Source organism: Pseudomonas oplopanacis, assembly GCF_057128725.1.
In genome coordinates this window covers 1-56,907 of record NZ_JBSKHV010000023.1, presented here as the reverse complement: position 1 = coordinate 56,907, position 56,907 = coordinate 1, and the positions used below count along the sequence as shown (strand labels likewise).

Sequence of the window (56,907 nt, the reverse complement as noted above, 5' to 3'; positions counted from 1 at the left end):
GAACTCAGCAGTGAAACGATGCATCGCCGATGGTAGTGTGGGGTTTCCCCATGTGAGAGTAGGTCATCGTCAAGATTGAATTCCGAAACCCCTGTCTGCTAATGCAGACAGGGGTTTTGTCGTTTCAGGCCTGCGTTATCGATCGAACTCAGGCTTACACAAACAGCTTCAACACATTACTCATCGAATCATCAGCAAACCCCTGCACAAACGCCTTGAACCCCGGCAGAGCCTCCACGCCCTCCTGCGCCGGTTCGGCGATGATGGTCCAGGTCGCACGGGACTTGCCCACTCCCAGCGGCTCAACATTCATGGCTGCCCACAAATTGGCCACGCCCAAGGTGTTGTAGATCATGGTCCAGGTCATGTTCAACGCGTGGTCATCCCGCGAGTTGAGTTGTTCGACCACCAGGTTGCCGTCCTTGAAGAATTTCTTGCGCAAGGACGACACGCCCTCGCCCGTCATCTCAATGTGCGACAGCGCCGGAATGAACTGATCGAAGCCGGCAAAGTTGCCGACGATTGCCCAGACTTTTGCGGCTTCGGCCGGCACTTCCACCGACGACACCACGTGGCAGCCTTGAGGGTTTTTGATCAGGGTATCGGGTTGCAGAGTGCTCATGGTTTTACTCCGTTTGGGTTGAATCAGATGAAGTTGATTTCTTTCAGGTAGTCGCAACCACGACGCAGCAGCGCCGGGGTTTTTTCCGGGTAGTGCGCGCCCATCTGCTGTACACCCGCCTGGGCATTGGCATGGCCGATCATCGAGATGTCGCCGATGTCTTCCTCAAAGCCGTTGAGGTAAAAACCGAGCACGCCGAACAGCGCGTTATCGCTATCGACCCGGCCCAGTTGCTGCTGCCAGTGCGCGACGCTAACCATCGAGAATTCCCGCCCGGCTTCGCGAAAGGACGCCACGTAGTCGTCCCAGCTCAGGGGCTCGGGGTTGTGCAGGTTGAACACGGCTTTTTCAGGCTGATAACGGCTGGCATGGAACGCGATGAACCGGGCGAGAAAGTCCACCGGCATCAGGTCGAAATTCAGCGCGAACTCCGGCACCTGGCCGAGCTGGATCGAGCCTTTGAGCATCAGCATCAAACGGTTTTTGTGCGGCTGACAGACACCCGTGAGGCTGTTGAAACTGATGTTGCCGGGGCGATAGAGATTGACCCACACCCCACGCTCGCGAGCCCGTTCAAGAATCCGTTCGCCGACCCACTTGGAGAGGTTGTAGCCGTTCTTGATATAGATCGGCGGTGTCTGCGCCGCGGGCAATTCCAGTACCCGGCCATCGGCGGCAATCGTGCTGGACGCCGAGAGCGTCGAGACGAAGTTGAAGACCTTCTTGCTGCGCCCTTCACACAACCGAAGGCACTCGAAAATCGGTTCGACGTTGTCCCGCGCCAGTGATTCGTAATCAAGTACGTGATTGACGTTGGCTGCGTTGTGCACCAGCGCGCCGAACTCTCGATCAAGGCGTTCGTAAACGTCATCGGACAGCCCCAGAGACGGACGAGTGATGTCCGCGGCATACACCCGCACCCGGCTCAGGTCCAGGTGCTCCAGACGGTTCTCGCGCAGTGCATGAGCAAAGCGCTCCGCCGCCGATTGCCCTCCGCCATCGCGCACCAGGCACGCGACTTCAGTGGCGCCCCAACCCAGCAGCGCCTCGACGATATGCACACCGACGAAACTGTTCGCGCCGGTGACGATCACCTTGTGCACATCGCCCATTTGGCTGACAGGCAACGGCTGAATATCCAGCTCACGGAAGGCATCCGCCAGGGCCTTTTCACTCAGCACTTCTTCAGTGCCGGAGCCGCGCACCAAGGTCGCCAACTTCGCAATGGTTGGCAGTTCAATGAAGCGGTTGATCGAAATACTGCGCCCGAACTCCTCGCGCAATCGCAGCAACATGCGCGATAACAGGATCGAATGGCCGCCCAGATTGAAGAAGCTTTCGTCGGTTGAAATGTCGCTGGCCGGCAGCTCCAGCAACTCAGCCCAGATCTCCAGCAGCAAGGCCTCATCGGCACTGACTGGTAAGCGCCGTGCGGTGTTGTCCAGGACGTTGACCGGCATCGCAAGCAACGCTTTGCGATCGACTTTGCCATTACTGGCGAAGGGCATACTGTGCAGTTCGGTCCACGCACCGGGCTGCATGTAGTCCGGCAAAAACTGCAACGCGTGAGCCTTCAAGGCCTCGCGAGCGGCACCGGGTCGGTCCTCCTGAGGCTGCGCGAGGAAGGCCAGAATGCGTCGCTGACTGTCGATGACCACCGCAACCTGGCGGTATAACTGGCTGTCGCGCAGGCAGCGTTCGATCTCTTCCGGTTCAACCCGAAAGCCGCGAATCTTCACCTGGTTATCCCGCCGGCCACACAGCTCGATGCCGTCGCCGGTCCACTTCGCCATATCGCCGGTCCGATAGGCGCGCAGGCTTTGGCCGCTTGGCAAGCTCAGGTTCAGATAGCGTTCGGCCGTCTGCTGCGGGTTGTTCAGATACCCCAGGCACACACCCGGCCCGACGATGTACAACTCACCGACGGTGTGGTCGGAGACGGGTTGCAAGTCCTCATCGAGAATCAGCACCTGACTGTTGGCAATCGGTGCGCCGAGGGTCCGGTTGCTGTCGCCGGGACGCAACTGTCGCGCGGTAATCAGCACCGTGGCTTCGGTCGGGCCATACAGGTTGTAGAGCTTGCCCTGGCGCGTCAGTTGCTCGATCACGTACGGTTCGCAAACGTCGCCGCCGGTCATCACATGATCCAGCCCCTGTAACTGATCCAGCGGCAGAATGCTCAGCAGTGCCGGTGGCAAAAATGCGTGGCTGAGTTGCTGGTGGCGGATCAGCTCGACCAGTTGCAAGGGGTCGCGGCGTTGGTCGTCACTGGGCACGATCAGCTCTGCACCCTGCAGCAGGGTCGGGAAAATATCGATCAGCGACGAGTCAAAACTCAGCGACGAAAACTGCAGCACCCGACTCTGTTCGGCGAGTTGTACGTAGTTGGCGTACCACGCAGTGAAGTGTGCAAGGTTGGCCTGACTGAGCAACACGCCTTTGGGATGCCCGGTGGTGCCCGAGGTATAGAGCGCCATGCACGGCGCATCGAGATCGGGCCGCTGACGCATCAAGGGTTGTTGGAGATCCACGTCCTCGATGTCGATGCGGCTGATATCCAGCCCCGGCATGTCGCCGGCGAGCGGGTGCTCGCCGTCATGCAGCAACAACACGGCCCCGGCGTTTGAAAGTATGTACTGCTGACGTTGCAGCGGATGGCTCGGCTCCAGCGGCAAATACACCGCGCCGCTGCCAAGAATCGCCAGAATCCCCGCATACAGCGCGCTGCATTTCGGCAGGCAGATCCCGACCACCAACGGCCCCTGATGCTTATCGAGCAGCGGTTGCAACTGCTGTTGGATAGCACGGCTATAGGCATGCAGTTGCCGATAGCGCAGCGTCGTACCGTCGATGCTCAGCGCGGGTCGTTCGGCGGATTGAACAAGGCGTTGTTCAAGGCGCTCGATCATCGGAATCTGCCCCAGCTCCAGCAGCCAGGGTTGAGCGGTGATGTTGAGCTGATGGACAAACGCCAGGTGTTCAAGCCACACCAGCGTGTCCACACGCTCAAAGTGGGCCGGCGCGGCCGGTTGTGCGTGCAGAAAATACTCGGCATCCCGGGAGAAGCGGCTGACCAGCAGCGCGACGTGATCCACCAGTTCCGCCACCGCTCGCAGGCGTAAGGCCTGGCCGTTGCCGTAGGGCTCGTCGGCGATAGGCACGCGCGTGAACAGTGTGGAGTTGTACGAGCACAGCAGGTCCAGCGACGGCAAGCCGCCAGCCCCCGATCCACTGATACCCAGTTGCAGCGTCAGTCGCGGTGTTGCACCGAAACCCGAAAACGGTAGGCTCGCGTCGTCGATCAGCAAATCAAACGATGGCTGCTCAGTGAGCGTGTCGAACCGCACCAGAGAATGACCGTGTTGTTCAAGTTCCAGCGCCAGGTCGGTCAAGGCCTGGCTTTGCCCAATGAGCAAAATGTCGAGACGTCTCATGGATGTTCTCCTCGTTAAACCAGGTAGTCGCTGAGGGCGTCTTGCACGCACGGCGAATCGAGCAGCGAACTGCTACGGAAAAACCGCACGATGTTGGCGACCAGCGGATGATGACGATTGATCGGGAAGGCCAGCCCCGAGACTTCGCTCTTGAGTGCCTGACGCGCCGCGTCGTTGATCTGCAAAGACTCGATCAACCGGAAGTCGAAGGACTTCTGAATGTCGTTGGTCAGGTAATGGCCGATGAACACCGGCAGGATCTGCGCGATGCAATGGCGGTCTTCTTCGCTCGCGGTGTGCCAGTAGATGCGCACCAGGCGCGCCCAGAAGCCGGAGTGGCGACCTTCGTCCAGCAAGTGATCGGCCATCAGGCCTTTGATCGATTGCTTGACCGTGTCGTCCTTGGCGAACGCCGCGACATCGCCGGTCACGGTGTTCTCGGCAATGGCCACGCAGATCAATTCGACGGCACTGCGCAAGTGTTCCGGCGCGAGCGCCACGGCTGCCGGAATGGCGCGACTGAGCTCGATTTCGTCGGGCAATACGATCGGCGTGATGCCGGTCATGGCGACGGTCTGCTGCATGAAGTCCATGGCCACCAAGGCGTGGTAATCCTCGTCCACCACCACGGTCATGGCGTCGTAACGGCAGGCGAACGGGAACGCCACGGCGAAGCGATTCTTGGCGATGCTGCGCGCGGTCTTATCGACGATTTCGGTTTCGAAAATCACCACGTCGTTGATGAATTTGTAGAGCGTCTGCACCAGCGCGAAGTCCCGTTGCTCCGGGCATTCGCGCAGGAAGGTTTCGCTCAACACCAGCGGCTGGCGACTCAAGGGATAGATCAGCTTGTCATCGTTTTCCAGCACCCGCCGTGGGCGAGTGCGGATGGTCGCGCGGCTCTCCCAGGCATCGGCAAAGGATTGGTAATCGGCGGCGTTCATGCGCTCACCTCACGCAACGGCTCGCCCATGCTCAGGCGCAGGCCGTCCCACAGGGCGATGCGGCTTTCCACAGCAGCAATCGCGCTGGCGTAGACGTCCTCCTCCCGTTGCGGATTGCCATCGACCAACCGCGCGAGGAGTTTTTCCGCCGCCGGGCCGTGGTCTTCGGAATCGACTTCGATGTGCCGTTCCAGGTAATAACGGAAGGTCGGCGCTTGCTCGATGCCGATGCCCCAATCGTCGAGAATCCGCTGGAACATCTGCGGAATCACACTCTCACGACCGTGCAAAAACGCCGCTGCAACGCTGTGTCCCGGTGCGTGCAACGCCGTGTGCAAGGTGTGCCGCACGAACTGCGCGGCGGCCGGGTCGACGTCCACGCTTTGCAACGCGACGTCGTAGCTCACGCCTTCTAGTTGCAACGCGACAAAGCGCTCCACGGCGACGGTGCTGGCCCCGACTTCGCGCATCGCATCCAGGTACAACTCAAAGTGGCTGTAATGACCCTGGGCCGGACGGTCATCGGATTCTTCACCCAGCACGATCTCGTTGATCAGGCGCGCAGCCTGCGGGTCTCGAGGCGGCAGCCAGGGAAGTTGGACGCAAGTCAGTTCCTGTTGCAGACGCTTGGTCAACGACATGAAGTCCCAGACTGCAAAGACATGGGTTTCCATGAAACGTTGAAGTACCGACAGCGAATGTATTTCAGAGAAAATTGGATGTGCACTAAGTTCGGCTTTCTTCTGGATGAGACGGTCTTTATTCGCTTTCATGAGTGAGCCTATAAGTAATCTGAGATGCCGTTAAGGAAGTTGCGATCAATCCGCGCCTGGCGTTTAAAGTTTTCAGTAGACGAGCAAGTGCCTCCATCTAATTGATCGGTTTTCGTGGTTATGATCCGCAGGTCAAGCCTTGCAGGCCTGTGTGCAGTGCGGCGAACAAAAACTAATACACGAACAAAGTTCCCGGCAAGTCATTTTTTAATTAAATAAAAGTTCATATTTACTCGGCGCGACAAGTTCCAATAAAACTTTAACTGGCAGTTTTATTTTGGCGTAGTTGCTCCTTCCAACTAATTAAAGTCAGAATTGAAATGAAGAGTGAATGCCTCACTCGAAGCAACTTTCTTGGTTGAATCAGTGACATGACTTTAGAGGGTGGAAGTTGGCTGGGATCAACGCCGATGCTTCCTTTCCCGTGACAAGACTCCTTCCGTAGGTTCTTGTTGCGGGGACTGTTGCGCAGGTGCGCAGCGTCGCCCGTTCATTGGTTGTTGGCAGTCCAAGAGTGAGCGTAAATCACGGCAGCCGCTATCTCCGAGGCGTCATCTTCTCGGTGCAGTTATTGGGCTTGGGAGGGGAAAAGCGAGGGCAAGGCTTTAGAGCGGGGCTGAGCGCAGTCGTGACAAGCGAAAACGAGCAGTTTGTTCTGCTCGTTCTGGCTTGCCGGCACGGTTTACCGGGCGGTTTTCTTGTTCAGTGCATCAGGGCTGGCGAGGTAGCGCGTAATGACCTCGACGCCCCGGTTGAGGTGATGTTCGAGCAGCTTTACTGCGCGCTCGATATCGCGATCTTCCACGGCCAGCAATAGCGCCCGGTGATCGTCCTGGGACAGTTTGCCCAGGCCCATCGCTTCGAGGTTGAAACGCAGGAAGCGTTCTTCTTCGTTCAACCCTTCTTCGATCAGGCTCAACAAGCGACGGTTAGGTGCCTTGCAGTACAGCGACATGTGGAACAAACGATTGAGACGGCCGATCTCGCTGTAGTCCTGCTCTGTCTCCATATCATCGATATGACGGGCAGAGGCTTCGAAGTCTTCTTTTTCGAGTAAGGGAATCGACAATCGCAGGGCCTCGGATTCCAGAAGAATCCGCAGCGCGTAGGTTTCCACGGCGTCGCCCTGAACCAGCGGTGCTACGACGGCGCCTTTATGGGCGACAACGTTGAGCAGCGCCTGGGCTTCGAGTTGGCGCAAGGCTTCGCGCACGGGCATACGGCTGACGCCGAACAGGTCGGCCAGGTCTTGCTGGCGCAACGCGGTGCCGCAAGGGATGCGCCCATCGAGAATCGCCGAGCGCAGCGTTTCTTCGATCACCGAACGTGCGAGGTGAGCGGGAATCGGCCCGCTGACTTTGATATTGCTGAGAGGGTTGGTCTTGTGTGGCACTACTCGCACCCTATTCGACTGAAATATTTGGATCCAAATGGACACTAGAGACTGCGATGAGGCTTGTCAAACAAGTCAGGTTTTCAATCGCAAGCTTTTCATGTCATTCACAATACAAAGTCTAGCCCGTCGCCCGTGATTGCACCGTGCCATTGTCTTTTACCGCGCTAACCTGCACCATCGGCCGAATTCCATTTGCCTGCTCTGGATGCCTCGCATTGGCGGTACGTTTCGCAATCCCACGGATCTTGCGCTGGCTGTGCTGCGCGCTACTGCTGGCCGGCATCATGCTGGGCGGCTTGCAGGCCGATTGGGACTTTTCGCTGATCAGCCGTCGCGCTCAGGCCCTGTACGGGCCGTTGGGTGAAGGGCAGCAGCGGATCGACGCCTGGCAGCATTTGCTGGCCACGCAGAAGCAGGTCAGCGAGCTGGAGCAGCTCAAAGTGGTCAACCTGTTTTTCAACAATCAGGTGCGCTACGTCGAGGACATCGACCTGTGGCACGACGTCGACTATTGGGAAACGCCCATCGAAGCGCTGTGGAAGGGCGCCGGCGATTGCGAAGACTATGCGATTGCCAAGTATTTCAGCCTGCGCCACCTCGGCGTCTCCAGTGACAAGCTGCGCATCACCTACGTCAAGGCCTTGCGCCAGAATCGGGCGCACATGGTGTTGACCTACTATTCAAGCCCCGAGGCCATGCCGCTGGTGCTCGATAGCCTGATCAACGAGATAAAGCCGGCCAATCAACGAACCGATCTGTTACCGGTCTACTCTTTCAATGCAGAAGGTTTGTATTTGCCGGGCGCCAAGGGCAACAAAAAGGTCGGTGACACCAAACGCCTGTCCCGCTGGCAGGACGTGTTGAAGAAAATGCAGGCCGAAGGTTTCCCGGTCGAAACGACAAACTAGGAGCACGCGCTCAGATGTCTTTGTTCAAACAGCTGTTGATCGCTATCTGTCTGTTCCTGGTGGTCGCCTTCACCGGCAGCTTCATGGTCAGCCTGGAAAGTTCGCGCACGCAGTACGTCAACCAATTGCGTTCCCACGCCCAGGACGCCGCGACGGCGCTGGCGCTGTCCCTGACACCCAACATCGACGACCCGGCGATGGTCGAGTTGCTGGTCAGTTCGATTTTCGACAGCGGCTACTACGCCAGCATCCGCGTCGTTGACCTGAGCAACGACAAAACCATCGTCGAGCGCAGCGGGATTCCGGCGGTGAACAATGTGCCGGACTGGTTCGTCAAAATGATTGGTCTCGAAGCCGCTGGCGGCGATGCGATTGTCAGCCGTGGCTGGGAGCAGGCGGCGCGGGTCGAGGTGGTCAGCCACCCGATGTTCGCGTTGGCCAAGCTGTGGCAGAGCGCGCTGGGCAGCCTCGGCTGGTTGTTGGTCTGCGGCGCCGTGAGCGCGGTGCTCGGCGCGCTGTTGTTGCGCCGCCAATTGAAGCCGCTGGACTACATGGTCCAGCAATCCCACGCCATCGCCCGTCGTGAGTTCCTCAGCCTTCCGGAGTTGCCACGCACCCCGGAACTGCGCCGCGTGGTGCAGGCGATGAACCAGATGGTCGAGAAGCTCAAGGCGCTGTTTCAGGAACAGGCCGAGCGCAGTGAAAAACTGCGGGTCGAGTCCTATCAGGACAACCTGACGGGGCTCGCCAACCGTCGTTTTTTCGAGATGCAATTGAACGCCCGGGTGAGCAATCCGGAGCAGGCCAGTTCCGGTTATCTGCTGTTGTTGCGGGTCAAGGACCTGGCCGGTTTGAACCAGCGCTTGGGCGGTCAGCGCACCGACCAGTTGTTGAAAGCGGTGGGCGAGCAGTTGTCCCGCGAGTGTGCCAAGTACCCGGAAACCCAGAACCTCGTTACGCGGATTCGCGGCGGCGAGTTCGCGGTGTTGGCGCCAGGGCTGGTGCGCGAAGAAGCGTTGCAACTGGCGCAGAACCTCGACAGTGCGTTGGCGAGCCTGCATGCGACAGGCGCCACCGACGTGGCCACGGTGGCTTCGATCGGGCTAGCGCCGTTCGTTCATGGCGACTCACCGCAAGCGGTGCTCGGGTTGGGTGATCAGGCATTGGCGCAGGCCGAAAGTCAGGGCGAGCCGAGTTGGGCGTGCCTGGATCACAGCGCGTCGGCCAGTGTCGGCGATGACCATCATGCCTGGAACAACTTGCTGGACCAGGCGTTGAATCAGCGGCGCTTCCAGTTGTATTTCCAACCGGTCGTTGCCAGCCAGGACACGCAACTGGTGCTGCATTACAAAGTGCTTTCGCGCCTGGTCGATGAGCAGGGCCAGACCATTCCTGCCGGGCGCTTCCTGCCGTGGCTGGAGCGTTTCGGCTGGACCGCGCGGCTGGATCGGCTGATGCTGGAATTGGTGCTGGAGCAGATGGCGGGCCACGAAGAGTCGCTGGCGTTGAACCTGTCGTCAGCGACGCTGGGCGATCCGCAAACGCTGAATAAAATCTTCGAGATTCTGCGCACGAATTCCAATCTGGGGCCGCGCCTGACCCTGGAAATCGGCGAGGAACAATTGCCCGAGCAGGCGATGCTGGAAGAGCTGACGCGGCGTCTGCGAGAACTCGGCTTCTCCCTGAGCCTGCAACGCTTTGGCGGGCGTTTCAGCATGATCGGCAACCTGGCGCGGCTGGGGTTGGCGTACCTGAAAATCGATGGCGGCTACATTCGGGCGATTGATCAGGAGAGCGACAAGCGCTTGTTCATCGAGGCGATCCAGCGCGCGGCGCACAGCATCGATTTGCCGCTGATTGCCGAGCGGGTCGAGACTGAAGGGGAGTTGTCGGTGATTCGGGAGATGGGGATTTATGGGGTTCAGGGGCAGTTGTTTGGTGAGCCCAAGCCTTGGCAGTGAGGCTGACGCCCTCTTCGCGAGCAGGCTCGCTCCCACAATTGAAATGCATTCCTATGTGGGAGCGAGCCTGCTCGCGAAAGCGTCAGTGCAAGCACCGGAAAATCTGAAGGAAAATTCCTAGGAGATTTCCTTCGAGTTGCGTCGGTTTTGGTGAACTTGTTCCGGGTAATGCGCAGGTCTAGTCTGGCCTTGTCACTGAATAATCGGTGACACGGACGTGCAAGTCCGGGTAAAAGACGACGCGCAACGCCATTGTTTTATGGCGGCTGTGCGTGGGAGATCTTTCTTCCGAGAATGATCTGCCGGGGTCCGTCTGCCCGGTCTTGCACACTCGCGCACAGCTGCCACCCCATTCGCGTGCAAGCGAACGGTCGTAGCTCCCAATACAGATGGAGATACAACATGTTCAAAGTAACGCCAAATCCGCCTTCTCCCCGCAGAGGCCACCTCTTCACCGTCTCCCCCGATATCCCCACCGAAGCCCTCCTGGCCAACGCCTCCGAAGACCTGCGCTCCATCAGCGCCATCGCCGCCGACCTGGCAGACGATGTCGACGGTTCACGCCGCTGCGTCGCGCTAGCGATTAGCCGAATGGCTGATGGGGTTCATTTATTGGTGGAGCGGGCGCTGGATCACCTTGAATCGCCAGAGTTGGCGCCGGGTTCGGGAGGGTTGGCAGGATAAATTTGTGTTGGGTTGAAGTCCGCTTTCGCGAGCAGGCTCGCTCCCACAGTTGATCTCCAGTGAACACAATTTTTGTGGACGACTGAAGTCCCATGTGGGAGCGAGCCTGCTCGCGAAGGCGCCAGCCCAGACACCCAAAAAGGCGGGGCCTTAGATCAACCCCGTCTCTTCATCATCAATCAAATGACTCAACCCGCCCAACGCCTCACGCGCCTGGGTCCGGTCCATCAATTTGGCCTGTGCCGCCGGCGGCAGGTCGGTGACGCGGATCACGCCTTTGCTGGTCAGCACCTGGATCAAGTCGTCGAGTACCCGGATCATTTCCAGGTCGCTTTGCTTGAGCTGTTTGAGGCTGGTTTCCATCACTTCGTTGGCATACCAGGCCTGGATTTCATGGTGGTCGGCCGGCAGTGTTTCCGTGGCCTCGGCGTAGGCCGCGGCTTCCACGCGCACTAACTGGCCTTGCGCATCGCGTTGCACGTAGAACATGTGAGCATCCCTCAGAAATGAACCAGCCTCATGCTGTCAGCAGCATAGGCCAACTGGACGCGAGTATGCGGTGCGGCGACGAAATCGTCACCGTGGAGAACGGCACAAACGTGACGGCCGCCCCATAAGGGCGGCCGTTTTTCGTGGGATCAGCTGTTGTTGTGGTCGACTTTGATGGTTGGATCGCTGCCGGCAATCAACGTGTGGATGTTGGCGCTGGACCAGTTGTTGCCTTCCAGTTTGATTGTCACGTCCGGCGTTGCGGCAGCCGCGTCGCCAGAGTTGAACTTGCCGCCGGAGCTGACTTGCAGCGACGACACGCCATCCACCGTGCTGATCTTCAGGAAGTTGTCGATGGTGCTTCCAGTCTCGCCCTGCAACAGATCACGCAGGTCGATGCGGTCGCCTTCGCTGGCCTTGAAGTCCTTGATCACGTCGTTGCCGGTGTCGCCCGACTTCCACACAAAGGTATCGGCACCCGAACCGCCAATGAGGATGTCGTTGCCCGAACCGCCCATCAGCGTGTCGTTACCGCTGCCGCCGAGCAGGATGTCATTGCCCTTGCCGCCGTCGAGGCTGTCGTTGCCACCCGAGCCGAAGAGAATGTCATTGCCCGCACCACCCAACAGGGTGTCGTTGCCGTCATGGGCACCGGACACATCAAACGCGTTGTAGTGCTCGGTGATGAACTGATGCACGTTGCTGGTGGTGACCTTGGTGACGTCCACGCCGGTCTGCTGGGCGACGAACGCCTGCATCGCCTGATAACCCTCACCGGCAATGCCGTTGAAGCTCACCAGGTCGCCGAACAGGATGTCGTTGCCGTCGCCGCCATTGACCGTGTCGGAACCCGGCTGCGTCGTTTCGGTGTGACCGATGATCGAGTTGGCCAGGTCTTTCGGATCGATGTTGGTTTGCGGCGTATGGTCCGTGTCGTACGGTTTCAGGTCGGAGAGGGTGACGTCTTTGTTCAGGCCGATCGCCTCGACATTCGACAGGTTGCCCAGCAGCGCAAAGCTGCTGTTGGCGTTGTCGGTGGTGTTCGAGTTTGAGTTGTTGCCGCTGCCCGCGAGGCTGGAAATCTCGTACGTGCCATCGCCTTGAGCGTGAACGGTGCCCAGGGTGCTCGAACTCCATCCCCACCATGAACTGTAGGTTTGCAGCGTCGCGGTGCCCGCACTGTTGATGTTCAGGATGTGGGTGCTGTCGATGTTCGTGGAGAACGTGTCGCCCGGCTTGTAGTTGCTGGTTTTCACCACGTCATCGAGCTTCACGTTGCCGTACAGGATCGGGTTGGTCTGCTCGCCGTTCTGGTAGTACGTCGGTTGGCCGTCGGTGATGAAGTAGGTCAGGTTCTTCGCCCCGGTGTTCGCCACGGCGTCGGCGCTCTGGAACCAGTTGGCCGTGGTCTTGAACACGTCCTCGTAGTTGGTGCCGCCGCCGGACGACATCGAGTCAAGTACCGATTTGAGCAAGGTCAGGGCGTTCGGATCGTTCAGGTTGACCGATACCGACTTGTTGACCTGGGTATCGAAGTCCACCAGGAAGATGTTCACGGTGCCCGAGTTGCCGCCCATGCTCTGCTTGAGGGTGTTGAACACCGACGTCAGCGAGTCCTTGGCGGAGCTGATCGACGAGGCGCTCATGCTGCCCGAACTGTCGACCATGAACGCGATGTTGTAGTTGGTGCCCGGCACCACGGTCAGCCCGCCGATGTCGGCGACGATGATGTCGTTGCCGTCGGTGCCGGTGACGGTGTCACTGGCGGCCGTGGCGGTGATCGCGTTGTAGACCGCCGGATAAACGGTGACCGGGATCGTCGCGGTGCTGAGTGCCGATCCGCCCAACGCCTCGGTGGACGTCGAGGTCACGGTCAGGTTGAACTGGCCGTTGTAGTACGGCGGCGGGGTCACGGTCAGGGTGCCGAGGTTCCAGCCGGTGACGTTGGCTTCGCCGGAGGTCGCGGTGGCGGTGAAGGTGTGGCCGGCGCCATCGGTGAGCACCGAGCCCGCCGGAATGCCGCTGATTTTCACGCTCAGGCTTTCGGAGCCGTCGGTGTCGGTCAGCGCCGTGTTGATCGCGGTCAGGTGAACGCTGGTGCCTTCGGCACCGGTGTTGAGTTTGTAACCGTCGTAGTAGCCTTCGCCGTTGGTGCCGTGCAAATCGGACACCGTCACGCCGGCCGCGGCCAGGTCCGCCACGCCGGTGTACAACGGCACGCCAGCGCTGCTCAGGTCGACTGCCGCGCCGCCGTTGACCGACAGGTTGACGTCATAACTGCCCGGGCCGCTCTGGTTGTGGTGGTAGATGTCCAGGGTGTAGTAACCGCTGGTGGTCGGGGTGTACGAACCGTTCAAGCTGCCGCCCGCGCCCCACAAGGCGCTGGCCACGTTTTTGCCGCCGATGGTCACCAGCAGGCTGTCATCGCCGGTACCGCTGAAGGTGTAAGTCTTGCCCGCTTCGAGGTAGATCAGGCCGGAGGTTTTCGATGCCGTGCCTGCCGCGACGCTGCCGTCGGACTGCACGTTGGTCACGGTGCCACTGGAGTTTGGTGTGCCCGCGCCATCGATGACGCTTTTCAGCGTGCCCGTAGCCGCGCCGTTGCCATCGGTGCCGAGGCCCGACAGGCCGGTCCAGACTTCCTTGATCAAGCCCGTCGAGGTTACGTTGTTGCTCGCGACGTTCAGCGTTGGCGCGTCAGCCACCGGGGTGATGTCGATTTTGATCGTGCCGGTGTTGCCCTGCAGCGAGCCATCGGTTGGCTGGAACTGGATCTGCGCGTAGTCCGCCTTGTTGTTGCCCATGCCGGCGCTATTGCCGTTGGCGCCAGACTCGTTGGCATCCGGCGTGAAACGCACTTTACCGGCGTCGATATCAGTCTTGCTGAGGGTCTGGTTGGCCGTGACGTCGGTCCAGGTCGAACCGTTCAGGTACTGCAATTTGCCTTCGCCCGGCAGGCCGGTGATTTTCACACCGAGGCTGGCGGCGGGGCTGTCGACATCGCTGACGCCAAAGGTCGACCAGCTCAGGATCAGCGGGGTGTCTTCGGTGCCGGTGACGTTGACCGGTGCGGCGGTCGGTGCGTCATTCACCCCGACCACGGTCACGGTGGTGGTCGCGGTGTTGGAGTAGTTGCTGCCATCGGTCACGGTCACGGTGATGATCCGCGGCACGGTGCTCGGGTCTTCACTGCCGTTGGTGAAGCTGATGTTCTTGATCTGCTGCATGTAGTCGGCGAGCGTCGCGTTGCCGGACAACGTCAGCGTGACCGTGCCATTCGTGCTGTTGGCATTGATGGTGATGCCATTCACGCTGTTGCCCAGGTTCAGCGCATCGCCCGTCTGACGGTTGGTCAGCACGATGGTCGCGCCGGTCAGCATTGTGCTGTCCGGGTCGGTGATTTTCAGGTCGGTGTCGCCGATCGATACACCCTGGCCGGTAGTGCCTTCGGTGAACGTCACGTTGTAGTTGGCACCGGTGGCGCCGCTGGAGTTGTTGGCGTCGAGGTCGAGCACCGGCGGCGCATCGTTGTCGATGATCGAGGTGCTGACGCTGCCATTGGTCGAACTGACCGCCAACGTCTCGAAGTTGCCGCCGGTGGCCGAGTCGATCTTGACCACGAAGTTTTCAGTGCCTTCGGTGATCCGGTCGTCCAGCGTCGCGACGCTGAAATTGGCGCTGCTGGCGCCGGCGGGAATCTTCACGGTGTACACACCGGTGAAGTCCGAACCGTCGGCTGCGGTGCCGCTGTAGACGATTTTCAGGGTCACTTCGGTCTGCGCCGGGTTGGTCAGACTCACCGTGTAGCTGGCGGTCTGGCCTTCGGTCACCGAGGTACTGCCAGTGATGCTGACCGTGGTGGTGTCCTTGAAGTCGCCGACCGTGGTCGAGACGCTGGTCTTGTCCGCGCCGAGGGCTTCAAGGTTGCCGCCGCTGGCGCTCTTGATCGATTCAGTGACGGTTGGCGCGCCGTTGTAAACGTCGTTGCCCGCGGTCACAAGCAAGGTACCGGAGCTCTGGCCGACGGCGATGGTGATGGTCTTGCCGCTGTCGAGAGTGACGGTGACCGGCGCATCGTGCGCGGTGACCAGTGCGCCGTTCTTGTCGGTGATCGTCGCGGTGTAGGTGATGGTGCCGGTTTCATTGACCGACGGCGTGGCGGTCAGCTTCACGGTGGTTGTGTCGTTGACGTCATTGACCGAGGTGCTGACTTTGTCAGCGTTTGGAGCGATCAATTCCAGGTTGCCACCGGCCGCCGATTTGATGCCTTCGGTGACGGTGGTTGGACCTTTGTAGACGTCGTTGCCCGCCGTCACCAACAAGGTGCCGGAGCTCTGGCCGACGGCGATGGTGATGGTCTTGCCGCTGTCGAGAGTGACGGTGACCGGCGCATCGTGCGCGGTGACCAGTGCGCCTTTGGCATCGGTCAGGGTCGCGGTGTAGGTGATGGTGCCGTTTTCGTTGACCGACGGAGTGGCGGTCAACTTCACGGTGGTGGCGTCGTTGACGTCATTGACCGAGGTGCTGACTTTGTCGGTGTTTGGCGAAATCAATTCCAGGTTGCCACCGGCCGCCGATTTGATGCCTTCGGTGACGGTGGTCGGACCTTTGTAGACGTCGTTGCCCGCCGTCACCAACAAGGTGCCGGAGCTCTGGCCGACGGCGATGGTGATGATCTTGCCGCTGTCGAGAGTGACGGTGACCGGCGCATCGTGCGCGGTGACCAGTGCACCTTTGGCGTCGGTCAGCGTCGCGGTGTAAGTGATGGTGCCGTTTTCATCAACGCTCGGAGTGGCGGTCAACTTCACAGTCGTCGCGTCGTTGACGTCATTGACTGTGGTGCTGACCTTGTCGGTGTTCGGAGCAATCAATTCCAGGTTGCCGCCGGCGGCCGATTTGATGCCTTCGGTGACGGTGGTCGGACCTTTGTAGACGTCGTTGTCTGCGGTCACCAACAAGGTGCCGGAGCTCTGGCCGACGGCGATGGTGATGGTCTTGCCACTGTCGAGGGTGATGGTGACTGGCACATCGTGCGCGGTGACCAGTGCGCCTTTGGCGTCGGTCAGGGTCGCGGTGTAGGTGATGGTGCCGTTTTCATTGACCGACGGCGTGGCGGTCAGTTTCACGGTGGTGGCGTCGTTGACGTCATTGACCGAGGTGCTGACTTTGTCAGCGTTTGGAGCGATCAATTCCAGGTTGCCACCGGCAGCCGATTTGATGCCTTCGGTAACGGTGGTTGGACCTTTGTAGACGTCGTTGTCTGCGGTCACCAACAAGGTGCCGGAGCTCTGGCCGACGGCGATGGTGATGGTCTTGCCACTGTCGAGGGTGACGGTTACTGGCGCATCGTGCGCGGTGACCAATGCGCCTTTGGCATCGGTCAGGGTCGCGGTGTAGGTGATGGTGCCGTTTTCGTTGACCGACGGCGTGGCGGTCAGCTTGGCGATAACTTCGCTGATGGTGTCGGTGATGACCACCGACGCCGGGTTGCCCACCACCAGGTTTTCCAGCGCAGTACCACCGGAAGTCGCGCCGTTGATGCCCAATGTCGCGGTGCCGGCGTCTTTGTAGACGTCTTCGCCTTGAGGCGCCAGGGTGTGGACTTTTTCCGTTTCGCCTGCGGCGAAGGTCACGGTCTGGCCATCGCTCAACTTCACGGTCAGCGGAACATTCTGGGCCTTGTCGAGCTTGATGGTGAAGCTCGGCGCCTGGTTTTCCAGGACCGCGCCGTTGCCGACGATGGTGATGCCGACTTTGTCGCCCTGGTTGTTGATCGAGGTACCCGAACCTGATTCGTCAGTCACGCTGGTTTGCGACGAATTTTGAGCCAGGGTCAGTTGTTGGAAGTTGTCAGCACCGCTGACGCTTTCGAGTTTGTTGACGATGGTCGGCTGACCGCCCATCAGGATGTCGTCCGGGGCGGTAATGGTGAACGATCCCGACGCCGCGTTGGCGGGCACTTTGATGAGTGTGCCGTCGGACAGCTTGAAGGTCAGCTCGTCGTGGCTGCTGATGGCGATCCCGTCTTTGTTGGACAGGGTCACGGTGTAAGTGATTTGGCCACCTTCGGCCACGGTGGTTTTATCCACGGTGAGGGTCGCGACCACTTCGCTGACATAGGCCGTCGGGTAAACCGTGACCGGAATCGTCGCGGTACTTGGCGCCGAACCGCCGAGGGTCTCGGTGGACGTTGAGGTTACGGTCAGGTTGAACTGGCCGTTGTAGTTCGCCGGCGGGGTCACGGTCAGGGTGCCGAGGTTCCAGCCGGTGACGTTGGCTTCGCCGGACGTCGCGGTGACGGTGAAGGTGTGGCCCGCGCCATCGGTGAGGACCGAGCCGGCCGGAATGCCGCTGATCTTCACGCTCAGGATTTCGGAGCCGTCGGTGTCGGTCAGTGCCGTATTGATGGCGGACAGGTGAACGCTGGTCCCCTGCGCGCCTTCGTTGAGTTTGTAGCCCTCGTAGTAGCCTTCACCATTGCTGCCGTGCAGGTCGGAAACCGTCACGCCTGCATGGGTAAGGTCCGCCACGCCGGTGTAGATCGGCACGCCAGCGCTGCTCAGATCGACTGCCGGACTGCCGTTGACCGACAGGTTGACGTCGTAGTTGCCCGGGCCGTTCTGGTTATGGTGGTAGATGTCCAGCGTGTAGTAGCCGCTGGCAGACGGTGTGAACGAACCGTTCAGGTTGGCACCCGCGCCCCACGTAGTGGCCGCGATGTTCTTGCCACCAATGGTCACCAGCAAGCTGTCGTCGCCGGTGCCGCTGAAGGTGTAAGTCTTGCCGGCTTCCAGGTAAATCAGGCCGGAGGTTTTCGACGCGGTGCCTTGGGCCACATCGCCACCGGATTGCACGTTGCTGACGGTGCTGCTGGAATTCGGCGTGCCCGCGCCATCGATGACACTTTTCAGCGTGCCCGTTGCCGCGCCGCTGCCATCGGTGCCCAGACCCGACAGGCCGGTCCAGACTTCCTTGATCAATCCAGTCGACGTTACGTTGTTGCCCGCGACATTCAGCGTTGGCGCATCCGCCACCGGAGTGATGTCGACCTTCAGGGTCGCTTCAGTGCCCTGGTTGAAGCCGTCGGTAGGCTTGAACTGAATTTGTGCGTAATCCGACGCTTTGTTACCGATGCCGGTACCGCCATAACCATCGGTGCCTGATTCATTGGCGGCGGGCACAAAGGTCAGTTTGCCCAAGGCGATATCCGCCTGGCTGATGGTCTGGCCCAAGGTGACCTGCACGCCGTTGAACAGCAGGGTGCCACCGCCCGATACCTGGGTGATGGTAATACCGAGCGAGCTGTCGTTATCGACGTCGGTGACCTTGAAGTCGTTCCAGCTCAGGGTGATCGTCGAATCTTCGACTCCGGTGACAGCGCCACCGATGGACACTGGCGCGTGGTCGTTGTCGAGGATGGTGACGCTGGTCTTGTCGGTGCTCAGTACCAGGTTTTCATAATTACTGGTGCCCGAAACGCCAGTCAGTTGATTGACCACTGTCACCGACTGGTTGATGACGTGATTGTCCTGGGTGGTCACCACGGTATTGCCGCTGGTTTGGTTGGCCGCCACTTTAACCACGGTGCCGTCAGTCAACGTAAAGGTCAGGTCACCGTGATTGTTGACCGGCAGGCCATCGGCGTTGGTCAGGGTCACGGTGTAGGTGACTTTGCCGCCTTCGGTGACGCTGGCGTTGTCCACCGTCAGTTTGGCGACCACGTCGTTGAGGGTATCGGTGATGTCCGTGGACACCAGAGACTTGTCCGGCACCAGGCTTTCAAACTTGCCGCCGCTGACTTGGTCGATGCTGGCGGTGACTTTGCCGGCGTCCAGGTACACGTCGTCTTTCGGTGCGTCCACGCTGACGTGGCCGGACACCGCATCCTTGAGGATGGTGATAGTCGAGCCGTTGCTCAGTTTCACGGTCATGTCGCTGCCGGCGGCATGGGACAAGGTCGCGGTGTAGACGATTTGCCCGCCTTCCTGCACCGAACCGCTGGCGCTGAGGGTCAGGCTGGTGGTGTCGGCGGTGTCGGTCACTTTGGTGACGACGGCCGAGCGGTCGGTGTCGAGTTTTTCGAAGTTGCCGCCGGTGCTGTCCGCGATGGCTGCGCGGACGACCGGTGCGCCGGTGTAGATGTCATTCGGTACGGTGTACGGCACCGAACCGCTGGACTCGCCGGCCTTGATGTTGATCACCAGGCCATTGTTCAGCGTCACGGTCATCGCCGTGTCAGCCGGATGGTTCAGGGTGGCGGTGTAGAGGATCTGGCCACCTTCGCCGACGGTACTCACGTCTGCGCTGAGTTTGAGCGTCGTGGTGTCGATGGTGTCATTGACGGTGGTGGTGTGCGTGGTCTGGCTGACGTCGAGCTTCTCGAAATCGCCGCCGCTGGTGCTGGCGATGCCGACGGTGATCTTGCTGCCGTCCTTGTAGACGTCATCGCCCGGCGCCGGGATGGTGATGGAACCTGACTTGTCACCAGCCTTGATCACGACGCTCTCGCCGTTGCTCAACTTGACCGTCATGTCAGTGCCGGCGGCATTGGTCAGGTTGACGGTGTAAGTGATGTTGCCGCCTTCGACCACGTAGTCGCTGGCGGTCATGGTCACCTTGGTGGTGTCCACGGTATCGCTGATGGCGGTCGAGGTCGGCGTTGTGTCGGCGACCAGTTTCTCGAAGTTGCCACCGGTCACCTCCTTGATGGAGTTGATCAGTGGTTCGTGACCGACCAGCGCATCGTTCGGCGCCTTGACGGTGATCGAGGCATTGCTTTCACCGACGGCGATGGTGATTTTTTCACCATTGGCCAAGGTGACGACCACAGCCTGGCCGGTGACCGGTGCATTGACGGACGCGGTGTACACCACGTTGCCGCCTTCGGTCGTAGCGGGCGTCGCCGTCAGGCTGACCGTCGAGGTGTTGATCGTGTCAGTGACGTCAGTCACCGCTGCTACCGGGCTGCTCACCAGGTGTTCGAAGTTGCCGCCAGTGGCGTCCTTGATGGTCGCTTCGACTTTGCCGGCGTCTTTGTAGACGTCATCGGCCGGCGCCTTGACGGTCACCGAGCCAGTGGTCGCACCCGCAGCGATGCTGATCACCGCACCATTGCTCAGGGTGACGGTCACCGGAGTGCCGGCGGCGTTGGTCAGGGTCGCGGTGTAAACGATCGAGCCGCCTTCAGCGACGGAATCGGTCGCGGTCAGGCTAACCGTGGTGGTGTCTTTAACATCGGTCACTGAAGTGACTGCCGGCGTTTTACTCGCCACCAGATTTTCGTAGTTGCCACCGGTGGTGCCGTCGATTTTCACGCTCAGCGTTGCGCCGCCAGCCAGGGCATCGTTGGGGGCCTTGAAGTTCACATGGGCGCTGCTGGCGCCGACCGGAATGGTGATGGTCTGGCCGTTCGACAAAGTCACAACAACCGGCGTGCCGGTCACAGGCGCATTGACCGAGGCGGTGTAAACCACGGTGCCACCTTCGGCCGTGCTCGGTGTGGCGGTCAGGGAAACTGTGGTGTTGTTAATGGTGTCGGTCACGTCGGTGACGGCTGGCGTCTTGTCGGCGACCAGGTTCTCAAAGTCGCCGCCGGTGGTCTTGGTGATGCTGGCTTCCACTTTGCCGGCGTCTTTATAGACATCATCCGACGGTGCGGCGTAGTTCACCGAACCGGTGAGGGCGCCTTTGGCAATATGGATCACTGCGCCGTTGCTCAGTGTCACATTCATGGCTGTGCCGGCAGCATTGGTCAGCGTCGCGGTGTAGACGATTGAACCGCCTTCAGCGACCGAAGGGGTGGCGCTCAGTGTCAGGCCGGTAGTGTCTTTCGTATCAGCAACGGTGGTGACCGCCGGCGCGTAGTTGACCGCGACGTTTTCGAAGTTGCCACCGCTTTGGCTGACGATGATCGCCGCGACTTTGCCGCCATCGACGTACGGTGTGTCAGCCGGTGCCGCGATCTCGACCGAGCCGCTGGAAGCGCCTGCGGCGATCTGAATGACCGCACCGTTGCTCAATTTTACGGTCATGGCCGTGTCTGTCGGGTTGGTCAGGGTGGCGGTGTAGGTGATCTGGCCACCTTCGCTGACGGTGTGGCTGGCTGACAGAGACAGCAACGTGGTGTTGATGGTGTCAAAGACGATGGTGATGGCGGGTGCCGGGCTGACGACGAGGTTCTCGAAGTTGCCGCCGGTGGCGTCGGTCACTTTCACAGTGAGCAAACCGGTGTCTCTGTAGACGTCGTCGCTTGGCGCCGCGATGGTCACCGAACCGCTGGTTTTGCCCGCGGCAATGGTGATGGTCTCACCGTTGCTCAGCGTGACGGTGACCGGGGTTTGTGCGGCGTGGCTCAGGGTCGCGGTGTAAGTAATGTGCGAACCTTCAAGTACCGCGGTGTCCGCACTGAGGGTCAGGCGTGTGGTGTTGGTGGTATCAGCCACGTTTGTCACGGCTGGCGCCGGGTTGGTGACCAGGCTTTCAAAGTTGCCGCCAGCAGCGTCTTTGATAGTGACTTCAACTTTGCCGGCGTCCTTGTAGACGTCGTCCTTCGGCGCATCGACTTTGACGGTGCCGGTAGTTTTACCGGCATCGATGGTGATGGTCGCGCCGTTGCTCAGGGTCACGGTCACTGGCGTGCCGGCCGGGTTGGTCAGGGTCGCGGTGTAAACAATCGAACCGCCCTCGTTGACGTTGCCGGTAGCGGTCAGCGAGACGGTGGTGGTGTCGACGGTGTCGGTCACGCTGGTGCTGACCGGTGTCTTGTCGGCGACCAGGTTTTCGTAATTGCCACCGCTGACGTTGGTGATCGAGTTGGTGACCGGTGCGTGACCATTGACCACATCGTTCGAAACCACGGCATTGACGGTGCCGCTGCTTTTGCCAATGTCGATGGTGATGGTCTGACCGTTGGCCAGGGTCACGATGACGGGCGAACCGGTGACCGGAGCGCCAACCGATGCGGTGTAAACCACGGTGCCGCCCTCGGCCACGCTGCTGGTGGCGGTCAGGGTAACGGTTGAGGTGTCGACGGTATCGGTGACACTGGTCACGGCGGCAGCCGGGTCTTTGACCAGAGTTTCGAAGTTGCCGCCCGTGGCGTCCTTGATGGTCGCTTCGACTTTGCCGGCGTCTTTGTAGACGTCGTCGGCCGGTGCCTTGACGGTCACCGAGCCAGTGGTCGCCCCCGCAGCGATGTTGATTACCGCGCCATTGCTCAGGGTGACGGTCACTGGCGTGCCGGCAGCATTGGTCAGGGTCGCGGTGTAAACGATCGAGCCACCTTCAGCGACGGAGTCGGTCGCGGTCAGGCTCAGTGTGGTGGTGTCTGCGGTGTCAGTGACCGAGGTGTCCGCCGACTTGCCGTCAACGTCCAGCTTCTCGTAATTGCCACCCTTGGCATCATCAATCTTGACGCTCAAGGAGCCGCCGCCGGCCAAAGCATCATTCGGCGCAGTGAAATTGACGCTGGCGCTGCTCGATCCGACCGGAATGGTGATGGTCTGGCCGTTGGACAAGGTCACGACCACCGGCGAACCGGTGACGGGAGCGGTAACGGACGCGGTGTAAACCACGGTGCCGCCTTCGGCAACAGTGCCGCTGGCGGTCAGGCTGACCGTCGAGGTATCGAGCGTGTCAGTGATTTGAGTCACCGCCGCTGCCGGGTTGGTGACCAGATTCTCGAAATTACCGCCCACCGCTTCTTTGACTGTGACTTCGACTTTGCCTGCGTCTTTGTAGACATCATCAGCCGGCGCCGGGACGCTCACGCTGCCGGTGGTCGCGCCCGTCGCGATGGTAATGACCGCGCCGTTGCTCAAGGTCACGGTGACTGGCGTGCCGGCCGGATTGGTCAGGGTCGCGGTGTACAGAATCTGTCCGCCCTCGGCCACTTCGGTCGATGCCGACAGGCTCAGGCCGGTGTCGTCGCGGGAGTCGGTGATGGTAGTGACCGCCGGCGTGGTGCTCGGGACCAGGTTTTCGAAGTTGCCACCCGTAGCACCGGTAATCGTGGTGGTGACGGTGCTGCCATTGTTATAGACGTCGTTGGCAGCGGTCGGCACGTTGACGGTGCCCGTGGTGTTGCCGGCGTCGATGGTGATGGTCGAACCGTTGGACAGCGTGATGGTCACCGGGGTTTGAGCCGGGTTGGTCAGCGTCGCGGTGTAGGTGATCACGCCGCCTTCGGTAACGCTGGCGCCGGCGGTCAGCGTAACGGTAGTGGTGTCGACGGTGTCGGTGACCTGAGTCACGGCCGGAGTCGTTGGCGGCGTGACGATGATGCCGTTGCCGCCCGTGGTGCCGGTGACGGTCACATTGATCTGGGTGGAGTCGTTATAAACGGTGTCGTTCGGCGCCAGCGGCACGCTGACGGTGCCGGTCAGTTGGCCGGCCTGGATCACGATCACCGAGCCGTTGGACAAGGTAATGCTCAAATCGGTCAGGGGTGCCTGGCTCAGGGTCGCGGTGTAAACCAGTACGCCGCCGGCTTCGGTGATGGTCGGCGTGGCGCTCAGGCTCAGGGTCGACTCACGTTGCAAGTTCGGGTTGGTGTCGGCCGTTTGTCCGTCGAGAGGGTTCTGTGCCGCCAATGCGCTGGTGCCGAAGCCCGCCGTCGGGAAACCCACGGTCGGGTCCACTCGGCCAGCGGTGGCATCCAGCATCACGAAGCTGTGACCACCACCTGCCGCGCCGCCCGTGCCGGCAGCCGTAGGGCCGGCCGCGGTGGCTTCAAGGTCTTTGGTCGGGTCGGCGCCGGCGACGATGGCTTGCTGCAGTTCTTCAACCGATGGCGCGGCCTGTGCGGTGGCTTCTGCCAGGTCGGTGCTAGAGTCCGGAGTGTTGGCGCTCCACTGAGTGTCACGCCCCAGGTCAAGGGTCCGGCCGTCAGCCAGTTCGAGCGTGACAGCGCCCGCTGCACCAGTGTCTACCTGATCGCCCACCAGCAACCGATCGCCTTCAACGAGTACACGACGGACGCCCTCTGGGGACACCGCGAAAACTTGACCGACAATGCTTTTGACGATGGCAACAACACTGCTCATTGAAGACTCTCCGGGTGGCGCATTCAGTTGACTTGCACAGGTGACTTACTGAGACATGACGGCATTTGGCCTGCCCTGTCCGGGCGTACTTTTAAAACAAGAGTAGACGCAAGATTGACGCGGATATTCGTCAATTAATTGTCTATATTTTTTCGCTATTGACTATATGCCAAACTATTGACCTTGCAGGTGTCATCCTAAACACTCGTCCCAGTAATGTCACATTGATATTTGAGTGACGAGCCGTCTTGCCGACTGTGATTTGGCTCCAATTTTTAACTTTCCGACATACGGTCATTCGTGCGGTCATTTTCCGATGCGTTCGTATGCTTCGCAGTGATTCACGACAAGTAACTCAGGGAAATCGAAGCCGTTCGTCTTGCAGTGGTTCAAGGATTTATTCATCGCTACAGGCACCGGTTTTGTTCAGGTACAGAGCTTTACGCAGGCCATGCGACAGGCGCTGGAAGTCCATGCGGAAGTCCAGGCTGGTGTTAATAATCGATTGGGCGCGGATTATCAGTTAAAGGAGGCAAAAGGGGGATACTTTCCAAGGATCGATCTGCTGGGCGGTCAAGTTGTAAAAGGCAATGACAGCGACATCACGCGAGCCGCATCGACCCATAATCACCGGGAAAATTTTTGCTCCGCAGGTGTCGAGCCAGCGCCTCTGGCCAATGGCTTTTGACGGTTTTTCGACGTTCAATGAAGTGGTGCGTCAACAAGCCGCCGAGATCAAAAACATTCAGTTATTTACTCATTACCGATTCAAGGCGACCATGAGCCAGTTGCTCAAAAGCCAGGGAGTGGTCGCACCGTTGGCATCCGTTGTGCAGAACGACGAGAAGCCCAGGTTCAGCTCCCCGGGATGAATTGAGTCCTCCCTTTTTACCGTTAGCCAAGAGTGTCGAGCGTGGAATCAGAAGTCAGTCGGGTTCAACTCATCCATGATCCACGCGCGTTGCATGACGATCCGTTACTGGATGGCCTGCTCGCCCTGTGCACTCTGCACCAGAAGCCGGCCAGCGCCGCGATGTTGACCACCGGCCTGCCATTGCCCAAGCAACGCCTGAGCGTTGAACTGCTGCCTCGCGCCGCCGCTCGCGCCGGCCTGCAAGGTCGGGTGCTGCAACGCAAGCTTGAGCAGATCCCGGCGATTGCGATGCCGGCACTGCTGTTGCTCAAGGATGGCCGCAGTGCGGTCCTGCTTGGCTGGCACGGTGACGACCAGGCGCGCGTGCTGCTGAATGAGTGCGATGGCGGCGAAAGTGTCGTCAGTCGCGAACTGCTCGCCGACGACTACACCGGCAAAGTGTTTTTCGCTCAACCGCAGCACAAATTCGACGTCAATCACGGCACGCTGATTCCGCGTGCGCGTTCGTGGTTCCGCGACACCCTCAAGCGTTCGCGCTGGCTGTACGCCGACGCCATCGCCGCGAGTTTCCTGATCAACATCATCGCCATGGCCGCGCCGTTGTTCGTGATGAACGTCTACGACCGTGTGGTACCGAACCAGGCTGAATCGACCCTGTGGGTCCTGGCCATCGGCATTACCGGTGCCTACCTGTTCGACCTGATTCTGAAGAGCCTGCGCAGTCTGTGCCTGGACCTGGCCGGCAAGAAAACCGACCTGATCATCTCCGCCACATTGTTCGAACGCATTGTCGGCATGGCCATGAAGTACCGCCCGGCGCGGGTCGGCAGCTTCGCCCAGAACATCCATGAGTTTCAGAGCCTGCGCGACTTCCTCGCCTCGCTGACCCTGACCAGCCTGATCGACCTGCCGTTTACGCTGCTGATCTTCATGGTCATCGCGATCCTCGGCGGGCACCTGGTGTGGATTCCGGTGCTGGCATTCCCGATTGCCCTGCTGATCGGCTACGCGTTGCAGAAGCCGTTGGTAGCGACCATGGAACGAACCATGGCCCTCGGTGCCGAGCGCCAGTCGAGCCTGATCGAAACCCTCGCCGGCCTCGACGCGGTGAAGGTCAACAACGCCGAAAGCGAACGCCAGTATCAGTGGGAACAAACCATCGGCACCCTCAGCCGCCTCGAACTGCGGGTGAAAATGCTCTCCGGCCTGGCGATGAACATCACCTTGCTGATCCAGCAACTGGCCGGGGTGATCATGATCGTCTTCGGTGTGTACCAGATCATCGACGGTCACCTGAGCATGGGCGGCCTGATTGCCTGTTACATGCTCAGCGGTCGCGCGCTGAGCCCGCTGGCCTCGCTGTCTGGCCTGCTGACCCGTTATCAGCAAGCGCGGGTGACCATGACCTCGGTCGATCAAATGATGGAGTTGCCGCAAGAGCGCAACTTCGAAGAGCGTCCGTTGAGCCGCAAGGTGCTGCAAGGCGCCATCGAGTGCCGGCAGATGAACTTCACCTACCCGCAACAGCAAAACCAGGCGCTGAAGAACATCAACCTGACCATCAAGCCGGGCGAGAAAATCGGCATCATCGGTCGCAGCGGCTCGGGCAAAAGCTCCCTGGCCAAACTGCTGGTGGGTCTGTACCAGCCGGACGACGGCGCGCTGTTGGTGGATGGCGTCGACATCCGTCAGATCGACGTCAGCGAGTTGCGCCACAACATCGGCTACGTGGCTCAGGACATTCAGCTGCTGGCGGGCACCCTGCGCGATAACCTGGTGTCGGGCGCACGTTATGTAGAAGACGAATTGGTCTTGCAAGCCGCCGAACTGGCTGGCGTGCATGAGTTCGCCCGTCTGCACCCACAAGGTTACGAACTGCAAGTCGGTGAGCGCGGGCAGAACCTGTCCGGCGGTCAACGCCAGAACGTCGCGCTGGCGCGGGCGCTGTTGCTCGATCCGCCGATTCTGCTGCTCGATGAGCCGACCAGTGCCATGGACAACACCGGTGAAGAACGCCTCAAACAACGCCTCGCGGCGGTGGTTGAAAGTAAAACCGTGGTGTTGGTCACGCACCGGGCTTCGTTGTTGTCGCTGGTGGATCGCTTGATCGTCATCGACCGTGGACAAATTCTTGCCGATGGCCCGAAAGCCGCCGTGATGGAAGCGTTGAAGAAGGGGCAGATCAGTGTTGCTTAAGTCGGGTTTCAAGGGTGCGATCGGCCGTTACTTCAAAGGCTCCGAGTCGCTGCATGGCCAGCCACTGCCCGAGGTCAACAAGGCCCTCATCGAAGACGCCCCGCGCGTGGTGCGCCTGACGATCTGGGCGATTATTGCCTTCTTCGTGTTCCTGATGCTCTGGGCCAACTACGCGGTGATCGACGAGGTCACCAAGGGCGATGGCAAGGCGATTCCGTCGTCGAAGATCCAGAAAATCCAGAACCTTGAGGGCGGTATCGTCTCCGAGCTGTTCGTCAAAGAAGGGCAGATCGTTGAGGCGGGTGCGCCGCTGATTCGCCTCGACGACACGCGCTTCGCCTCCAACGTCGGCGAGACTGAAGCGGATCGCTTGTCGATGCTGCTGCGAGTCGAGCGCCTGAGCGCGGAAGTCGACGACCGTCCGTTGAATTTCGCGGCGGACGTGCTCAAAGCCGTGCCCGTTCAGGCGGCCAGCGAAGAATCGCTGTACACCAGCCGTCGCCAGCAACTGCACGATGAAATCGGTGGTTTGCAGGAGCAGTTGATCCAGCGTCAGCAAGAGCTGCGTGAGTTCACCTCCAAACAGTCGCAGTATCGCCAGCAACTGAGTATGCAACGCCAGGAAATCAACATGTCCGAGCCATTAGTGGCCCAGGGCGCGGTGTCGCCGGTTGAAGTGCTGCGCCTGCGGCGTGCCGAAGTCGAAACGCGCGGACAACTGGATGCCACGACACTGGCGATCCCTCGCGCCGAATCGGCGATCAAGGAAGTGCAGCGCAAGATTGACGAGACGCGCGGTAAATTCCGCAGCGAAGCCCTGACTCAACTCAACGAAGCACGCACCGATCTGAACAAGGCCCAGGCCACCGGCAAAGCGCTGGAAGACCGGGTCAGCCGAACGCTGGTGGCATCGCCAGTGCGCGGCATCGTCAACAAGCTGCTGGTGAACACCATTGGCGGCGTGATCCAGCCGGGCAGTGACCTGGTGGAAATCGTGCCGCTGGACGACACCTTGCTGGTCGAGGCAAAAATTCGCCCGCAAGACATCGCCTTCCTGCACCCGGGGCAAGAGGCGACGGTGAAGTTCACGGCGTACGACTACACCATCTACGGAGGGTTGAAGGCCAAGCTTGAACAGATCGGTGCAGACACCATCACCGATGAAGACAAGAAGACCACGTACTACATCATCAAGCTGCGCACGGATCGCAGTCACCTGGGGACGGATGAAAAGCCGTTGTTGATCATTCCGGGGATGGTGGCGTCGGTGGATATCATCACCGGCAAGAAGTCGGTGCTCAGCTATTTGCTCAAGCCGATTATTCGGGCGCGGGCTGAGGCGTTGCACGAGCGGTAGGCAGTCAACCTGTGGCGAGGGAGCAAGCTCCCTCGCCACAATTTGTACATCGTCTGTTCTGCCATATCGTTATTCACTAACGGTATTTAAATTTCGATTCTTATACCTATAAAGTCACTCTCCTGCGTACCTGCCGACCAATCGGCGCGCCGCACGACACGAACGAACACGGGACCTCCGTGAGTTTCTTGATCGACGCGCGCGCCCTTGAGCGTGCCGTGCGTGGGAGTGATTTTTATGTCAGCTGTCTCTGCTACCAACCGCATCGCGCCACAAACCTTCGACATCCGCCCGTTCAGCGGCGCCGTCGGTGCCGAAATCATCGGCCTTGACCTGTCCCGCCCGATCAATGACCAGGACTTCGCCCGCCTCCATCGCGCGCACCTGGATCATCACGTCGTGGTGTTCCGCGACCAGCGAATTACCCCCGAGCAGCAGATCGCCTTCAGCCGACGATTCGGTGTGTTGCAGATTCACGTGCTCAAGCAATTCCTGCTGGCCGGCCACCCGGAAATTCTCATCGTTTCCAACATCATCGAAAACGGCCAATCCATCGGCCTCGGTGATGCCGGCAAGTTCTGGCATTCCGACCTTTCCTATAAAGAACTGCCCAGCCTGGGCTCGATGTTGCACGCCCAAGAGCTGCCGTCCGAGGGCGGCGACACCCTGTTCGCCGACATGCACAAAGCCTGGGACAACCTGCCCGACGCGTTGCGCAAAGCGGTTGAAGGCCGATCCGCTGCGCACTCGTACACGGCGCGCTACAGCGAGACCAAATTCGAAGGCAACTGGCGCCCGACCCTGACGCCGGAGCAACTGGCTCAGGTCGCAGAAGTGGTTCACCCGATTGTCCGTACGCACCCGGAAAACGGGCGCAAGGCGCTGTTCGTCAGCGAAGGCTTTACCACCCGCATCGTTGGTTTGCCGGAAGACGAGAGCCAGCAACTGCTCGCCGAACTCTACGCCCACAGCGTGCTGCCGCAAAACATCTACCGCCATCAGTGGCAGGCGCATGACTTGGTGTTCTGGGACAACCGCTCGCTGATCCACCTCGCCGCCGGATGCCCCAGCCATCTGCGCCGCAAGCTGTATCGCACCACCATCCAGGGCGACGCGCCTTTCTGATTTGTCGGAGATTTGATCATGTCCAAACGTCTTCCCTTTGCACCGCTGGCGGCTGCCATCGGCCTGGGTTTCAGCCTGATCGCCGGCAGCCTGGTGGCGCCGACTGTGGCCCACGCCGAAGGTGAAATCCGCATCGCCGAGCAGTTCGGCATTGTTTACCTGTTGCTCAACGTGGTGCGCGATCAAAACCTGATCGAGAAGTACGGCAAGCAGGAAGGCATCGACATCAAGGTTGACTGGACTCAGCTCTCGGGCGGTGCGGCGGTCAACGATGCGCTGCTCTCCGGTTCGATTGATATCGCTGGCGCCGGCGTCGGCCCGTTGCTGACCATTTGGGATCGCACCCACGGCAAGCAGAACGTCAAAGCCGTGGCCTCCCTCGGCAACTTCCCTTACTACCTGGTGAGCAACAACCCCAAGGTCAAAACCATCGCCGATTTCACCGAGAAGGACCGCATCGCGGTGCCGGCGGTGGGTGTGTCGGTGCAGTCACGCTTCCTGCAATACGCGGCTGCCAAGCAGTGGGGTGACAAGGAATTCAATCGCCTCGACAAGTACACCATTGCGGTACCGCACCCCGACGCCACGGCGGCGTTGGTGGCCGGTGGCACCGAGCTGTCCGGGCACTTTTCCAACCCGCCGTTCCAGGATCAGGAACTGGCCAACCCCAACGTCCACGTGGTGTTGAACTCCTACGACGTGCTCGGCCCGAACTCGCCGACGGTGCTGTTCGCCACCGAGAAATTCCGCGAAGAGAACCCGAAAACCTATAAGGCCTTCATCGCGGCGCTGACCGAAGCGGCGGAGTTTGCCCAGAACGATAAAGGCGCGGCTGCCGACACTTACATCCGCGTCACCAAGGCGAAAATCGACCGCGCCGCGTTGCTGAAAATCATCGACAACCCGCAGTTCGAATTCAGCGTCACGCCGAAGAATACGTATCCACTGGCCGAGTTCCTTTACCGCGTCGGCGCGATCAAAAACAAACCGGATTCGTGGAAGGATTACTTCTTCCAGGACGCCAAGCCACTGCAAGGGAGCTGACTGAAATGAACGCCCCTTTGCAAGGCCACACGGTCAGCAAACCGAACGTCGCAGCCCAGGCGCTGCTGTCGGTCGACAACGTCAGCCTCGAATACCGCACGCCGCAGCGTGTGGTTCGGGCGACCCACCAAGTCAGTTTTGAAATCGATCCGGCGGACCGCTTTGTGCTGCTCGGCCCGTCCGGTTGCGGTAAATCAACCCTGCTCAAGGCAGTTGCCGGGTTCATCCAGCCGTGTGAGGGCGAGATCCGTCTTCAAGGGCAAACCGTGCATGCGCCGGGGCCGGACCGGATCGTGGTATTCCAGGAGTTCGATCAACTGCCACCGTGGAAAACCGTCAAACAGAACGTGATGTTTCCGCTGCTGGCGTCCAAAACCCTGAAGCGTAAAGAGGCTGAAGAGCGCGCGCTGCACTACCTCGAAAAGGTTGGGCTGGCGGCGTTTGCCGACGCTTATCCGCACACTCTGTCCGGTGGCATGAAAGCGCGAGTCGCCATCGCTCGCGCCTTGGCGATGCAACCGAAAATCCTCTTGATGGACGAACCCTTCGCCGCCCTCGATGCGCTGACCCGCCGCAAGATGCAGGAAGAATTGCTGCTGCTGTGGGAAGAGGTGCGTTTCACGCTGCTGTTCGTCACGCACTCCATCGAAGAGGCGCTGGTGGTGGGCAATCGCATTCTGCTGTTGTCCCCGCATCCGGGCCGTGTGCGGGCGGAGGTCCACAGCCATCAATACGATTTGCACAGCCTCGGTGGCGTGGCGTTTCAGGAGTCGGCGCGACGGATTCATCGGTTGTTGTTCGATGAAGGCCAGTCGCCGGAGACCGAGCGCGAGCTGGATTTCTCCGACATTCGCATCGCTTATTGAGCCATTGAGAGGAGTGCCCGATGAGCCATTTATCATCTGCGCGTGAAGAGTTCGAAACGGTTTTGCAGCCGCTGACCAGCGTACCGCTGGAGCGTGAATTACCCCTCGGTCAGCGCCTCTGGCAGCAGGGCTGGATTCGTAAAAGCCTGATCCTGATATTGCTGGCGGTGCTGTGGGAAGTGGTCGCCCGCGTTCAGAACAACGACCTGCTGCTGCCGAGTTTTCTGCAAACGGCCAGCGCGCTGTATGACGGTTTGCTCAGTGGTGAGTTGCTGGGCAAGGTCTGGATTTCGCTGGTGGTGTTGCTCAAGGGTTACCTGATCGGCATCGTCCTGGCGTTTGCCTTGACCACGCTGGCGGTGTCGACCCAGTTCGGTCGGGACCTGCTGAGCACGTTGACCTCGATGTTCAACCCGCTGCCGGCGATTGCGTTGTTGCCGTTGGCATTGCTGTGGTTCGGCCTGGGGCAGAACAGTTTAATTTTTGTGCTGGTGCATTCGGTGCTGTGGGCGTTGGCCTTGAACACCTATGCCGGGTTTCTCGGGGTTTCGGAAACGTTGCGCATGGCCGGGCGTAATTACGGGCTCAAGGGCATGCGGTTTGTGCTGTTTATCCTGATTCCGGCGGCGTTGCCGTCGATTCTTGCCGGGTTGAAGATTGGTTGGGCCTTCGCCTGGCGTACGTTGATTGCCGCAGAGTTAGTGTTTGGCGCGACCAGCGGCAAGGGTGGGTTGGGGTGGTACATTTTTCAGAACCGTAATGAGCTGTATACCGACAAGGTGTTTGCCGGGTTGGCGGTGGTGATTTTGATTGGGTTGCTGGTGGAGAATCTGGTGTTTGATTCGTTGGAGCGGGTGACGGTTAAGCGCTGGGGGATGCAGCGGTAAGCGTTGTGGTGTCTGGTCTGGCCCCTTCGCGAGCAGGCTCGCTCCCACAGTGGATCTTCATTGGATGCCAATTTTGTGAACCACATAAATCCCCTGTGGGAGCGAGCCTGCTCGCGAAGGGGTCAGAACAGCCGCCGCATCAATGGGGCGTTGTTTGCTAGCATTGCGTCTGAATCAATCCAGATCAGCCACGAGTGCTCAGCATGCAACTCCCGGACATGAACCTGTTGGTCGCCCTCGACGCCTTGCTCGACGAGGGCAGCGTGGTCGGCGCCGCGCGGCGGATGAACCTCAGCCCCGCGGCCATGAGCCGAACGCTGACGCGCATACGCGAAGCCATCGGCGACCCGATCCTGGTGCGTGCCGGTCGCGGTCTGGTGCCAACACCCAAGGCACTGGAGCTGCGCGAACAGGTGCGTGACGTGGTCGAGCAGGCTGCCTTGCTGTTTCGTTCCGCCGATGAGGTGGACCTCGGTTCGTTGCGCCGCCGGTTCAGCATCCGCGCCAATGATTTTTTCGTCGGCGTGTATGGCGGCAAGCTGTTCGACACCCTGGAACGCCAGGCGCCGCACTGTGAATTGCGCTTTGTGCCGGAAGGCGATGGCGATGATGAAGCGCTGCGCGAAGGGCGGATCGATTTGAGTGTCAGCAACAACCGTCCGGTCATGCCGGAAGTGAAAGTGCAGAACCTGTTCTCGACGCACTTTGTCGGTCTGGTGCGCGAGGACCATCCCCTGTTCGACGAAGAGATTACCGCCGAGCGCTATGCCGGTTTTTCTCATATCAGCATGTCGCGCCGTGGCATTGCCCGTGGGCCGATCGACACGGCCCTCAACGCCTTGGGGCTGGAGCGTCGGGTGGCGGTGATTGCGCCGAGCTTCCATGCGGCGATGTTCGCGTTGCCCGATTCCAATCTGATTCTGCCGGTGCCCCAAGAGGCGTTGTTGAGCGTCCGTCGCCTGGGCTTGAAACTGCGCTCGTTCACCCTGCCGATTCCGCTGCCGACCCTGATGCTGACCCAGGCCTGGCATCCACGGTTTGACAACGACCCGGCCCACCGCTGGTTGCGTGAAACCCTGAAAGCCTGCTGCGACGAGACATGGCTGGCCGCACAACCCACCTGAAGTAACCCCCAATCCCCTGTGGGAGCGAGCCTGCTCGCGAAAGCGGTGTATCAGTCAAAGTTGATGTTGGATGTGAAGTCCTCTTCGCGAGCAGGCTCGCTCCCACAGGGGTTTTGTATTGTTGCGTCTGGCGCATTTATAAACTGCCGATAAGTCAATTTTCGTCAGCCATCATGCTTCATAGAATGCCCCGGTACTTAAGCCCCGGAGCAAGCAGTAATGACTTCCCTCACGGTCCCGGCACCCCTCGCCGCGACCTCACCAACCGTCGTCACGCCACCGGTTTTCGGCCCGCGGATCATCATCGGTCTGGTGGGGGTGTTGCTGGCGGTGCTGGTGTCGGGCCTGAACGAGATGGTGACCAAGGTAGCGCTGGCGGACATTCGCGGTGCGTTGGCCATCGGTTACGACGAAGGCACCTGGCTGGTCGCCAGCTACACCGCGACCTCGGTGGCGGCCATGGCGTTTGCGCCGTGGTGTGCGGTGACGTTCTCGTTGCGCCGATTCACCCTGTGCGCCATCAGCGTCTTCACGTTGTTGGGCCTGTTGTGTCCGTTCGCCCCGAACTACGAAAGCCTGCTGATCCTGCGCACGTTGCAAGGCCTGGCCGGCGGCGCGTTGCCGCCAATGCTGATGACCGTGGCGCTGCGCTTCCTGCCGGCCAATGTGAAGCTCTATGGCCTGGCCGGGTATGCGCTGACCGCCACGTTCGGCCCCGGTCTCGGCACGCCACTGGCCGGGTTGTGGACCGAGTATGTCGGCTGGCAGTGGACGTTTTGGCAAATCATCGTGCCGTGTCTGCTGGCGCTGGGAGCGGTGGCCTATGGTTTGCCCCAAGACCCGCTGCGCCTGGAGCGCTTCAAGCAGTTCAATTGGCGCGGTCTGCTGCTGGGTTTTCCGGCGATCTGCATGCTGGTAATCGGCATCTTGCAGGGCAATCGGCTGGACTGGTTCGAGTCGAGCCTGATCGGCGGATTGCTCGGCGGTGGCTTGGTATTGCTGGTGTTGTTTCTGATCAATGAATGGTCGCAACCGATACCGTTTTTCAAGATGCAGATGCTCGGCATCCGAAACCTCTCGTTTGCTTTGCTCACCTTGGCCGGGGTGCTGGTGATACTGCTGGCAGTGATCATCATTCCGTCCTCTTATCTCGCTCAGGTGCAGGGTTATCGCCCCGTCCAGACTGCGCCGATCACGCTGTTGGCGGCGTTGCCGCAGTTGATTGCGCTGCCGTTGGTGGCGGCGTTGTGCAACCTGCGATGGGTCGATTGTCGCTGGGTGTTGGGCGCGGGTCTGAGCATGTTGGCGCTGTCTTGCATCGGTGGTTCGCAGTTGACGTCAGCGTGGATTCGCGACGATTTCTACGCGCTGCAACTGCTGCAAATCTTCGGTCAACCCATGGCCGTCCTGCCGCTGTTGATGCTGTCGACCGGCAGCATCTCGCCGATGGAAGGGCCGTTCGCTTCGGCCTGGTTCAACACCGTTAAAGGCCTGTCAGCGGTGATTGCTACCGGCGTCATCGAGGCGTTGACCACCGCCAGGCTGCATTTTCACTCGACGATGCTGGTGGACAACCTCGGCAATTCACCCCTGGCCGACCGCGACAGCGCGGGCCTCGCCCACCGCTTGCACGAGCAGGCCGTGGTGCTGACGTCTTCCGATCTTTATCTGTGCATGGCGGGCGTCGCGCTGGCGTTAATCCTGCTGATTTTCTGGCTGCCGACGCGGATGTATCCACCGCGCGCGCCGACTTGAACGCTTCACTGAAACAGAAGGTTTTTATGACGACTCAAACCAAGCAAAAAATAGCTGTCGGTGTCGCCGTAGTGGTGGCGGTCGGTGTGCTGATTTGTCTGCTGACGCCCGGCCTTTTCGGTCAGCGCACGCAGCAAAAAACCAATGACGCCTTTGTCTCGGCGGACTTCACGCTGGTGGTCCCGCGCGTGGCCGGGTTTATCAAGGAGGTGCTGGTGGAAGACAACCAGCAGGTCAAGGCCGGGCAGTTGCTGGCGTTGATCGATGATCGTGATCTGCGCGCCGCGGCCCAGGCGGCGGACGCTGAAACCCTGGTGGCCAGGGCGCAGCTGCAAAATGCCCGCGCGACCCTTGAGCGCCAGACTTCAGTAATCGCTCAGGCTCAAGCTTCGGTGGTGTCGGCCAAGGCTGAAATGGCTTTCGCCGAGCATGAGTTGAACCGCTACGACCACTTGGCCGGTGTTGGGGCCGGCACGGTGCAGAATGCTCAACAAGCACGCACGCGCATCGATCAGGCCAACGCGCGGTTGGCCAACGCGATGGCGGTGCTGGCGGCGGAGCGCAAGCAAGTGGACATTTTGACCGCCCAACGCGATGCGGCGGAAGGCGGAATGAAACGGGCGCAAGCCGCGCTGGAAATCGCCAGTTTTGAGCTGTCTTACACGCGCATTGTCGCGCCGCAGGACGGCATGGTCGGCGAGCGCGCCGTGCGAGTCGGTGCTTATGTGACGCCGGGTAGCAAGATTCTGGCGGTGGTGCCGCTGGCGCAGGCTTATGTGGTGGCCAATTTTCAAGAGACGCAACTGACTAACGTACAGCCTGGGCAGGGCGTGCAGGTGCGGGTCGACAGCCTCGGCGGTGAGACGCTGAACGGTCGCGTCGAGAGCATCGCCCCGGCGACGGGCGTGACGTTTGCCTCGATCAAACCGGACAACGCCACGGGTAACTTCACCAAGGTTGTGCAGCGAATTCCGGTGAAAATCGTCCTGGAACCTGGGCAGGCTTTGGCTTCGCGGTTGCGCGTGGGGATGTCGGTGGAGGCGATTATTGATACGGCGAGCGCGGCGTCGCATGAGGTGGCTCAGCGATGAAGATTTTTGTTGGCCGGGCAGACGCCATCGCGAGCAAGCTCGGTCCCACATGGGATCTGGGCACCAATGGAAATTCCCTGTGGGAGCGAGCTTGCTCGCGAAGAGGCCGGTGGCCTCAACTGACCTTTTGCACCTTGCTGGTCATGAGCCTGTCAGCCTGCACCGTCGGCCCCGACTTCCAGAAACCTCAAGCCCGACAAATCGCCGAATGGTCAAAACCAACCAAACCCGCCGCCAGTGAAGCGGTCACCGCCGACATGAACGAACACTGGTGGGAAGTCTTCAACGACCCAAAACTCTCCGCCCTGACCCGGCGCGCCCTGACCGACAACCTCGACCTGAAACTCGCCAGCAGCCGTTTGCAGCAAAGCCGCGCCGCGCGCCAGGTGATCACCGCCAACCGTTACCCCAATACGGCCGCGACGGGCAGCTATGGACGCAAACGCAACAGCGGCGAAGGCTTGAACGATCCCTCGGGACACAACGGAAACTCGGCATTCAACCTGTGGGACGCCGGCTTCTCCGCGTCCTGGGAGCTGGACTTCTGGGGCCGCGTGCGCCGCGAAACCGAAGCTGCCGACGCCACGCTGGAAGTCGCGGAAAACGATCGTCGCGGTGTGCTGTTGTCGGTGCTCGCGGAAACCGCTCAGGACTACATTCAACTGCGCGGCGTGCAAAGCACTCGGGCCGTCACTGAGCAGAATCTCGACGTCGCCCGCCACAGTTTGAAACTTTCGCAACTGCGCCTGGCCGACGGCGTTGCCACTGACCTGGACGTCGCCGAGGCCGCTGCCCAAGTTGCCGCCATCGAATCGCGCCTGCCCGCGCTGGAGCAGCGGCAGTCGCAACTGATCAACGCGCTGAGCCTGCTGATGGGCGAACCGCCGCAAGCGCTGCACGCCGAGTTATCCACAGACGCGCCCGTGCCGCAAACCCCGCGCCAGGTTGCGATCGGCTTGCCGTCGCAACTGGCTGAACGCCGTCCGGATATTCGTCAGGCTGAAGCGCAACTGCATGCTGCTACTGCGAACATCGGCGTGGCCAAGGGTGATTTCTATCCACGGATTACCCTGTCGGGCAACTTGGGTTCGCAAGCCATGCAGCTCAGCGATTTTGGTTCGTGGGGCTCGCGTTCGTTCGGCATCGGTCCGCAATTCAGCCTGCCGCTGTTTGACGGCGGTCGCCTGCGCGGTGTGCTGAACCTGCGCGAAGCCCAGCAACAGGAAGCGGCCATCACCTACCAGCAAACCGTGCTGCGCGCCTGGCATGAAATCGACGATCAACTGAGCGCCTACAACGCCAGCCAACTGCGCCGCGACAGCCTCGCCGAAGCCGTGCGCCAAAACCAGATCGCCCTGCGCACTGCGCAGCAGCAATACACCGAAGGCGTGGTGGATTTCGTTAATGTGCTGACGGTGCAAGGCGCGTTGCTGGCGACTCAGGAGCAGTTTGTGGAGAGTTCGACCGGGGTTTCGCTGGCGATGGTTGGTTTGTACAAGGCGTTGGGCGGGGGATGGGAGTCGGTGTATCCGTTGGCGGAGTTCACAAAGCGTTAGTTCACTCGTATCAATCCAGGTGGTCTGTCTTGAACGCTTTGGCTCGACGCGATTAAACAGCCGGTAGGCTGCTCAATTAGCGAAATTTTCGATCTTTATCTGGCCATCGGGGAAAGTGGCGATTATTTCAAGTTCACCACCCATTGCACGGATGTAGTTACGTAACGTGCTTATGTACATATCCGTGCGACGTTCCATCTTTGAAATTGCTGCTTGATTGATATGCAGCGTTTCCGCAAGCGTGGCCTGGCTGAGTGCTTTGGCCTGACGCAATTCGTGTAATGGCATTTCCTTGATGTGTTGTTCATAAATCGACTCGGCGCGAACCCGGGATTCGGGTGTCATCCGCGCTTCAAGTTCGGCAAATTTCTTAGCCATCGTAGTGACCCTCTTTGCGCAATGTGTCGAGATGCTCATCGTACAGCTGATCTGCCAGCGGTACATTGACTTCATACCATCGATCCTGACCGGTTTTATCACCGCCAATCAACAGCAGAGCACACCGCCTGGGATCAAATGCATAAAGGATGCGATAAGGACGTCCCGCGTGTTGAATTCGTAGCTCTCTTAGATGGCCATGGCGCGCTCCGTTTATGCCAGCGTCTTCGCTTTTAATAAGGGATTGCTCTGCGCTTGACGCGCACCCACGCGGTCGACGCTTCCAATCATCCCCTAGGAGATACGATCGCCGAGTCACTGGTCGCAAAGCCAGCATCGACGACGAACCTGTGCCGCCTTAAAGTGATCCATAGGCTTCGTGATGTCGGGCCGGTTGCAGGGGGAGGCAATGGAAGCGCGCAGAGAGACTTCGCTTGGCGGCACCCAGGATCCGCATGCGGTACCCGGCGGCTGGGCGGTGGTACAGCGTTGGTTGCGGTGGGTGCAGGAGCACCGGCTGTTGCCGATTCTGGCGTTGGCTGCCCTGGTGCGTTTCTACGACCTGACGGCGGCGGCCATTTGGGGTGACGAAGGGTCGAGTTTGCTGATGAGCCAATATTCATTGGCCGAAATATGGGTGCATGCTGCCCATGACGTGCACCCGCCGCTGTATTTCATGCTGCTGCATGGCTGGATCGAGGTGTTCGGCGACAGCATTTTTTCGATTCGCTGTCTCAGCGCTCTGCCCGGGATTGTCACGGTATGGCTCGGTGTCTGGTTGATGGACTTGATTGCCACCCGGCGTGCTGCGTTATTGGCCGGGTTTCTCTTGGCGCTGCTGCCGACGGCGGTGCGTTATAGCCAGGAAGTGCGCATGTACTCGCTGCTGGGCCTGTGGCTGATCGGCGCGACGATTGCGCTGGTCTACTGGATCAGGCATCCCCGGCGTACACGCTATCTGGTGGCGTATGTGCTGCTGATGAGCGCGGCGTTCTACACCCATTACTTCACTGCCCTGTGCGTGTTGTGCCACTGGCTGTACCTGGGGGTGATTCGCGTACTGCCAGAGTATCGCTTGCGCACTCTTCAACGCCCCGGCTGGTGGCTGGCGAACGTGGCAATCGTGCTGATCTACCTGCCGTGGGTACCCAGCCTGATCGATCTGATCCAGCACATGGATCTGCTCAAAGCCAATGGCGATGTGGGGTGGGAGTTGCCGGTCACGTTCGGCTCGTTGCCGTCGATGATCTGGTCGTTGCTGACCCAGGACGATGGCGAAAACCTGCCGACGCTGGTTTTTATCGCGCTGCCGCTGGCGTTGCTGGCTATTGCAGGCGTGGCGCTGGCGCGGGACCGCAGCGTCATTCGCGGCAGTATCCTGCTGGTGATCTACACGGGGTTGCCGATGCTATTGGTGTTCGGTGTGTCGTTTATCTCGCCAGTGTTCATCGAGCGCTACCTGACGGCCTATGCACTGGGGTTGCCGATGATTGTCGCACTGGCCATCGATCGCCTGTATTCACGCTTTCGAATGCTGGCATTGGCCGCACTGGTGTTGTTTGTCGGCGTCGAACTGGTCGGCTTGAAGAACAACGCCACGGTCGATTCCCACGATCAGATCAATGTGATGGTCAATTACGTTAACCAGCACTTCGTTGCCGGCGACCAGATCGTCACCAGCGATATGCTCTGGTACCTCGCCTATGTTTATTACAACCGCACCGACGCTAGACCGTTGCTGTACACCCCCCCGTTGGCCAATGGCGGGTCGAGCCGGCCAAATGCCTATGGATTCGGCACGCTGGTCACCCAGGATATTTATCTGGACCGCCTCGACAGCTTGCCAAAAGGCACTGGCCGGGTGTGGCTGATCGGCACCGTCGGTGTGCCGGACGAGTTCGCGCCGCTGCCCGTGGCCTGGAAAAACGCCGTCACTACGCAGGCGGGCGGGGCGAATGCGCGCTTGTTTGTGCTGCATTGAAAGCTTTGGTATCACCCCTGCCTTATGGCTTCGGCGACAAATCCGCCATCCCCTTGAGCAATTCAATCGGCAGAGGGAAGACAATGGTCGAGCTCTTGTCCCCGGCAATCGAGCTCAGCGTCTGCATGTAACGCAACTGCATGGCCCCAGGCTGCCGGCCGAGCATTTCGGCGGCCTGCATGAGTTTTTCCGAGGCCTGTAACTCACCTTCGGCATGAATCACCTTGGCCCGGCGCTCCCGCTCGGCTTCGGCCTGTTTGGCGATGGCGCGGACCATCGATTCATTGAGGTCCACATGTTTGATCTCGACGTTGGCGACCTTGATGCCCCAGGCGTCGGTCTGGGCATCGAGCACTTGCTGGATGTCGATGTTCAGCCGTTCGCGCTCGGCCAGCAGCTCATCGAGCTCATGTTTACCCAGCACCGCGCGCAGGGTGGTCTGGGCCAATTGGCTGGTGGCCGCCAGAAAGTCTTCGACCTGGATAATCGCTTTCTGTGGATCAAGCACGCGGAAATACAGCACTGCGTTGACCTTGACCGAGACGTTGTCGCGGGTGATGACGTCTTGTGGGGGAACGTCGAGGACGATGGTTCGCAGGTCGACACGGACCATTTGCTGGACCACCGGAATCAGCAGGATCAAGCCGGGGCCCTTGACCTGCCAGAAGCGTCCGAGCTGGAACACCACGCCGCGCTCGTATTCGCGCAGGATGCGGAAGGTCGACCCCGCCAGTGCAATCAGCAATAGCAGCAGCGCGGCGAAACCTACTTGCAGGCCCATGTCTATTCTCCCACCGGCGCCGCGTCAGTCGCGGCCACTTGCAACAGTAGTCCTTTTCGCGCCACCACCCGGACATGTTGCCCCGGCTGCAGCGGTGTCGAGCTTGAAACCTGCCAGCGCTCCCCTTGCAGATGCACCCAGCCGTTGCAGGCATTGTCGGGCAGCAACGACAGGACCGGCGTCACGCTGCCGAGCAACCCGGCATCGCCACTGACGTTGCGCCGCGGTCGGGTTTTCAGGGCGCGGATCAGCAGGAAAATCAGCAGCAGGGCACTCACCAGCCCCAGGCCGATCATTAAGGGAACAGGCATTTCGGTATTAGTCAGAATCACTGCACCGATCACGAACATCACAATGCCGCCCAAACCGATCACGCCGTAATTGGGCAACGCGGCCTCGGCGATCAGAAAGGCGATGCCGAAGGTGATCAACCAGATCCCGACGGGATTTGGCATCAGCAGCACAACGGTATCGGCGGCGAACACCGATCCGCTCAACGCCAACAGCAGCGCAACGGCACAGCAACGAATATTCACGTGACCCTCCGCGAGAGTCATCAGGTGGCTCTGTATACAGTTTAGTTGAGCCTTGGCGTATCTGAATTCTGCTCACTTTACGCTGGCGGCCGATGAGCGGATTTCCCGCCGGAATGCACCGGCAGGCCTAGACTTTCAGTACGAAGAAAAGCGTCAACCATCGTCCGCTCGTCACTGTTGCGGACACCGAGGTGCATCATGCGTATGGCAAGAACCGTGCAGAGAAGCCTGGAAACGGCTCACTGCGAATATGACATCGTCACCCATCCCCATTCGGCCAGCAGTCTGGAAACGGCGCGGCTGGCGGGTGTTCCTGCCGAACGGGTGGCCAAGTCGGTCATTCTCGACGACCACCATGGGCATTACCTGATGGCCGTGCTGCCTGCCAGTCGTCACCTGGACCTGAGCAAAGTTCGCAGCAGCGGCGAATGGCAGGTCTCGCGCGAAAGCAATCTGCCGCACCTGTTCGACGATTGCGAACGCGGTGCCGTGCCGGCGCTGGGTGAGGCCTATGGGCTGGATGTGGTCATCGACCCGTTGGTAACCCGGCAGAAAGACATCTATCTGGAAGCCGGCAATCACACCAATTTGCTGCACATGGACATGCCGCAGTTCTTGAAAATGGTGCCGCATGCCGAGGTGCGGGAATTGAGTCAGTGAGTGCTGTGTTTTAAGTGCTGCCGCCATTGCGAGCAAGCTCGCTCCCACAGGGTTCTCGCAGTTCCTGTGGGAGCGTGGCTTGCCCGCGATTGACTGAACCGCAGTCACCCAATCATTTGGCCTGAAAAAGGAGCCCGACATGGAATCCCCAACCCACACCCTGCCCAACCTGTTCAAGCAACTCGGCCTGGCGGATGACGCCGAGAGCATCGATAAATTCATCGCCACCCACTCACCGCTCAAACCCGAACTGCACCTTGCAGATGCGTTTTTCTGGAACAAGAGCCAGGCGGATTTTTTGCGGGACGATATTTTGGATGATGCGGATTGGGCGGAGGTGGTGGATCAGTTGGATGTGTTGTTGAGGAAGGGGCGGGGGGTGTAGGGGGACAAGAGTTTACGTTTTTCAGGTTGCCCATAAGGCGTTAATAGACCAGTATTAAGACCTGAATTGAGGTCTTATTTATGCAGAATGTTCTGGCCGACATGGCCGTTAGTGTGTCCGAGTTGAAGAGAAATCCATCTGCGGTATTGAACGGTGCCCACGGCGGGCCTGTTGCCGTGTTAAATCACAATCGAGTGATGGGGTACATGGTTCCAGCAGATGTTTTCGAGGCGATGATGGAGCGCCTCGATGACCTTGAATTGGCGGAAATTGTTCGGTCTCGTCGTCATGAAACGCCGGTCCCGGTAAATCTGGATGATCTATAAGCTTGAGTTCCTGCCCTCTGCACGCAAGGAGTGGGACAAGCTGGGGCATACGTTGCGGGAGCAATTCAAAAAGAAACTGGCGGAGAGACTTGAAGGGCCCCGAATCCCTTCCGATTCGCTGCACGGAATGCCCGACTGCTACAAAATAAAATTGAAATCAGCAGGATACAGGCTGGTGTATCAGGTTATAGAAGAGCGGGTAGTCGTTTCTGTTGTGGCAGTTGGCAAGCGAGAGCGCAGTGCAGTCTACGACCGAGCCAAACAACGCTAGCTAACAACTATTTCTTCATTTCTGCTGCGTGCGCTCGCATCGCGGCATTCTTGCTTCGATCCCCTCATCTAATGGATTGCGCAGCAATCCTCGTCAATTTGTTTCAAAACTTGACCACCTTTCCCCCCAAATGCGATATTGATAGTTAGCAAACTAACAGTGTGTGTTTCCCCTCGTGCCGAAGAACCTCGACGCTCTCCAGATGAACATCAGCAGCTCCATGGTGGTGGCCGCCAGGCATTGGCGGAAGATCTGCCAGACCACGCTGGTCAACTACGGAATCTCCGAAGCCTGCGCCGTCCCGTTGTTGATGATCGGGCGCTTGGGCGAGGGCGTGCGTCAGGTGACCGTGGCGCAGGCGGCGGGGATGGAGAGTCCGTCCCTGGTGCGTTTGCTCGATCAGTTGTGTCATTCGGGCTACGTCTGCCGCACCGAAGATGCCCATGACCGACGCGCCAAGTGCCTGAGCCTGACCACCACCGGTCGCGAATTGGTGCAAGCGGTCGAAATCGAGCTGGTGCGTTTGCGCCATGAGGTGCTTGAAGGCATCGACCAAAGCGATCTGGAAGCTACGCTTCGGGTACTGAAAGCCTTTGAAGCGGCGAATGCGCCGTCGGTGGTCAACCCTTGAGCGGATTTTTCAGCGGTATGCCCGCGGCGCGAGACTGGTTCTACGGTGTGCGCACTTTTGCCGCCTCGATGATTGCGTTGTACATCGCCCTGCTCATGCAAATGCCGCGTCCGTATTGGGCGATGGCCACGGTCTACATTGTGTCCAGCCCCTTTGTCGGCCCTACCAGCTCGAAAGCGCTCTACCGTGCCATCGGTACCTTTTTCGGCGCGGCGGCAGCGGTTCTTTTCGTGCCGATGTTTGTCCAGAGTCCGTACGTATTGGTGGTGGTCATCGCACTGTGGACCGGGACGCTGTTGTTCCTGTCCTTGCACCTGCGTACCGCCAATAACTACGCCTTGATGCTCGCCGGTTACACCTTGCCGCTGATCGCCCTGCCGGTGGTGAATAACCCGTTGGGCGTCTGGGACGTGGCGGAAGCGCGGACGGAAGAAATCTTCCTCGGCATTGCCGTGGCGGCAGTGGTCGGCGCCATGTTCTGGCCACGGCGGCTGGCGCCGGTGTTCAACGACGCGGTGAGCAAATGGTTTGCCGATGCCTCGACGTACAGCCTGCGTTTCCTCAGCCGCCAGGTGCAGCCCGACGAAGTCAGTGCACTGCGCTCGGCCATGGTTACAACCTTCAACACCCTGGAATTGATGATCGGCCAGTTGCCACACGAGGGCGCGCACCGGCAAACCGTACGCAACACCAAGGAACTGCGTGGGCGGATGATTCACCTGTTGCCGGTGATCGATGCCCTCGACGATGCGCTGTATGCCCTTGAACGACGCACGCCCGAGTTGGTGGAGAAGTTCGCACCGTTGCTGGTCGCAGCGACCGAATGGCTCAATCACAAAGACGCCGACCTCGCGCGCTGGCAGGCGCTGAAAGATCAGCTTGAAGCGCTGCAACCGCCCGCCGAAGCCCTGAACGATCGCAAGCAGCTACTGTTTTCCAACGCGTTGTATCGCCTCGGAGAGTGGATCGATGTGTGGCAAGACTGCCGCAGCCTGCAATACGCTATCCAGTGCGAAAGCCCGGACAGCTGGCGCGCGGTGTATCGCCACTGGCGCCTGGGTCGCCTGTCACCGTTTCTCGACCGTGGGTTGATGCTCTACTCGGCGGCCTCGACGGTCACCGCGATCATCGTTGCCTCGGTGTTGTGGATTCTGCTCGGCTGGACCGATGGAGGCTCGGCGGTGATTCTGGCCGCCGTGTCGTGCAGCTTTTTCGCCTCGATGGATGACCCGGCACCACAGATTTACCGGTTCTTCTTCTGGACCGCGATGTCGGTGGTACTGGCCAGCCTTTACCTGTTTCTGGTGCTGCCCAACCTGCACGATTTCCCGATGCTGGTGTTGGCGTTTGCCGTGCCGTTTATCTGCATCGGCACCCTGACGGTCAAGCCGCAGTTTTACCTGGGCATGCTGCTGACCCTGGTCAATACCTCGTCCTTTATTAGTATTCAGGGCGCCTACGACGCGGATTTCCTAAGCTTCGCCAACTCCAACCTGGCCGGTCCCATCGGCTTGTTGTTTGCCTTCATCTGGACCCTGATCGCACGGCCATTTGGTGCGGAACTGGCGGCCAAACGGCTGACCCGTTTCAGCTGGCGCGACATTGTCAATCTCAGCAAACCGGCGAATCTGGCCGAACACCGGCAATTGGGCGTACACGTGCTCGATCGTCTGATGCAGCACTTGCCGCGTCTGGCCATGACAGGCCAGGACACCGGCATCGCGTTGCGTGAGGTGCGTGTAGCGCTGAACGTGCTCGATCTGCTGGCTTACACGCCGCGAGTGGACGGTGTGCCGCGAGCGCTGCTGCATCAAGTGGTGGCGGAAGTCGGTGAGTATTTCAAGGCCTGCCTGAAGGCGGACGAGCGTCTGCCGGCCCCCGGCCCGTTGCTGATGACCCTCGACCGCGCCCGCCGGGCACTGGACACGAATTGTGATGAGGGTGCCCGTCTGAATTTGTTGCATGCCCTGAGCGGCCTGCGCCTGGCGTTGTTGCCCGGCGTGGAATTCGTAAGCGTGGGCGAACTCGAAGAACCGCTGCCCCATGGCATCGATGGAGCGCCTTTATGATCGGTGATGTGGACATCAGCGGGGTGTTTCTGCCCACGCTGCTGGTATTGATGGGCATTACGTATGTGTTGTTCCTGTTGGTGCACGGGTTGTTGATGCGCTTGCACTTTTACCGTCTGGTCTGGCACCGGGCATTGTTCAACGTGGCTCTCTACGCTTTGCTGCTCGGCGCCGTGGACTCACTCAGTCGATACCTGATGACATGAAAAAACCTTTTTTGACCCTGGGTCGCGTGGTGCTGACCCTGTTGATCGTGACCTTCGCCGTCGTCGTGGTCTGGCGCATGGTGATGTACTACATGTTTGCGCCATGGACCCGCGACGGGCATATCCGTGCCGACATCGTGCAAATCGCTCCGGACGTCTCCGGGCTGATTCAGCAAGTGGACGTGCGCGACAACCAGCTGGTGAAACGCGGCCAGGTGTTGTTCAGCATCGATCAGGACCGTTTTAAACTGGCTTTGCGCCAAGCCAAAGCGGCGGTCGCCGACCGCCAGGAAACCCTGGCTCAGGCGCAACGCGAAGCCAAGCGTAACCGTGGCCTGGGCAATCTGGTGCCGGGCGAGCAACTGGAAGAAAGCCAGTCCCGGGTCGCTCGGGCCGAAGTGGCGTTGATGGAAGCGCAAGTGGCGGTGGACAGTGCCCAGCTGAACCTCGACCGCTCGACCATCCGCAGCCCGGTCGACGGCTACGTCAACGACCGTGCACCGCGTGCCCAGGAATTCGTCACCGCCGGGCGGCCGGTGTTGTCGGTGGTCGACAGCAATTCGTTTCACATCGACGGTTATTTCGAAGAAACCAAACTGAACGGCATTCATGTCGGCCAAAGCGTCGACATCCGCGTGATCGGCGATCGTGCGCGGCTGCGTGGTCATGTGGAAAGCATCGTCGCCGGCATCGAGGACCGCGATCGCACTATCGGCAACAACCTGCTGCCCAACGTCAACCCGGCGTTCAGCTGGGTGCGCCTGGCACAGCGGATTCCGGTGCGGATTGTCTTTGACGATGTACCGGCGGACTTCCGCATGATCGCCGGGCGGACCGCGACCGTGTCGATCCTCGACGATCAACCGCAGGAGCCGGCGAAATGAGCAAGGCGTCGGGTTTGGCGGTTGCCGGATTAGGTTTGCTGCTGTCGGCCTGTCAGGTCGTTGGCCCGGATTATCACCTGCCTGACGAAGCGGCTGTCCAGCGACCCGATTTGCAGGGCGATCTGGCGGTCGACGGCAAAACGGTGGTGTCCGCACCGGTGCCGGCCGATTGGTGGCGCCTGTACAAGGACCCACGACTCGACCAGTTGGTGCAACAGGCCATGGCCTCCAATACCGATTTGCGCGTGGCGGCGGCCAGTCTGTCGCGGTCCCGCGCTCAGGTCGATGAGGCAGAAGCGGCGGGTGGCTGGAGCGGCGGTGTGAAGATGGGCGCCCAGCGATTGCAGGAGTCTGGCCAAGCATTCCTGCTTCCGGAAAAAGTGCCGGTGGCCAACGTCGGTGATATCGGCATCAGCGCGTCGTACCAGTTCGATCTGTTCGGCACGTTGCAGCGCGGCATCGAAGCGGCCAAGGCCAACGCCGATGCGACGCAGGCAGCTGCCGATACGGCTCGCATCACCGTGGTGGCCGACGTGGTCCGAGCCTACACCCAGGTGTGCGCGGCCAATGAGGAGCGGGAAATTGCCCAGCACTCCCTCGACCTGCAGGCCCAGAGCACCACGCTGATCCAGCGTCTGCGCGATGCCGGCCGTGGCGACGAAACCCAGGTCACCCGTTCGCAAACCCAGTTCAAATCCCTGCGCGCCGACATGCCGCGCTATGAGGCCTCGCGTCAGGCCGGGCTGTATCGCCTGTCGATGTTGCTGGCCAAGCCAGTGGATCAACTGCCGGCCGGCACCGCCACCTGCGACGAGCTGCCGAAAATCGCTCAATTGATCCCTGTGGGCGATGGCGCTGCATTGCTCAAGCGTCGTCCCGATGTGCGGCAGGCCGAGCGCCGGCTGGCGACGGCGACGGCCGGGATTGGCGTCGCCACGGGTGAGCTTTACCCGAACATCAGCATCGGCGCGACCATCGGCACCGTCGGTATCCTCGACGATCTCGGCGACCCGTCCACCAACCGTTGGGGCTTCGGTCCGTCGCTGACTTGGAACGTGCCGACCAACGGCGCCCGGGCCCGCATCCGCGAAGCCGAAGCAGTGACCCAGGCGACGCTGGCGCATTTCGATGGGGTGGTGCTCAACGCCATCCGCGAAACCCAGACCAGCCTGGCCCAGTACGCCGCGTTGTTGCAACGTCGTGACGCCCTGGCAGACGCCGAGCAATCGGCAAGACTGGCAGCGGACCAGACGCATCGTTTCTTCCAGGCCGGCCGCGAATCGTTCCTGGCGGACCTGCAAGCGACCCGCACCTACACGGATGTCACTGCGCAACTGGCCGCTGCCAACACCCAGGTGGCCGCCAGCCAGATCGATTTGTTCCTCGCCCTGGGCGGCGGCTGGGAAAGCGGACGAACGCAAGGCACGAACGCCAGCAAACCCTGAGGCCGTTGCTATGCTTTGATTTGATGGAGTCGCGAGTCGACTTCATCGATCAAGCTCGCGTTGGTCATGGGGATTAAAAATAATGAAAAACCCTTATGCTCCTGGCTTCTGGTGCGCTATTGCAGCATTGGTTTTGCTGTCGGCCACCTATTTCTACGGCATCATGCTGGCCCACCAGATCGACAAGGCGCTGGTGTTTCTCGACAGTGCTACCGCGCTCATTGCCGTGATGGCGATCGTGGTGGTGGCCTGGGCTTCCGTCCAGGGTCAGCGCATCAAAAAAAGACAATTCGAACAAGGCAAGACCCTGGTGCTGATCTGGGACACCAAGGTAGCGCTGCGTCGTGTCGAAACAGTGTTTGACCAATATTTCTGGGGCAGCTACTGGCAACCGGGGCGCACGTTCCAGGAAGTCATGGGCGAGCTCACCGGCACACCGCTGGAAAAAAGCCTCGAAACTTTAAAGAAGCAATGCCTGGCGCTGGATAAACAGGTGTCCGAGGACGGCTGGCATTGGCTCAACAATGCCCGCGAGCTGTCGGACGTCGCCACCAAAATGGCGCGGGAACGCTATCAACTGGACGTCTGTGATCCGCACTCGGAGGTGACCGGCGGGGCGGTGATCAACCGGGACTTCGAGGTGCTGGTGTATACGTGGACGGCACGGCTCAAGAGCTTTGATCATCAGCTGGATGAGATGGAAGTGCAGTATTCGTGAGTTTTTGTTGGCTGGACTGACGCCATCGCGAGCAGGCTCACTCCTACAAGGGTTCTGTGAACAACACATAACCTTTGTAGGAGTGAGCCTGCTCGCGATGGCGATTTCTTGTCCGCCGAAACTCTCAAGCCCCCGGCGTAGTCCATAGACATTCTTTAACCTTTAAACATTGGGCCGCCCGATGCGCCTAGTGCTAATCTCCACCCCACTTTTAGCGGAGTCGAGCCGCAACCCCTCTAGGGTTCAGGGAAGACGACGACACCTTCAAACAACGGACATTGACTGGGTCATTCATGAATAAATCAGCAGGCGTGCTTCTTGGAATCGTCGTAGCCATCGGTGCAATCAGCGCGGGTGGTGCCTGGTACACCGGGACCAAAATCGAAGGCGTGTTGAACACCTCGATCGTCGACGCCAACAAAGAGCTGAAGGCTGCACTGGTCGGTTCCAATGGCACGGCCTCGCTGGAACTGGTGTCGCTTGAGCGTCATGTGTTCAGCAGCACCGCGCACTACCGCCTCAAGGGCGAAGGCGAGATGTTCGGTGAAGCCCCGGTTGAATTGCTCTTTGTCGACCACATCGAACACGGCCCGCTGCCGTTCTCGCGTCTGGTCTCTTTGAAATGGCTGCCGGTCATGGCCACCAGTCACTACGAACTGGAACGCACCCCGCTCACCGAGAAATGGTTTGCTGCGGCCAAAGACAAATCCCCGCTCACCGGCGTGGTCAACATCGGTTACGACAACGCCACCAACGGCACCCTCGAATTCTTGCCGCTGGACGTCGCGCTGGATGACAAGTCCAACCTGAAATTCTCCGGTTTGAACCTCGAAGTCGCCGCCAGCGCCCAGGCCCAGAAGGTCAAGGCCAATGGCTACATGGACAGCCTGACGCTGACCACCGTCGCCGAAGATCAGACCCCGGTGAAGGTAGAGCTCAATGGCCTGACCATGGCCAGTAACCTGGTAAAAAGCACTTACGGTTTCTACACCGGCGAGAACACCCTTGAGCTGACCGACAGCAAATCCACCTTCGGTCCCAAGCAATCGGTGCTGGGTCTGAAGAAATTTGAAATGAAAAACCAGACCGAGGAGTCGGGCACCAGCGCTTCGGGGCGTGCCGATTACAAGGTGGGTGAAGTGTCGGTGAACGGCAAGGCGGTCGGTTCCGCGCAAATGGCCATGAGCCTGAAGAACCTCGACATCCCTGCGACCATGTCGCTGATGCAGGTTTACCAGACCAAACTGCAGCCTTACGAGAAAGCCGCCGCCGAGGCCGCTGCGGCTGGTCAGCCGTCTCCAGAACTGGTCCTGACCCCGGCCGAAGAGGCACAGGTCAAAACCGGCCTCGAAAAACTGCTGGCTGCCGGCCCGCAGGTGGCGTTGGAAAACCTGTCGTTTAACACCACCAATGGCGAAAGCCGCGCCAACCTGGTGCTCGATCTGACCAAACCAGCGACCATGGACCTGCCGCCCGATCAACTGACTCAACAGTTGATTGCACTGCTGGATATCAATGTAAAAGTGTCCAAGCCAATGCTCGTCGACGTGTTCACCGTGCAAAGTCAGCTTGATGGTCAGACCGATGCCAAGCTCATCGCCGATCAGGCGGCCGCCACCGCCGACATGTTCGGCAGCATGGCGGTCGGTACGCAGTTCGCCAAACTGGACGGCAACGACATCGTCAGCAAATTTCACTACGCCAACAATCAAGTGGAATTCAATGGCCAGAAAATGACCGTTGAAGAGTTTGTGGGCTTCGTGATGAGCAAAATCGGTGGTGGTGCTGAAATCCAGGAATAACACCTGTCGTTCAAAACAACGCCCGGCTTCTGCTGCACGCAGAAGTCGGGCGTTTTGCTGTCGGGTGTTTGTCTGCTAACCCATGTCCCGAATCAGTTGCCACGCTTCATCCACTGACAGCGGCTGCTTCATGCGTTCGGCGAGCAGCGCCATGGCCCGTTCTTCATCGCAGGCAACCGCAGCCGCCACCACGCCGTTCTTGCCGAACAGGCCTATAAAGGGTGGATGGTAGGGATCACCCTTGAACTCGACTTCGTCCCAGGCTTCGGCATGGCCGAGATAGTCGTAGTTTTTGCCGAAGTGCCAGGTCCAGAAATACGGCACGTCGAGGTAATGCTCGTCTGCGCCCAGCATATTCGCGGCGGCGATCCGCGCCTGTTGCTGAGCCAGGCGCCAATGCTCGATGCGCTGAGGCTGGCCGTTGAGCGGGAAGGTCGCGATATCGCCGACCGCCCACACCCCGTCGGTGACGCGCATGGCGCCGTCGACCTTCAGCGAGCGGTCTTTTTCCTTGGGCAGATCGGTAAACGCATCGGTGGCGGGGGTGACGCCGATGCCGGCCAGCACCAGATCCGCCGGCAAGCGTTGGCCATTGTCCAGGCATACCGCTTCGACGTTTTCCGTGCCTTCTATATAGGAGGCTTCGCCTTCGGTGTGAAACACCACGCCATTGGCCTCATGAAGGGCGCGAATCGCCTTGCCGACGGTTTCGCTAAATTGCGCGGCGAAGGGGATGGCATGCCGGCCTAGCACAGTCACGTCCAACCCGTATTCACGCAGGGCTGACGCAGACTCGAGGGCAATGAAACTGTCTCCGATGATCACCGCTTTCTGGCCGGGCTTTGCCGCCTGCAGAATCTCCCGCGCCTGATCTTTTGAGCGCAACACGAACACTTGTGGCAAATCCGCGCCAGGCAGCGTGAGTGGATTGGGCGTGCCACCGGTGGCAAGCAACACGGCGTCATAGTTCAGCGATCGCCCATCAGTCAGCCGCAGGGTTTTGCTCGACGAGTCCAGGCTGGCGACTTCACCGTTGATGCGCTCGATACGCTGGTCGCGATAAAACGCGTCATCTCTTAACGGCGGGACTTCTTCCGGTGGCATCTCCCCGGCAATGACAAATTTGCTCAGGACGGTGCGGTCGTAGCCAGCGTCGGCTTCGCGGTCGATCAGCAACACTTGGCCGCCGAAGCCCTTTTCGCGCAGCGCCGCCGCACACGCCGTACCGGCCGCCCCGGCACCGACGAGAACAAATGTCCGTTCGTCATCAGCCGGCGGCGTATGCGCATCGGCTAATGGTTGGTCGTCGACCCAGATCTCGCCATCGCGTACTTCCAGCGGATAACGCTTGAGACTGTCCAGGGCCGGCGGTTCGCACAATGCCCCGTCCTCAATCCGATACGCCGCTTTGTGCCACGGGCAGATCAAACGTCCGTGGCACAGCGCACCTTCCGCCAGCGGTGCCCCGGCATGCGGGCATTCACCCTGATAGGCGCGCAATTGATCGCCCACTCGCAACAACACGATTTTGGTGTCTGCAATCCGGACCTCAAGGCCCCGGTTTTCGGACACATCGGCGAAACGAGCAACGCGGTGCAGTGCCATGGCGGCTCTCCAGACAGACGTTTCACTTAAGAGTTTGGCGCTTTACGCGAGGTTCAGCCAATTCCCACTGCCACCGCACGAACGGTACAGCTATAGTTCGCAAGCCGACGACGGCCCTATCCGCACAAGGTGCTCCGGAATGACCCGATTGACCTCTCTGAACCCTTGGCTGGCGGCCGTTGCAGTCGCCCTTTGCGTGCAATTTTCGGCGCAGGCCCAGGAGCGTTTCACCCTGAACATCCCAGGTGTCACGGATGACCGGCTGTTCACCTCGGCGGCGGCCAGCGATGCTCCGGGTTGTGGCGGACACAATGCATCACCGGCGCTGAACTGGAATACCGGGCCGGCGGGGACGTTGAGTTATGCCATCGTCATGCACGACCCGGACGGCCAGAAGGGCCAAGGCGTCGATCATTGGGTGCATTACGGCATCAAGGCCACCACCCACCAGATTCCTGCCGGTGTCGGAGCAAAGTCGGCCTTGGAGGGTGTCGGTGGTACCAACAGTAAAGGCACTACCGGTTACATGGGACCCTGCCCACCGACTGGCGACAGTGCCCATCACTACATTATTCAGTTGTATGCGCTGGACCTCGCTCCAGACGCCTTGCCTGCCGGCCTGACGCGTGCGCAACTGCTGGAAAAAATCAAAGGCCACGTGCTCAGGAACAGCAGCGTGGTGCGCCGTTACCACCGCTGAGATTAATGTTCAGCCGGCTTAACCCGAACCTGAACGGGGGCTCGTCTCAGAGGATGAATGGATCATTTTCCTCCTGAGGTCAGCCCCCATGTCCCTCCCTCTGCATTTCCTCCGCCCGGCCGCCCGGGGTTTCACCACCGGGTTGCTGCTGGCCATCGCCGGTTGCGGCGTTTCCTCCGCACCCGATTCTGCGCAAGTGTCGCCACCGGCTCAAAGTGAGATGAAGACGGCTGAGGTGGTGCGCAGTGAAGCGGCCATGGCGGATACGTCGATGGCCAAGCGCAGCGTTCGTCCGGCACCGGTCGCCAGTTTTGCACCTGAGTCGTTGCCGCCGGGGTATCGGGATGAACAGCGAGAGCAATACCAGACGCTGGCGGACAACCCTATCCACCGCGTGGCCGAGGCGCCGGTCTCGACCTTCAGCGCCGATGTGGATACTGGCGCTTACGCCAACGTCCGACGGTTACTGAATCAGGGGCGCTTGCCTCCCGACGGTGCGGTACGGCTGGAGGAAATGGTCAACTACTTTCCCTACGACTATGCGCTACCCACCGACGGCTCGCCATTCGGGGTCACCACTGAACTGGCACCGTCACCCTGGAATCCGCATACGCGCCTGCTGCGCATCGGCATCAAGGCCTCTGACCGCGCGGTGGCGGAACTCGCCCCGGCGAACCTGGTATTCCTGGTGGACGTGTCCGGGTCAATGGACCGCCGCGAAGGCCTGCCTCTGGTCAAAAGCACCCTGAAATTACTGGTTGATCAATTGCGCGAACAGGATCGTGTTTCGTTGGTGGTCTACGCTGGCGATTCGCGTGTGGTGCTCGAGCCCACTTCCGGACGCGAAAAGGCGAAAATTCGTACAGCTATCGATCAATTGGCCGCCGGTGGTTCGACCGCTGGCGCGTCGGGTATCAAACTGGCGTATCAAATGGCGCAGCAGGCGTTTATCCCCAAGGGGATCAACCGCATCCTGCTGGCCACCGACGGTGACTTCAATGTCGGCATCAGTGACTTTGATAGCCTCAAGCAAATGGCTGTGGATAAACGCAAGACAGGCGTTTCCCTGACGACCCTGGGTTTTGGGGTGGATAACTACAATGAACACCTGATGGAGCAACTGGCCGACGCCGGCGACGGTAACTACGCCTACATCGACAACCTGCGTGAAGCGCGCAAGGTGCTGGTGGATCAGCTCGGCTCAACCCTCGCGGTCGTGGCGAAAAACGTGAAGCTGCAAGTGGAGTTCAACCCGGCTCAAGTCAGCGAATATCGACTGTTGGGGTATGAGAATCGGGCGCTGAAGCGCGAGGACTTCAGCAACGACAAGGTCGATGCGGGCGAGATCGGTGCGGGGCACACGGTCACGGCGCTGTACGAAATAGTGCCGAAGGGTGAGAAGGGATGGCTGGAGCCGTTGCGCTATGGCAAGCCTGAGTCGGCCGTTTCGGGGAATGCCGGAGAACTGGCGATGCTGCGAGTGAGGTATCAGCTGCCGGAAGGTGGGAATAGTCGCTTGATCGAGCGGCCCATCATGGACAGTCAGGCCGGAAAAGCCAGCGATGACCTGAGGTTTGCGGCGGCGGTCGCGGCGTTTTCCCAGCAGCTCAAAGATGGGCGCTATACCGGTGATTTCAGTTTGAAGGACACGCAAGCACTGGCTCGCGGTGCGCGGGGTGAGGATCGATTCGGGCTGCGCGCCGAGTTCGTGCAGTTGGTTGAGTTGGCGCAAAGCCTGCGCACCACGACAGCATCGAACAGTGAACCGCTTACTAAAGGAGGCTACAACTGACATGGCAGCTCCTGAACCGGGCGATGAAGCGCTGCTGGCCCGTTATCGAGCAGGTGACGGGCCGGCGTTCGAGATTTTGTACGCCCGCCATCGCCTAGGCCTCTATCGGTTCCTGCTCGGCCTCAGCGGTAAACCCGAGCTGGCCGAAGAGGTTTACCAGGACACCTGGCTGAGCCTGATTCGCAGCACCAGTCAGCCACAAGGTCGGGCGAACTTTCGTACGTGGCTTTACCAGATCGCCCGTAATCGACTGATCGATCACTGGCGCAAGCATGGAATCCACAACCCCTTGCACGACAGCTATGACGAACAGGTCCATGCGGTGATTGATGAGGCGACCGATCCGCAGCTATTGCTGAGTCTGAGTCGCGACAGCCAGCGTCTGGAAACGGCGCTGCAAGACCTGCCTGCTGACCAGCGTGAAGTCTTCCTGTTGCGTGCTCATGGCGATCTCGATCTGGCGCAGATCGCCACGCTCACTGGAACACCGCTTGAAACCGTCAAAAGCCGTTTGCGTTACGCCCAGCAAAAACTGCGTCGGCTGCTGGCCGAGGAGGTACTGACATGACTGACGCCCGTCCTACACCTGAATCTGAAGTGGTGACGCACTTTCGTGAGCACGCTACGGGTGAACCGCCGGCTCATCTGGATTCATTGATCCTTGCCGTGGCCCATCGGGAAATGCCGGCGCCGAAGCCGAACTTGTGGCAGCGCTGGGTTCAGGTTTGCCAGAAGCCTCGCTGGCAGGTTGCGTTTGCGAGCCTTGTGGGTGTCGCGTTGATGCTGGCGTTGGTGCAGCGTACGCCGGAACAAGCGCCGGCCTATGACTTCGCCCCGGCGCCCAAGGCAGCCGCCCCGGTCGTCAAAAAGGAGGCTGCGCGCTCTCTGGCTGCCCCGGCAGCGCCGATGGCTGATGTTGCTGCGCCTGCACAGAGCGAGTCGATTAATGCCGAGAGGGCCGAAGAGGCGAAAGTTGCCAAGCGTGCAGCGGCGCCGGCAATAACCCTGGATGAGCAACTGCGTGAGGTGGTGCGCCTGCAGAATGCCGGTCAGACAAAGGCGGCAGATACATTAATGAAGGCATTGCACAAACGCTTTCCTGACGAAAACGTCGAGGCCCGACTCAAGGAAATGCCGAGAAACTGAGTCGCAAGACGGTCAGCCATTTGGCATCCGTGCCCGAAAGCGCGCACTATCGGGCCATAGCCGATGCGTTGGAGGAAGCCGTGGCGAAAAAAATCGATCGCATCGCCCAAATGCTCAACTGCCCCGAGAAGGGGGAGGAATTAAGGCGGGCAATTACTGAGAGTCGTAAGGATTTCCTCCTTAACCAACCGGAAGCAGAGGAAGTTGATGAGGAGGACTTTGAGGACGATGAAGAGTGGGACGATGATCTCGACTGGACGACCGAGTAGGAGCGTCGTTGGTTTACCTAACGAATGCGGGTTGGGAGGGGCTTGAAAAGGCTCTCTGAAGCACAGGTGTTCGGAGTGGGTAAGAAAGTTCAAAAAGAGGCTTGACGTAGTATTGGAACGCTGTAGAATTCGCCTCCCGCTACCGAGTGATCGGAAGCGCAAGTGGTTGAAGTTGTTAAAGATTTCCAAGCGA

General features: G+C 60.1%; 42 protein-coding genes, 1 rRNA gene and 2 pseudogenes. 33 read left to right on the top strand and 12 right to left on the bottom strand.

The genetic code is table 11. From position 1 onward, the window contains the following. Positions 1-75: ribosomal RNA gene (gene rrf, locus ACWKV5_RS28325) — 5S ribosomal RNA — on the top strand; the annotation flags it as partial. A gap of 79 nt (positions 76-154) precedes the next feature. Here the strand turns inward: rrf and ACWKV5_RS28320 are convergent. The 5 genes from ACWKV5_RS28320 to ACWKV5_RS28300 all read right to left on the bottom strand — a co-directional run bounded on the left by ACWKV5_RS28320 (position 155) and on the right by ACWKV5_RS28300 (position 7,166). Then, positions 155-622 carry an SRPBCC family protein gene (locus tag ACWKV5_RS28320; protein WP_483843944.1) on the bottom strand — a complete coding sequence of 156 codons (468 nt, stop codon included), beginning with the start codon at positions 620-622 and terminating at the stop codon, positions 155-157. 23 nt (positions 623-645) lie between these two features. Next, positions 646-4,056, bottom strand: coding sequence for an amino acid adenylation domain-containing protein (locus ACWKV5_RS28315; RefSeq protein ID WP_483843943.1), 3,411 nt, complete (start codon positions 4,054-4,056; stop codon positions 646-648). Between the two features lie 14 nt (positions 4,057-4,070). Continuing rightward, entirely contained in the window at positions 4,071-5,000 is a 930-nt protein-coding gene (locus tag ACWKV5_RS28310) for a diiron oxygenase (protein WP_483843942.1), read from the bottom strand. Next, a complete protein-coding gene (locus ACWKV5_RS28305; protein ID WP_483843941.1) occupies positions 4,997-5,773 on the bottom strand; it encodes a DUF3050 domain-containing protein in 777 nt (258 codons plus the stop codon). The genes ACWKV5_RS28310 and ACWKV5_RS28305 overlap by 4 nt, the downstream gene beginning before the upstream one ends. A gap of 682 nt (positions 5,774-6,455) precedes the next feature. Continuing rightward, positions 6,456-7,166 (bottom strand): GntR family transcriptional regulator, encoded by a 711-nt coding sequence (locus ACWKV5_RS28300; RefSeq protein WP_483843940.1) that lies wholly within the window; start codon positions 7,164-7,166, stop codon positions 6,456-6,458. 218 nt (positions 7,167-7,384) lie between these two features. Between ACWKV5_RS28300 and lapG the strand changes: the two genes are divergently transcribed. The 3 genes from lapG to ACWKV5_RS28285 all read left to right on the top strand — a co-directional run bounded on the left by lapG (position 7,385) and on the right by ACWKV5_RS28285 (position 10,722). Beyond that, positions 7,385-8,077, top strand: coding sequence for a cysteine protease LapG (gene lapG / locus ACWKV5_RS28295; RefSeq protein ID WP_483843939.1), 693 nt, complete (start codon positions 7,385-7,387; stop codon positions 8,075-8,077). Positions 8,078-8,091: 14 nt separating this feature from the next. Next, positions 8,092-10,038 (top strand): cyclic di-GMP receptor LapD, encoded by a 1,947-nt coding sequence (gene lapD / locus ACWKV5_RS28290; RefSeq protein WP_483843938.1) that lies wholly within the window; start codon positions 8,092-8,094, stop codon positions 10,036-10,038. Between the two features lie 402 nt (positions 10,039-10,440). Beyond that, on the top strand, positions 10,441-10,722 hold the full coding sequence (locus ACWKV5_RS28285) for a DUF6124 family protein (protein ID WP_483843937.1): 282 nt from the start codon (positions 10,441-10,443) through the stop codon (positions 10,720-10,722). Between the two features lie 150 nt (positions 10,723-10,872). Here ACWKV5_RS28285 and ACWKV5_RS28280 read toward each other — a convergent pair whose 3' ends face one another. Both ACWKV5_RS28280 and ACWKV5_RS28275 read right to left on the bottom strand, forming a co-directional pair. Next, positions 10,873-11,211, bottom strand: a complete 339-nt coding sequence (locus tag ACWKV5_RS28280) for a hypothetical protein (protein ID WP_007948790.1) — start codon at positions 11,209-11,211, stop codon at positions 10,873-10,875. 149 nt (positions 11,212-11,360) lie between these two features. Continuing rightward, positions 11,361-24,254, bottom strand: a complete 12,894-nt coding sequence (locus ACWKV5_RS28275) for a retention module-containing protein (RefSeq protein ID WP_483843936.1) — start codon at positions 24,252-24,254, stop codon at positions 11,361-11,363. A gap of 379 nt (positions 24,255-24,633) precedes the next feature. Here ACWKV5_RS28275 and ACWKV5_RS28270 point away from each other — a divergent pair, with 379 nt between their 5' ends. From ACWKV5_RS28270 to ACWKV5_RS28215, 12 genes and pseudogenes are all read left to right on the top strand, one after another. Next, the gene (locus ACWKV5_RS28270) at positions 24,634-24,942 is read left to right on the top strand and encodes a hypothetical protein (RefSeq protein ID WP_483843935.1); all 309 of its coding nucleotides are present in this window, start codon (positions 24,634-24,636) and stop codon (positions 24,940-24,942) included. A gap of 31 nt (positions 24,943-24,973) precedes the next feature. Further along, positions 24,974-25,131 (top strand): annotated as a pseudogene (locus ACWKV5_RS28265) (TolC family outer membrane protein); the annotation flags it as partial. A gap of 36 nt (positions 25,132-25,167) precedes the next feature. Then, positions 25,168-27,324 carry a type I secretion system permease/ATPase gene (locus ACWKV5_RS28260; protein ID WP_483843934.1) on the top strand — a complete coding sequence of 719 codons (2,157 nt, stop codon included), beginning with the start codon at positions 25,168-25,170 and terminating at the stop codon, positions 27,322-27,324. Then, a complete protein-coding gene (locus ACWKV5_RS28255) occupies positions 27,314-28,681 on the top strand; it encodes an HlyD family type I secretion periplasmic adaptor subunit (RefSeq protein ID WP_123436283.1) in 1,368 nt (455 codons plus the stop codon). The genes ACWKV5_RS28260 and ACWKV5_RS28255 overlap by 11 nt, the downstream gene beginning before the upstream one ends. Positions 28,682-28,918: 237 nt before the next feature. Beyond that, positions 28,919-29,806, top strand: coding sequence for a TauD/TfdA dioxygenase family protein (locus ACWKV5_RS28250; RefSeq protein ID WP_483843933.1), 888 nt, complete (start codon positions 28,919-28,921; stop codon positions 29,804-29,806). A gap of 18 nt (positions 29,807-29,824) precedes the next feature. After that, the gene (locus tag ACWKV5_RS28245) at positions 29,825-30,850 is read left to right on the top strand and encodes an ABC transporter substrate-binding protein (protein ID WP_483843932.1); all 1,026 of its coding nucleotides are present in this window, start codon (positions 29,825-29,827) and stop codon (positions 30,848-30,850) included. Between the two features lie 5 nt (positions 30,851-30,855). Beyond that, entirely contained in the window at positions 30,856-31,716 is an 861-nt protein-coding gene (locus ACWKV5_RS28240; RefSeq protein ID WP_410922937.1) for an ABC transporter ATP-binding protein, read from the top strand. 20 nt (positions 31,717-31,736) lie between these two features. Next, positions 31,737-32,603 carry an ABC transporter permease gene (locus ACWKV5_RS28235; RefSeq protein ID WP_483843931.1) on the top strand — a complete coding sequence of 289 codons (867 nt, stop codon included), beginning with the start codon at positions 31,737-31,739 and terminating at the stop codon, positions 32,601-32,603. Between the two features lie 203 nt (positions 32,604-32,806). Next, positions 32,807-33,727: a LysR family transcriptional regulator gene (locus tag ACWKV5_RS28230; protein ID WP_483843930.1), complete on the top strand. Its 921-nt coding sequence runs from the start codon at positions 32,807-32,809 to the stop codon at positions 33,725-33,727. Positions 33,728-33,946: 219 nt separating this feature from the next. Continuing rightward, positions 33,947-35,482, top strand: a complete 1,536-nt coding sequence (locus tag ACWKV5_RS28225; protein WP_483843929.1) for an MFS transporter — start codon at positions 33,947-33,949, stop codon at positions 35,480-35,482. A 26-nt stretch (positions 35,483-35,508) separates the two neighbouring features. Next, a complete protein-coding gene (locus tag ACWKV5_RS28220; RefSeq protein ID WP_483843928.1) occupies positions 35,509-36,573 on the top strand; it encodes an HlyD family secretion protein in 1,065 nt (354 codons plus the stop codon). After that, entirely contained in the window at positions 36,570-38,129 is a 1,560-nt protein-coding gene (locus tag ACWKV5_RS28215) for an efflux transporter outer membrane subunit (RefSeq protein ID WP_483843927.1), read from the top strand. Before ACWKV5_RS28220 ends, ACWKV5_RS28215 begins: the two co-directional genes overlap by 4 nt. Positions 38,130-38,201: 72 nt before the next feature. Here the strand turns inward: ACWKV5_RS28215 and ACWKV5_RS28210 are convergent, their stop codons facing one another. Further along, positions 38,202-38,507 carry an XRE family transcriptional regulator gene (locus tag ACWKV5_RS28210; protein WP_483843926.1) on the bottom strand — a complete coding sequence of 102 codons (306 nt, stop codon included), beginning with the start codon at positions 38,505-38,507 and terminating at the stop codon, positions 38,202-38,204. After that, positions 38,500-38,724: pseudogene (locus ACWKV5_RS28205) on the bottom strand (type II toxin-antitoxin system RelE/ParE family toxin); the annotation flags it as partial. The pseudogene ACWKV5_RS28205 and the gene ACWKV5_RS28210, both read right to left, overlap by 8 nt. A 192-nt stretch (positions 38,725-38,916) precedes the next feature. Between ACWKV5_RS28205 and ACWKV5_RS28200 the strand changes: the two are divergent. Further along, on the top strand, positions 38,917-40,488 hold the full coding sequence (locus ACWKV5_RS28200) for a glycosyltransferase family 39 protein (RefSeq protein WP_483843925.1): 1,572 nt from the start codon (positions 38,917-38,919) through the stop codon (positions 40,486-40,488). 22 nt (positions 40,489-40,510) lie between these two features. On the opposite strand, the gene ACWKV5_RS28195 is transcribed toward ACWKV5_RS28200, so the two are convergent. Together ACWKV5_RS28195 and ACWKV5_RS28190 are read right to left on the bottom strand one after the other, a co-directional pair. Beyond that, a complete protein-coding gene (locus ACWKV5_RS28195) occupies positions 40,511-41,269 on the bottom strand; it encodes a slipin family protein (protein WP_483843924.1) in 759 nt (252 codons plus the stop codon). Between the two features lie 2 nt (positions 41,270-41,271). Continuing rightward, the gene (locus tag ACWKV5_RS28190) at positions 41,272-41,805 is read right to left on the bottom strand and encodes an NfeD family protein (RefSeq protein ID WP_483843945.1); all 534 of its coding nucleotides are present in this window, start codon (positions 41,803-41,805) and stop codon (positions 41,272-41,274) included. A gap of 198 nt (positions 41,806-42,003) precedes the next feature. Between ACWKV5_RS28190 and ACWKV5_RS28185 the strand changes: the two genes are divergently transcribed. The 11 genes from ACWKV5_RS28185 (at position 42,004) to ACWKV5_RS28135 (ending at position 51,202) form a co-directional block, all read left to right on the top strand. Next, positions 42,004-42,465 carry an aminoacyl-tRNA deacylase gene (locus ACWKV5_RS28185; protein ID WP_310272054.1) on the top strand — a complete coding sequence of 154 codons (462 nt, stop codon included), beginning with the start codon at positions 42,004-42,006 and terminating at the stop codon, positions 42,463-42,465. 139 nt (positions 42,466-42,604) lie between these two features. After that, positions 42,605-42,850, top strand: coding sequence for a DUF2789 domain-containing protein (locus ACWKV5_RS28180; protein WP_007946229.1), 246 nt, complete (start codon positions 42,605-42,607; stop codon positions 42,848-42,850). Positions 42,851-42,930: 80 nt separating this feature from the next. Then, positions 42,931-43,176 (top strand): type II toxin-antitoxin system prevent-host-death family antitoxin, encoded by a 246-nt coding sequence (locus ACWKV5_RS28175; RefSeq protein WP_483843923.1) that lies wholly within the window; start codon positions 42,931-42,933, stop codon positions 43,174-43,176. Continuing rightward, positions 43,166-43,447 (top strand): type II toxin-antitoxin system RelE family toxin, encoded by a 282-nt coding sequence (locus ACWKV5_RS28170; protein WP_483843922.1) that lies wholly within the window; start codon positions 43,166-43,168, stop codon positions 43,445-43,447. The genes ACWKV5_RS28175 and ACWKV5_RS28170 overlap by 11 nt, the downstream gene beginning before the upstream one ends. Positions 43,448-43,649: 202 nt before the next feature. Next, a complete protein-coding gene (locus tag ACWKV5_RS28165) occupies positions 43,650-44,078 on the top strand; it encodes a MarR family winged helix-turn-helix transcriptional regulator (protein WP_483843921.1) in 429 nt (142 codons plus the stop codon). Then, positions 44,075-46,147 carry an FUSC family protein gene (locus ACWKV5_RS28160; protein WP_483843920.1) on the top strand — a complete coding sequence of 691 codons (2,073 nt, stop codon included), beginning with the start codon at positions 44,075-44,077 and terminating at the stop codon, positions 46,145-46,147. Before ACWKV5_RS28165 ends, ACWKV5_RS28160 begins: the two co-directional genes overlap by 4 nt. After that, complete coding sequence (locus ACWKV5_RS28155) at positions 46,144-46,353, top strand: DUF1656 domain-containing protein (RefSeq protein WP_046033221.1); 210 nt, start codon at positions 46,144-46,146, stop codon at positions 46,351-46,353. The genes ACWKV5_RS28160 and ACWKV5_RS28155 overlap by 4 nt, the downstream gene beginning before the upstream one ends. Then, positions 46,350-47,237 carry an efflux RND transporter periplasmic adaptor subunit gene (locus tag ACWKV5_RS28150; RefSeq protein ID WP_123436299.1) on the top strand — a complete coding sequence of 296 codons (888 nt, stop codon included), beginning with the start codon at positions 46,350-46,352 and terminating at the stop codon, positions 47,235-47,237. The genes ACWKV5_RS28155 and ACWKV5_RS28150 overlap by 4 nt, the downstream gene beginning before the upstream one ends. Beyond that, entirely contained in the window at positions 47,234-48,682 is a 1,449-nt protein-coding gene (locus ACWKV5_RS28145) for an efflux transporter outer membrane subunit (RefSeq protein ID WP_483843919.1), read from the top strand. The genes ACWKV5_RS28150 and ACWKV5_RS28145 overlap by 4 nt, the downstream gene beginning before the upstream one ends. 82 nt (positions 48,683-48,764) lie before the next feature. Continuing rightward, positions 48,765-49,400, top strand: coding sequence for an NADH:ubiquinone oxidoreductase subunit N (locus ACWKV5_RS28140; protein WP_483843918.1), 636 nt, complete (start codon positions 48,765-48,767; stop codon positions 49,398-49,400). Between the two features lie 293 nt (positions 49,401-49,693). After that, positions 49,694-51,202 carry a YdgA family protein gene (locus ACWKV5_RS28135; protein ID WP_483843917.1) on the top strand — a complete coding sequence of 503 codons (1,509 nt, stop codon included), beginning with the start codon at positions 49,694-49,696 and terminating at the stop codon, positions 51,200-51,202. Positions 51,203-51,277: 75 nt separating this feature from the next. Here ACWKV5_RS28135 and ACWKV5_RS28130 read toward each other — a convergent pair whose 3' ends face one another. Further along, entirely contained in the window at positions 51,278-52,807 is a 1,530-nt protein-coding gene (locus ACWKV5_RS28130) for an FAD-dependent oxidoreductase (protein ID WP_483843916.1), read from the bottom strand. 139 nt (positions 52,808-52,946) lie between these two features. Here ACWKV5_RS28130 and ACWKV5_RS28125 point away from each other — a divergent pair, with 139 nt between their 5' ends. From ACWKV5_RS28125 to ACWKV5_RS28105, 5 genes are all read left to right on the top strand, one after another. Next, entirely contained in the window at positions 52,947-53,507 is a 561-nt protein-coding gene (locus tag ACWKV5_RS28125; RefSeq protein ID WP_483843915.1) for a YbhB/YbcL family Raf kinase inhibitor-like protein, read from the top strand. A gap of 88 nt (positions 53,508-53,595) precedes the next feature. Next, positions 53,596-55,299, top strand: coding sequence for a vWA domain-containing protein (locus ACWKV5_RS28120; protein ID WP_483843914.1), 1,704 nt, complete (start codon positions 53,596-53,598; stop codon positions 55,297-55,299). A 1-nt stretch (position 55,300) separates the two neighbouring features. Then, positions 55,301-55,867, top strand: a complete 567-nt coding sequence (locus tag ACWKV5_RS28115) for an RNA polymerase sigma factor (protein WP_483843913.1) — start codon at positions 55,301-55,303, stop codon at positions 55,865-55,867. Next, on the top strand, positions 55,864-56,445 hold the full coding sequence (locus ACWKV5_RS28110; RefSeq protein WP_483843912.1) for a hypothetical protein: 582 nt from the start codon (positions 55,864-55,866) through the stop codon (positions 56,443-56,445). The genes ACWKV5_RS28115 and ACWKV5_RS28110 overlap by 4 nt, the downstream gene beginning before the upstream one ends. A 20-nt stretch (positions 56,446-56,465) precedes the next feature. Next, complete coding sequence (locus ACWKV5_RS28105; protein ID WP_483843911.1) at positions 56,466-56,714, top strand: hypothetical protein; 249 nt, start codon at positions 56,466-56,468, stop codon at positions 56,712-56,714. Positions 56,715-56,907: the final 193 nt, after the last annotated feature.

What these genes read in the sequence shown, in the direction of transcription:
- ACWKV5_RS28200 (WP_483843925.1), top strand. Translation starts at nt 38,917, where the DNA reads ATGGAAGCGCGCAGAGAGACTTCGCTTGGCGGCACCCAGGATCCGCAT.
- ACWKV5_RS28150 (WP_123436299.1), top strand. Translation starts at nt 46,350, where the DNA reads ATGAAAAAACCTTTTTTGACCCTGGGTCGCGTGGTGCTGACCCTGTTG.
- ACWKV5_RS28130 (WP_483843916.1), bottom strand. Translation starts at nt 52,807, where the DNA reads ATGGCACTGCACCGCGTTGCTCGTTTCGCCGATGTGTCCGAAAACCGG.
- lapD (WP_483843938.1), top strand. Translation starts at nt 8,092, where the DNA reads ATGTCTTTGTTCAAACAGCTGTTGATCGCTATCTGTCTGTTCCTGGTG.
- ACWKV5_RS28235 (WP_483843931.1), top strand. Translation starts at nt 31,737, where the DNA reads ATGAGCCATTTATCATCTGCGCGTGAAGAGTTCGAAACGGTTTTGCAG.
- ACWKV5_RS28135 (WP_483843917.1), top strand. Translation starts at nt 49,694, where the DNA reads ATGAATAAATCAGCAGGCGTGCTTCTTGGAATCGTCGTAGCCATCGGT.
- ACWKV5_RS28145 (WP_483843919.1), top strand. Translation starts at nt 47,234, where the DNA reads ATGAGCAAGGCGTCGGGTTTGGCGGTTGCCGGATTAGGTTTGCTGCTG.
- ACWKV5_RS28245 (WP_483843932.1), top strand. Translation starts at nt 29,825, where the DNA reads ATGTCCAAACGTCTTCCCTTTGCACCGCTGGCGGCTGCCATCGGCCTG.
- ACWKV5_RS28140 (WP_483843918.1), top strand. Translation starts at nt 48,765, where the DNA reads ATGAAAAACCCTTATGCTCCTGGCTTCTGGTGCGCTATTGCAGCATTG.
- ACWKV5_RS28225 (WP_483843929.1), top strand. Translation starts at nt 33,947, where the DNA reads ATGACTTCCCTCACGGTCCCGGCACCCCTCGCCGCGACCTCACCAACC.
- ACWKV5_RS28240 (WP_410922937.1), top strand. Translation starts at nt 30,856, where the DNA reads ATGAACGCCCCTTTGCAAGGCCACACGGTCAGCAAACCGAACGTCGCA.
- ACWKV5_RS28115 (WP_483843913.1), top strand. Translation starts at nt 55,301, where the DNA reads ATGGCAGCTCCTGAACCGGGCGATGAAGCGCTGCTGGCCCGTTATCGA.
- ACWKV5_RS28180 (WP_007946229.1), top strand. Translation starts at nt 42,605, where the DNA reads ATGGAATCCCCAACCCACACCCTGCCCAACCTGTTCAAGCAACTCGGC.
- ACWKV5_RS28120 (WP_483843914.1), top strand. Translation starts at nt 53,596, where the DNA reads ATGTCCCTCCCTCTGCATTTCCTCCGCCCGGCCGCCCGGGGTTTCACC.
- ACWKV5_RS28220 (WP_483843928.1), top strand. Translation starts at nt 35,509, where the DNA reads ATGACGACTCAAACCAAGCAAAAAATAGCTGTCGGTGTCGCCGTAGTG.
- ACWKV5_RS28175 (WP_483843923.1), top strand. Translation starts at nt 42,931, where the DNA reads ATGCAGAATGTTCTGGCCGACATGGCCGTTAGTGTGTCCGAGTTGAAG.
- ACWKV5_RS28310 (WP_483843942.1), bottom strand. Translation starts at nt 5,000, where the DNA reads ATGAACGCCGCCGATTACCAATCCTTTGCCGATGCCTGGGAGAGCCGC.
- ACWKV5_RS28320 (WP_483843944.1), bottom strand. Translation starts at nt 622, where the DNA reads ATGAGCACTCTGCAACCCGATACCCTGATCAAAAACCCTCAAGGCTGC.
- ACWKV5_RS28230 (WP_483843930.1), top strand. Translation starts at nt 32,807, where the DNA reads ATGCAACTCCCGGACATGAACCTGTTGGTCGCCCTCGACGCCTTGCTC.
- ACWKV5_RS28165 (WP_483843921.1), top strand. Translation starts at nt 43,650, where the DNA reads ATGAACATCAGCAGCTCCATGGTGGTGGCCGCCAGGCATTGGCGGAAG.
- ACWKV5_RS28285 (WP_483843937.1), top strand. Translation starts at nt 10,441, where the DNA reads ATGTTCAAAGTAACGCCAAATCCGCCTTCTCCCCGCAGAGGCCACCTC.
- ACWKV5_RS28185 (WP_310272054.1), top strand. Translation starts at nt 42,004, where the DNA reads ATGCGTATGGCAAGAACCGTGCAGAGAAGCCTGGAAACGGCTCACTGC.
- ACWKV5_RS28195 (WP_483843924.1), bottom strand. Translation starts at nt 41,269, where the DNA reads ATGGGCCTGCAAGTAGGTTTCGCCGCGCTGCTGCTATTGCTGATTGCA.
- ACWKV5_RS28315 (WP_483843943.1), bottom strand. Translation starts at nt 4,056, where the DNA reads ATGAGACGTCTCGACATTTTGCTCATTGGGCAAAGCCAGGCCTTGACC.
- ACWKV5_RS28125 (WP_483843915.1), top strand. Translation starts at nt 52,947, where the DNA reads ATGACCCGATTGACCTCTCTGAACCCTTGGCTGGCGGCCGTTGCAGTC.
- ACWKV5_RS28215 (WP_483843927.1), top strand. Translation starts at nt 36,570, where the DNA reads ATGAAGATTTTTGTTGGCCGGGCAGACGCCATCGCGAGCAAGCTCGGT.
- ACWKV5_RS28210 (WP_483843926.1), bottom strand. Translation starts at nt 38,507, where the DNA reads ATGGCTAAGAAATTTGCCGAACTTGAAGCGCGGATGACACCCGAATCC.
- ACWKV5_RS28275 (WP_483843936.1), bottom strand. Translation starts at nt 24,254, where the DNA reads ATGAGCAGTGTTGTTGCCATCGTCAAAAGCATTGTCGGTCAAGTTTTC.
- ACWKV5_RS28155 (WP_046033221.1), top strand. Translation starts at nt 46,144, where the DNA reads ATGATCGGTGATGTGGACATCAGCGGGGTGTTTCTGCCCACGCTGCTG.
- ACWKV5_RS28280 (WP_007948790.1), bottom strand. Translation starts at nt 11,211, where the DNA reads ATGTTCTACGTGCAACGCGATGCGCAAGGCCAGTTAGTGCGCGTGGAA.
- ACWKV5_RS28305 (WP_483843941.1), bottom strand. Translation starts at nt 5,773, where the DNA reads ATGAAAGCGAATAAAGACCGTCTCATCCAGAAGAAAGCCGAACTTAGT.
- ACWKV5_RS28110 (WP_483843912.1), top strand. Translation starts at nt 55,864, where the DNA reads ATGACTGACGCCCGTCCTACACCTGAATCTGAAGTGGTGACGCACTTT.
- ACWKV5_RS28250 (WP_483843933.1), top strand. Translation starts at nt 28,919, where the DNA reads ATGTCAGCTGTCTCTGCTACCAACCGCATCGCGCCACAAACCTTCGAC.
- ACWKV5_RS28170 (WP_483843922.1), top strand. Translation starts at nt 43,166, where the DNA reads ATGATCTATAAGCTTGAGTTCCTGCCCTCTGCACGCAAGGAGTGGGAC.